Below are 56,148 nucleotides of genomic sequence, written 5' to 3' on the forward strand. Positions count from 1 at the left end.
CTGGCGTCGATCGGCACCGCCGACGGCATCAGCGACAGCAATGCGATCTTCGTGCTGGTCAACGACGCCGGCAACACGCCGATCAATGCCACGGGCGGCTTCTCGCTCAGCGACGGGCAGACGCTGGCGTCGTTCGGCAATGGCCGCTCCTTCTCGCTCGGCGGCGTTCCGGTCAACGTTACCGGCGCCAACATCCAGCACGATGTCGTGGTTTCCGATCCCGGCACCGGGGCGGCGACGCTGACCAATTCCGGCGCCGGCGACGTCGTCACGCTGGGCAACGGCAATTCGCTGCAGGACTTTAACATTTCGGGCGGCAGCGGCGCGGCGATCCATGGAACGGGCATTGCCGGCCTGACGGTCCAGGGCGTGACGGTCAGCAGCGTTGCGACAGGCCTCTTCCTCGATGGCGTGACCGGCACCGTGACGGTGGACGATCTCCACATCCAGAACGCCAGCCAAACCGGCATCGCGCTTGTCGGTTCGAGCGCGACCGTCAATTTCACCGGCAACACGACCATCACCAATGCCGCCAATGTGGCGCTGTTCGCCAACAATTTCGACGGCACCGCCACTTTCGACGATCTCGACATCACCGGCGGCGGCATAGGCGTTGGTGTCGCCGGCGGCTCGAGCGGGACGTTGACCTTCGGGACCGGCAGTTCCATCGCCGGCACAGGCAGCAATGCCTTCTCCATCACCAATTCCACGCCCAACGTCACCTATAACGGCACCATCAGCCAGACCAGCGCGTTCAGTGCGGTCAAGATCAGCAATATGACCGGCGGCAGCGCCACCTTCGCCGGCAAGATCACCGCCAGCACGGGCGCGGCCAACGCGATCGATCTGACCGGCAATGCGGGCGGCAAGATCAATTTCACTGGCGGGCTCGATCTGACCACGGATGGCGGGTTTGGCCTTAGCGCCATCAATGGCGGCACGCTCAACGTCACCGGCACCAACACCATAAGCACAGGTGCTGGTCCAACCGAGAAGGGTATCCAGCTCGGCGGTGCAAGTGGGCTCACCATCGGCGCCAGTGGCGTCACCTTCGCCAGCGTCACGGTCGATGGGTCCGGCGGCGCAGTGCCGACCGGCATCCTCATCGAGAACACCAGCGGCGGCAACGTCACTTTCGGTGGTGTCAACATCAGCCGCAGCGCCGGCAATGCCATCAGCCTGATCAATGTCGCCAGCGGCATCTACAGCTTCAACGGCACGACGACCATAGCGACCGTCGGCCTGTCGGGTGACGGCTTCTCGGTGGAAGGCAGTGCCGCCACGGTCAACGTCAACAATCTTGTTACCACAAATGTCTCCGGCAACGATGTCAGTCTGACCGACAACACCGGCACGATCGCTATCGGCGGCACCCTGACCAAGAACGGCCTCGGCAGCGGCAGTGGCGTCATCGTCTTGGGCGGCAGCGCGGCAATCACGGTTTCGGCCGACATTTCGAACGCCGGCTCTGGCATAGATGCGGCGGTCGACGGCACCACCGGCGGCTCGGTGGCCTTCTCGGGCAGCGTCACGTCCTCCGGCACCGGCAAACTGTTCTCGATCGGCGCGACACTGGCCCCGGCCGGCGGCGCGATCAGCTTCACCGGCCCGACGCTGTCGGCGACTGGCGGCGGTGGAGCTGTTGTCGCCGGCCTTGCCGGCGCCGCGACGTTGGATGTTACCGCCCCGCTGTCGATCACCAATGCCACGGGAACCGGTCTATCCGTTGCCAATGTCGCCAGCACGGCATCGGCGAGCTTCGGGGCAGTCACTGTGACGGGTGCCAGCGGTAACGGCATCGACATTACCAACAATGCCGGTGCCGTCACCTTCGGCGCCACGAGCGTGACGATGAGTTCGACCGTCGGCTCGGCCGGCATCAACTTCGCCGGCACCAATGCTGACGTCAGCTTCGGCACGACCAATGTGACGCTCGGCGCCGGCGCCAACCAGACCGGCATCGACTTCAGCGGTTCATCGACCACGGCCGATTTCGGCGTCACCACCATCACAGGCACCGGCGACCTCACCTCGCGCGGCATCGACCTGTCTTCGACGACAGGCAACAAGACCATCACGTTCCAGCGCGGCTCCAGCATCAGCAATGCCGGCGTCGGCGTCGAACTGTCGTCAGGCGGCACCACCGCGACATCGGCCAACGCCAACTTCACCTTCGGCGACGGCACTTCCGCCGACGGGCGGCAATCCTCGATCAGCGCGGCGGCCGGCGGCTACACCGTCAACACGATCGGGCTCGATCCGACGCTCGGCAATTATGATTTCGACGACGTCGTCTTTACGGGCACCGCTCATCTGGCGAGCGCCGTCGGCGGCGTCATCATAGTCTCGCAGAACGGTGGCGTCATCACCGCCGGCACGGATGGGCTGAGCGCCGATGTGAGCACCATTTCGGTGACCGCGGCCGACGCCATGAGCGGCAGCGGTGTGATCTTCGCCTTTGTCGGCACGGTCGATCTCAGCGGCACGCCGTTCACGCTCGATTCGGGCCAGTCGATCACCGGCTTCGGCAACGGCAACTCGATCCTCACCTCCGGCACGGTCCAGCCAATCAACGTCCAGGGCAATCTCGGGGCAACCGGCGGCAACGTCACCGGCGACGAGGGCGTGGTCAAGAGCACGGGCAGCGATACCCTGCATCTGCTCGGCAGCAATCAGGTGAAGAACACCGCTTTCGACTTCAGCGGCGGCAGCGGCTCGGTCTTCCTCATCGACCAGAGCGCGGTCGGCTTCAGCAATGCCGGCGGCATCGTCGTCGACGGCGTCACGGTCAGCAATGTCGCCGTTGGCCAGACCGCCTTCAAGGTCGACGGCCTCACCACCAATGTGTCGATCACCAACAACAACGTCAACGTCCCCGGCACGCTGCTCGCCGCCGATGGCGGCAACGGCAACATCACGCTCACGCGGGGCAATTTGCCCAACAGCGGCCCGGCCGGCACGCTGACCGGCGGCGGTGTCACGATCTCCAACCGCACCGGCGGCCTGATCAATTTTACCGACAAGGCGACCATCGGCGGCAACGGCGTTTCGCTGACCAACAACACCGGTTCCACCATTACATTCGCGGATGTGGACATCACCACCAATGGCGCGACGGCTTTCACCGCCACCGGCGGCGGCGCGGTCAATGTCACGACGGGCACGATCAGTTCCACGGGCGCGCAAGCGGCGGCGCTCGACGGCATCACCGCTGGTATCAACTTCGCCTCGACCAACGCCACGTTCGGCTCTGGCAACGGCATCGACCTGCAGGCTCTCAGCGGCACAGCCGCTTTCGGCACCGGCACGCTGACCAACACCGGCGCGGGCACGTCGTTCAATGTCGGCTCGGCGACCGATCAGAGCGGCGGCAACGCCGTTATCTCCTATGACGGCACCATCGCCAGCAACGGCACGGGCGCGGCGGTTTCGATCCAGGAACTCACCGGCGGCTCGGTGACGCTGTCGGGCAATTTGACGGACGGCCTCACGGGCGCCGGCGGCAATATCGTCGTTGCCGGCATCGACAACGGCACGGCGGCGACGGTCACCTTCTCCGGCACGACCAAGCAGATCGACTCTGGCGCGACCGATGGCGTCAACCTGAGCGGCAATCCGAACGGCACGGTCGACTTCAGCAATGGCGGCCTCGATATAACGACAACGACGGGAACGGGCTTCCTGGCGGCCTTCGGCGGCACTGTCAGCGTATCCGGCACCGGCCCCATTACCGGAAACAAGATTGTCTCCGGCGGCGACGGGTTGCTTATATCCTCCGCCAACGTCGGCAGCGCCGGCGTTACCTTCGACAGTGTCTCGGCCGTATCCAACATAGCCGGCGTGCTCGTTACGAGCGCCAATCTCGCCGGCGACGTCAACATCGGCGGGCTCAGGGATACCGGATACACAGGCGCCGCGTTGTCCGCCCTTACTGGCACCGGGGAGGTCAATTTTACCGGCACGACCGATCTCGACGTCAGCTATAGAGGATTCGACATCGGCGGGCCTAAGGTCGGCACCATAAACATCGCCAATGTCGCCGGATCCACCCTGACCATCGATGGCGGAGAGGCCGGCATCGTCACGAGCGGCCTGCAGGAAGGGACCATCAATGTCGGCGGCAATGGCGGCGTCGCCAAGATCGGGGAGACGACGAGCACGACCGGTTCGGCCATCGCCATCAGCGGCGGCAACGACCTCGTCCACGCCACGCTGAACTACAACGGCTCGATCAAGGTCAGTGCCGGCAGCGCCGTACAGGCCGTGGCCGACTGGAGCGAGCTCAATCTGAGCGGCTCGGTCGTTTCGACCTCGGACTCAGCCGGGTTCGGGACAGGGGTCTTCACCTTCAGCGGCAACGCCAACGGCGTCTACAATATTTCGAGCACGATCGATCATAGCGGCACCGGCATCGGCGTCCTGTTCGATGGCTCCTCCGAGGGCACGGCCACCTTCTCGGGCACGTCGAAGATATTCAACACCAGCGGCGGCACCAACGACGCCATCGTCAAAGCGCCCAGCATCGGCCCGGCCGATGGCACGGGCTCACTCAACTTCATCGGCGGCAACCTCAAGATCACCACCAGCAGCGGCACCGGCTTCAAGGCCAGCACCTTCGGCGTTGGCACGGTCAGCGTCAGCGGCACCGGCAACACCATCACAACCACGACCGGCACCGCCATCAACCTCGACGGCGCGACCGTCGGCGCCGTCGGCGTCACCTTCGATTCCATCACGGTCACCGGGGCGGAGACCGGCATTGCGCTGAACAATGTCAGCGGCGGCGCCGTCAGCCTCGGCGTGGTCGATCTGCAAGGCATCACGTCGCGTGGCGTCGATATCTCCGGCACGCTCGGCTCGACGCTTGATTTCACCAGCCTCAACATCGGGCTCGGCGCCGCCAACGCGGTCGGCCTCGACCTCAACGGCGCCGCGCTCGGCGCCAGCAACATCACGGCTGGCGATTTCGACGTCGATGGCGGCAGCTTCTCCGGCACGATCGGCATCGACATGGCCGGCACGACCGGCACCGGCACGATCCAGCTCGGCGACCTCGTCAACAACAACCCCGGTCCGAGTGGCCAGACCTCGACCATCGCCAATGTCGGCTATGGCGTGCAGTTCTCCAGCGCCACCAACGCCAAGCTGGTGTTCGGCGACGGCCAGGGCCCGGCCGAATCGTCGATCGCCACCACCGGCGGCGAGGTCATCCACGCCACCGATACTTTGCCGACCAATGGCGACTACAATTTCAACGACGTCAATTTCACCGGCGACATTTCGAACCTGTCGTCGGTCAGCGTCTACTACGTCACCGAGGGCGGCACCGGCGACGGCAGCCTCGCCAATCCGGGCAGCTATGCCGGCGCCCAGGCGTCCACCACCGCCAATGTCATCGTGCTGATCGACCAGACCACCGGCGGCAGCCAGTCGACGATCGACCTCGCGGGAACCACGTTCCAGCTCGATGACGGCCAGGTGCTGCTCGCCTTCAAGAGCGGCGATGCCGCCGTCGATGTTTCGCAGCTTGGCGTCTCCTCCACCGGCGGCGCGTCGGGGTGTTCCATTTCACCACGGTGCAGAACTCGCCGATCGTCTCGGCGCCGGGCGGCATCGATTCGCTGCGGCCCATCCTGCAGAGCAACAGCGCCGGATCGGTCGTCAGCCTGGCGACATCAGGCTCGGGCCTGATCACCGGTGGCGTCCAGAACCTCATCATCAGCAATACCGGCACCGGCGCCGGTATTTCTGGCAACGCGTCGGCCGCCTCCAGTTTCTTCCTGAGGAACAACGACATCGCCGCCGGCGGCAGGGCGCTCGATTTCGTCACCAGCGGCGGCGCAACGGCCGACAAGCTGCTGCTGTCGATCGACGGCAACACGCTGAAATCGACGGGATCGGCGCTGGCAGCGTCGTTCGTCGGCCAGAACATCAACGCGACGGACAATTCGATCGCCATCCGGTCCTTCGCCGGCAACAAGGTCACCGGCGGCACCGGCGGCGGCATCGCCTTCAACAATGTCCGGTTCGACTCCGACGGCGCCGGCGGCACCGTCAGCGCGGGCACGCTCGGCATCGGCAATCCCGGCGCGCGGGTCCAGGGCAACGGCCTCAGCTTCACCAACACCAGCGGCACCTTTGATCTGGGTGCGCTCAGCCTGGCCAACAACAATGGCACCGGTGTGCTTGCGGCCACCAAAACCACCAATTTCACGCTGAACAACAGCATCGGCACGGTCCTCACCACCAACGGTGCGGCCTTCGATCTTGATCCGCTGACCGTCAACATGACGTTCGGCACCGTCGCGGCCAGCAATGCGGCCAATGGCATCATCTTCGACGGCGTCGCCGGCACCTTCACCGTCACCGGCTCGACGAGCATCTCCGGCACGACGGGAGCCGGCATCAGCGCCACCGGCACCAACACCGGCACCTTCAATTTCAACACGGTGCTGGTCAACAACGCCGCCACGGCGGGCGCCGGCATCGGCTGGGCCAGCGGCACGCTCAATGTCGGCGGCCTCGCCAATATCGATACGACGAGCGGCGCCGGCCTGTCGCAGACCGGCGGCACGACCAACTTCAACAATGGCCTGACCATCGATACCACGACCGGCACCGGCATTGCCGGGACCGGCGGCACGCTGAATATCCTCGGCACCATCGCCAGCCAGACGGTGAACGCCACCGGCGGCCAGGCGATCAACCTTGCAGGCGTCGCCGCCAACATTGCGTTGGATTCGACATCGTCGGCCGGCGGCACCAACAATGTCAGCCTGACCAACGTCACCGGTACGGTCGGCCTCGGCTCCGGCGCGCTGAGCGGCGCTTCGGGCGTGGCGTTCAACGTGACTGGTGGCAATGCCGTCATCAGCTATGCCGGCTCGGTCACCAAGGCGACGGCCGGCAACGCCGTCACCATCGCCAATCGCGGCGGCGGCAGCGTCACCTTCGCGGGGTCGATCTCGGCCAATGGCGCGGCGAGCGGCATCGGCATTTCCGGCGCCACAGCGGTCAACACGGTCAGCTTCAATGGCGCTGTCAATCTCGGCACCACCACGACGATGACAGGCACCGCCGTATCGATCGACAACAACGCCACCGCTTCGACCGTCGGCTTTGCCAACCTGAATATCGTGACCAACGGCACGACCGGCTTCAGCGCCAGCAATGGCGGAACGGTCAACGTCACGACCGGAACGGTCGGTTCCACCTCACGGGCAGTCACCCTGGTAGGCATCGCCGCTGGCGTCAATTTCACCTCTACCAACTCGACCGGCGGCGTCAACAATGTCAGCGTGAGCAACGTCACCGGCACGGTCAATCTTGGTTCCGGCGCGCTGAGCGGTGCCGGGACCGAGGCGTTCCTGGTCATCGGCGGCACGGCAGACGTCACCTACGGCGGCTCGGTCACCAAGACGACCGCAGGAAACGTCGTCAGCGTTTCGAGTCACAGCGTCGGCACGGTAACACTGTCGGGAAATCTCAGCGCTACGAATAGTCTGGCCAACGGCATCCTCGTCAGTGGCAACACCGGCGGCACGATCAATTTCTCCGGCGGCACCAAAACGCTTTCCACCGGCGCCAACAATGCCGTCGACCTCACCGCCAACACCAACACGACGATCAACTTCACCGGCGGCGGGCTGGCAATCAACACCACGTCCGGCACCGGCTTCAATGCCACCGGCGGCGGTACGGTCACGGTGCAGGGTTCGAACAACACGATTGGCTTCTCGTCGGCGGGTAGCGGCAAGGCGCTGAACTTCGCCAACACCACGATCGGCGGGAGCGGGCTGACGTTCAGGAGTATATCGACCAATGGCGCCGTCAACGGAATCGTGCTCAACAACACCGGCGCCAGCGGCGGGCTGACCGTCACCGGCACAGGCACGACGGCTGGCTCCGGCGGCACGATTACCAATTCGACCGGCGACGGCGTCAGCCTGACCTCGACGCAGAACGTCAGCCTGACCAACATGAACATCACCAACTCGCAAGGAAACGGCATCCTCGGCAACGGCGTGAACGGTCTGGTGCTGAACCGCGATACCGTGTCCGGCAACGGAAACTCGAGCTCGGGCAATGGCGAGGGCAATATCTACCTGTTCGAGTTGACCGGCGACGCGACGCACCTGACGACGTTCAGCAACCTCACGGTGAGCAATTCCTACGTCCACAACGTGTTTATCCAGAACACCGGCGGCACGCTGACCGACCTGGTTGTGACCAACAGTTCCTTCTCCAACAATGGTGCTTCGACGGTAGCTGGCGACCAGTTCCAGATCGACCTCACCACAGGCGGCCTCGCCGGGTCGCCGACGGCAACGGTCCATGCAACAAACAACACCTTCACCGGCAACCTGTCCACGCCGACGACCTATACGGCCACCGGCTTCGCCGGCTCGGTTGACGACGGCACGCTCAACGTGCATCTCGGCGACGGCACCGCAGGTGGCGTGAACACGTTCAACACCAACAATTCGGGCATCACGCTGACGGCCACGGGCACCAGCACGCTCAACTTCGATGTCAACGACAATACCGTCACCAACAACCGCGCGGTCGGCATAGCCATCAACCATTTTGGCACCACGACCGTGACGGGTTTCCTGCGCAACACGACCATCGGCACACAGGGCGTTGTGGGTTCCGGGGCGCAGATCGGCAATGGGCTCGACATCCATGACGAGGCCGACGGCGGCACCATGACGCTGAGCGTTACCAACAACATCGTGCAAAGCGTGGGCAATGGCAGCGGCAGCGGCTTCGAGGGCATCGATGTTCAGTCTGGCAACGGTACCCAGAATTCGGCAAGCGTGGTCAACATCACGCTGACGGGCAACACGATCCGCGACATCCTCGATGACCGAGGACTGTTCATCAACAACTTCAACAACGCGGGCGGTGGCTTCATCAATGCGCTCGTGAGCGGCAACACTTTCATCAACGCAAACGGCCAGGGCGCCACCACGACCGCGCGTATCGGCGGGGCGCCTGGCGGGACGAACGCTGTCAACGTCACGCAGGCCGATGCAAATGCGCTCGCGGCGGCGAATGGACTCACAGCCAGCGCCTCACCCGGCACCACGATGCGCGTCGACACCAATGTCATCTTCAATCACGCCGCGCCGGCACTGCCGCCGCCGACACCGTGATAGCCGCTTGCAGCCGGGGTCGTTGGTAACGTATTCTTAACCGACGATTGTAATCGTCGCGTATTAATTTTTTGCCGTCCATCAGATACTTGTCGACGCCAGCAATGAAACTGGCTAGATTGATGCTAGGGTAGTTTAGGGGGCCGAGATGGGCACACCTTTTTTGGGTGAACTCAAGCTTATTTCTTGCAATTTTCCGCCAAAGGGATGGGCTTTCTGCAACGGTCAGCTTCTTCCAATAAATCAGAATCAAGCTTTATTTTCTCTTCTTGGAACGAATTATGGCGGAGATGGTAGAACCACTTTTGGTCTGCCGGATCTTCGAGGCAGGGTTCCCATACACACTGGCGGTTCTATTGGGGCGGTGGTCGGCGGCAGAGGCGGAGCCGAATTTCATACGCTGACACTGGCCGAGATGCCGTCCCATAACCATCTGATCAACGCGTCGCAGACGCAAGGCGACAGGAACACCCCCGCCGGCAGCGTACTGGCCCGCGAGGTCGGGGTCCTCTACGCCGGCCTTGCCAATCCGACGACGTTGAATCCCGGATCGATCTCCAGCGTTGGCAACACCAACCCGCACGAGAATCGACAACCCTTCCTGACGCTCAACATCGTCATCGCCCTGCAAGGCATCTTCCCGTCGCAGAACTAGAGGGAGCGGCAATGAGCCAACCTTATGTCGGTGAGATTCGCATGTTCGGCGGCAATTTCGCGCCTGCCGGCTGGATGTTTTGTCAAGGTCAGCTTCTGCCGATCTCGGAAAACGATACGCTGTTCAATTTGATAGGCACGACCTATGGCGGCGATGGCCAGGAGACGTTTGCCCTGCCCAACCTCAGCGGCCGCATCCCCATACATGCGGGCCAGGGCCCGGGGATGAGCCAGAACTATGCGCTCGGGGAAGCCGCCGGCGTCGAATCCGTGACGCTGACGACAAGCCAGATACCAGCTCATGGCCATGCACTGATGGCGTCGTTGAACACGGCGTCCGATCCCAATCCAGGCGGCAATGTTCTGGCGACCTCCCCGACGATCTCGGCCTATGTGGTCGACGTTGCTGGCGCGGGGCTTGCGGGAAATTCGTTGACCACCGCCGGGGGCAGCAACCCGCACGATAATTTCATGCCCTATCTGTGCGTCAATTTCATCATCTCGCTGTTCGGGGTTTTCCCCAGCCAGACCTAGAGGGTGTCATGTCCGACCAATTCGTCGCGGAAATTCGTATTTTTGCCGGAACGTTCGCGCCGGTAGGTTGGGCGACATGCAACGGACAGTTGCTGCCGATTTCGCAAAATACGGCGCTCTTTTCATTGCTCGGCACGACCTATGGCGGCGATGGGAAGTCGACTTTCGCGCTGCCGAATCTGGCCGGCTCGGCGCCGATGCATCCCGGCGCTGCAGCCGGCGGAACGGATCACTTCCTAGGCGAGCCAGGGGGTAGCCAGACCGTGACGTTGCTCGCCTCCGAAATGCCGGTTCACAATCACAGCCTTATGGCTTCGACTGAAAACGGGACGCTCAAAGGCCCGTTGCCGACAGAATTTCTGGGTCGCTCCAAGGCCGGCACGATCTATCAATCAAATACGGCAAGCAATCTGGCGCAGATGAATGCCCAAGCTCTTTCTCTTGCCGGCAGTTCCCTGCCTCACGACAATTTGCAGCCCTACCTGGCGTTGACGTTCATCATCGCGCTGCAAGGCATTTTCCCGCCGAGAGGCTGACACCGAGCCAACAGGGGGCAGGACGGATACAATGGCCAAGAAAGCAGAACCGAAATCGAAAACAGCGGCTCCCGCGGCGAAGGTGCCGGCTGTGCCGCCGAGAGCGGCCTCGAAGGCCAGCGCCAGTTCACGGCGCTCTGGCCCGGCGCCGGTCTACCAGGCCATGCCGACCGGGGCGTCGTTCTTCGAACTGTCGCGGCTGATGGTCGTCGGCATCGATTCGGCCGCCGGGCGGCTGATCCAGAAGGGTCAAGTGGCGCCCAACGGGTCGTGGCCCTCCGCATGGTCTCCCATCTCGCCGGGTGCCTGGCTGATCATGACCGCCGGGCTGACCAAGGACAGCCGCGTCGCGGTGGTCGCGCAGCCATCCGGCACCACCAATCTGTCCTTCATCACGGAGGACGCCAACCAGGTCGGCCCGGTCGACAAATGGAACGCGCCGGTGAGCATCGGCGCGCCGCCCGGCGCCACCAGCTACCAGAAGCTCTCGATGGCCAGGGATGCGGATGGCCGCATCGAAATCTTCCTCACCGACAATCAGGGCCGCATCTGGTGGATCTACCAGAACCCCGACCAGATCGTGCAGGTGCAGAAGACCATCACGCCGCCCGGGACCAAGACGCCGATCGTCGTCACCGTCGACGAGCTCAGGCCGCCCGTACAGCCCTGGAGCGCCTGGATACAGCTCACCGGCCAGCTCGTGACGATCACCGCCATACGACAGGCCGACGGCCGCATCGCGCTGTTCGGCATCAATTCAGGCCTGAACCTCTACCGCTGCCAGCAGGCCAAGGCGCAGGCTTTCAAGGCCGCCGACTGGACGGGCTGGGTGCAGATCAACACCGGGCAAACCGGCGGCTTCACCGAAATGGCGCCGGTGATCGGCCCACTAGGCGGCACCAACCTGTTCGCCCTGACCCAGAACGGACAGGTTCTGCACACGCGCCAGCAGCCCGCGGGGTCGGACACATGGACGGGCTGGGCGACGACCGGCTACTCCAGGGTGCCGAAATACACGCTTGCCGCCGGCATCCAGGGCGACGGCGACATCGTGCTGGCCTCCTCCGATCAGCAGCGCGTCCACGAATTCAACGCGCAGTGGGATGCCACTACGCAGAACTGGTCGGGATGGCGCGATTTCGGCGTGTCCCTCTACTCGACGCGGCTCTCGCTCAACTACAATGCTGACGGGCGGCTCGCTTTGTTCAGCTTGATGATCATGCCGAACGGCACCAACGCGCTCGGAACGATCAACCAGATGGCCATCGACAGTTCCGAATGGGAATATGAATGGACGACGCTCGCCGAGGACAACCTCAAGCAGATCGTGGTGGTGCGCAACCTGACGCCGCCGGTGTGACGCACAGTTCAATCGGCGACAGTTGGCGTGACAGACAGCAAGCCGGAGCATCCTGTCGTGGCCTGGCCCCGCGCCTTTGCGGCCGGGCTGAAATTCCGTTCCGCCGGTGACGTCGACATTGCCTTCCTGTCGCGGCTCTACGCCTCGACCCGCATGGATGAACTCGCCGTGACGGACTGGAGCGAGGCACAAAAGACCGCCTTCCTTGATATGCAGTTCCAGGCGCAGCACACGCATTACCACAAGCACTACCCCGAGGCCGACTGGCTGGTGGTGAGCCATGCCGGACACGACATCGGCCGGCTCTATCTAGAGCGCTGGCCAAGCCAACACCTCATCATCGACATCGCCTTCCTGCCTGCGCATCGCCGCAAGGGCTATGGTGGCGCCCTGTTGCGCGACCTGATAGACGAGGCATGGTTAGCCGGCAAATCAGTGTCGATCCATGTCGAGAAGAATAATCCGGCAAGGCGGCTCTATGTCGATCTCGGCTTTGTCGTCGTCGAGGACAAGGGCGTCTACGATTTGATGGCTTGTACGCCGGCGGATCCATGATCGTTGGTTGGCGTTGCCCCTCACCTGCCTGCCTCGTTGATGATTTCGCCAATCTCCCGCCGCAAGAAGGGCAAGGGCATTGCCGCCAGCTACTCTTGCCCCGCTTACGGGGAGTTGAGGAGCGATCCGCGCAGCGGACGAAAAGCCAATTGCTTGGCTTTTTCGAGTGACGAACGTCCGGCAGGACAGTGAGGGGCGCCGCCTGCAGCTCAAAACCGGCGTTAATTGAACACCGCTTCGTAGGTCCGGCCGGCCGCGTCGGCTGCAACCGGTACGATGAAGATGTCGTGGACCCCGCTGGTGCCGGCAAGGCTGTAGGTCGCCTGCGGCAGCGCGATCTCGCGCGGTCCCCGGAACAGCAGGGAAAAACCGCCGCCCGGGCGCCGGCTGGCCGCGATACGATTGACGGCGCTCAGTTCGAGCGAGATGCGCCCGCCTGTGGTCTCGATGATGAACGCCTGCCCGATCGCCTGTTCGAAATCCGCCGCCGCCGCCATTGCGCTCGCCTCAAAGCCGTTTGCGCGGCACTGTCGCCGCTTCGCCGCGAGCTGTCCAGAGCTCATTTTTTCTGGAGTCCAGGACGGAAGAACGTCGAACACTTTCCTGGGATTGTACGCCATCGCGCGAAGCGCTCGGCGCCCAAGACAATTCACCGCCGCAAACCGCAAAATACGGCAGCCCATGTCCTTTTGCGCGTGCCGGCGACACTGTAGTACTTTGTTCCGGCGCGGGATTGTTTCCGATCAGCGCCTGGCGCGACAAGACAGGGCTTCGGCAGCGACGCCGGACGCTGATTGGCCGGCTTGACCGGCTTGCGGGAGAAAAGGACGGACGATGGCTGAGAGCGGTTCGAAAACAGGGGCGGCGCCTGCAAATGGGGGTGACGCCATGCCGTTGTTCTATACGAGGCCAGAGGCGCTCAACCCGATCCGGCATGGCTCGCTCGGGCTGACCGCGCGCAGCGATTTTTCCTTCGCGCGCTCGGCGCACGCCATTCCGGTGGTGGCGTCGGAGATGCCGGCGGCGATGCGCTCCTACCCGATCGTGTTCATCGGCGCCGCCAAGGCGCCTGTCATCATCACCGGCGTGCGCCAGGACGAAAACCTGTTCGTCGATGCCGACGGCATGTGGAACGCACCGCATTACATCCCGGCCTATGTCCGCCGCTATCCCTTCATCCTGGCCGAGGACCCGACGTCGGCCGGCCGGCTGACGCTGTGCGTCGACCGGGCGAGCGAGCGCGTCGTCGACCAGCTCGTGGCGCCGTTCCGTGACGACAAGGTGCTGCCGTTCTTCAGCGGCAACGAACCGACCGAGGCGACCAAGCAGGCGCTCGCCTTCTGCAACCAGTTCCAGATCGACTTCAGGGCCACCCGCGAGATGGTCGACAAGATAGACGCGCATGGCCTGTTTTCGCCGCGCCAGAGCAAGGTGACGCTGGAAGGCGGCGAAGTGCTCAACCTCACCGATTTCCAGGTGATCGACGAGGCCGCTTTCAACAAATTGAGCGACGAGGCCTTTCTCGACCTGAGAAAATCAGGCGCGCTCGGCCTGCTCTATTGCCACCTCGCCTCGACCAACAGCTGGACCTCGCTGGTGCACCAGGCGTCCGTGCGCAAGGCGGAGGGGGCGAAGGGCTGATTTCTCGCGCTCATGGTTGTGCGCTCTCAAGGAAAGTCGAACAGCCTTCTGGGAGCCGAGGGTCCTCCGTGACAGGAGCGAGCCGGAAGGCTCGGGGGAGGCGGCTGCGGAAGCCGCATGATCAAGCAGACGCTCGGCCCGCAGACATCATAAACCCCGGCAAGATTTTGCCGGCGTGAGGGCAGAGCCGCTGATGCCGATGCGACTTGTGACGTTTCGGCTCGTTACAGCATATGTTTTTGGCAGTGATCAACTTTAGGAGACAGTGATAGTCCCATCGCCAGGATCACTTGCTACCGTTTCATCTGTGGATTCTTTCTTGATTTGAACATAGTATTCTCCTGGTGAAGAACCATGCTTCGCTTTAACCCTAAAGCTTATTTCCGTCGCGCTATCGATGGTTATTTCCTTGTATACTGATACGTAGTCAGTGCCTTCTAAAGTGTCAGCGTAAATAAATCTAATTGCCAAGTCGTCAGCGTCTTCAAACCACCGTGGAGCTACCTTCACAGTGACCATAACCGGATCTCCGCCTCGTACAGCAGCCCCTTCAGGTGTTTCGACGCGTACTATATCTACTCTCGCCATGGCCCATCTCCCTTCGGCCTTCTCAAATTAAAGATCGGAAACGCTAGAGCGGTTCAATGTTTGATAGAATCTGTGACCCGCTCTAACTTCTTGTTTTTACGCAATTCCGGACGGAAAACCGCTACGCACTTTTCCTGGAATTGCTCTAGTCCAAATCGCCGCGCCCGCCGCGGTTCATGGCGCCACCGGACCGTCCCATCGCACCGCCAGACCTGCCCATGGCGCCGCCAGATCGCCCCATCGCACCGCCGGATCTGCCCATTGCTCCACCCGATCGACCAAACGAACCCGGGTCCAGCTCTGCGCTCAACAGGACATCTTCGAGCGTTCCGGTGTCGAGTTCCAGCCGCATTGTCAGGTCACTCTTGTCGTAGACCCAGACCTGCATTCCGCGCGCAAACGAGCCTATCTGCGATGACAGTCCGGTATAGGCAGGGTCGCTTGGACCGCGGCTCATGACCTTGAGATCGGTGTCCTCCGGGGCCGGATAATCAACGGCAGTGCCAGGCCCATGGACAAGAAGTATGGTCGGTCGGGCCAGCTCGTAGAACTGCGCTTCAAAGGTGAACGCATAGATCCTTGCCAGCAGGCTACCGGAAGCGTCGATCTGGTTCTGCAGGAATCTATTGTTGCCAAGCCTTGGAGGCCGTCCCCCATCGACCCTCTTCTTGAGCCTCAAATCTTCAAGAACTCTACCGAACAAATGTATGGTTGAGGTACTTAGAATGGTTTCAGTCGTCATGGATCACCCCATCATCTGCATGTCGATCAAAGATCGGCGCCACTTCTGGACATCCAATATTTCTCGAAATAGCTCATGTCCGGCAGGCGCGCCTGGTCCAGCGGATGAGCGATTCGGCCCTCATGAACATGGCTTTTCCGGTTTGGCTTCGTCAGGCGAGGCCCGGCACGGCAGCGAAAAATCCCTCTTCGGTCGAAATCCCGGAAGATGATCCTCGATAGCTCTCCTCCGGTCATGCTGTCGTCGACCGCGAGCATCGTTCTCGCCACGTCACCGTAGTCCAGGAAATCCGGGCCGAGAGCCCAAAGCGTCTCGGCGAGATAGGTACCCACGATATCGCGCGCGTCGAGCAGCGCCTCGGCGAAACCTTCCGGATTGCTGGCGAAATCGCGATCAAAGACTTCCTGCATCGGCAGCTCGGCAGCTGGATCTATCTCGGCGAGGTCGGCAAGATTTTCGGCCTCCGGCGAGATCAGTTCTCGAGCCACCAAGCTCTCGTGAAAGACATCGACCAGAATGTCGAAGACGGCGCCCGTGAGAGGTTGCGACAGTGCATGCTCGTCGGTCCAGCCGTCCACAAAATCGGCCATCGTCAGTTTGTTGTTGGCCTCGCGGATCTGGCGGTGCGGCGAGAATTCCGAGAAGCGAGAGAGTTGGTTGGCGATGTAGAGATTCCCACGCGTCACCGTCAGGACATTATCGATCACGGAGGGAAAATGCATGGCCGCGATCAACGAAACGCAGTCCGAAAAGGCCTCCTGAAAGCCCAGATATTCCGGGAACTCAGCTCCCGGGTTCGGTATGCCAAGGACGCTGTAGACGAATGCATGGCCAACCTCGTGCGCGATAATATCAAAGTCGAGGCTGAACGGGAGCGTGCGTCCGTCTTTCACGAATTGGCTGCCGAGTTCAAGGAAGCCATAGCCGTATTGGGCGTTGTCCCAACCCGGCAGGATCGAGATTTCCAGACGGTCGTAGTGATCGTGGAAATGCCAGGTGAGCGGCTGGCCGATGTAACGCTCCCAAACGTCGAGCGTGAAGCGCGCGCAACCGAACGCGTGCGCTGCTTCGAAGCCGGGCGTCGAGGGCTGATAATGATCGAAATTGCCTTCGTCGTCGGGAACGGCCGGATCGAGGATCGCTCGCGTCCAGGGCGGCAGGGAGATAACGGGCGTACCCAACGGGCCGTGGTTGACGCCATAGGGCCGCGTCTTGCCGACCGGCTCGACGACATACATGCGATCGTCGGACGGGCCAGGTCCGACGCTGCCTCGCGGGGAAGAAACCGCAATGATCTCAGGGCTTGACGTAGGGTCTTCGAACGGAGGCTGAACAAACAGCCTGAACCGGGTACCCATTCCCCCACCTCTCGGTTATATTAGTAACATACCATAATATCCGTGAGATGGCGAGGACGTTGGTCTGTCAGGTTAATTCTTCCTGAAGGACGGTTCTTGATTATCGGCAACAAAATTGCCCCAAGAACAATGCGTGTCGCTACTGCAGGAGCTGGAGCAACTTCTGGTAGCGGGGATGACTGTGAACAGAGGCGAAATCGGAATCGTTCCTGAACCAGAGTCTCATCTCGGCGCCAGCCTGCGGCAGCCACACTTCCAAAAGGTCGATCGAACGTTCGAATTCCCCCAGCAACGCATAGGTACAAGCGGCGTTGTATTGGACGTTGATATCGCTAGGGTCGATTTCCAGAGACCGGCCAAGCCACTTCGCGGCCCTGTCGCGTTCACCAAGGAAGGCCAGCACGATCGCCCCCAGGCAGGCACAATTGGCGTTCTCCGGATGCAGACGGAGTTCCTCTTCCGCTCTCTCCAATGCGATCCGCGCATAAAGCTCCGCGTCGTTCTGTTGGCCGAGAGTGCGGAAGACGTTCACCAGCATGACCGGTGCGCCGTAGTCGGTCGGTTTGATCTCCATCGCGCGCAGGAAATACGTCGCGGCGAGCTCGAACTGGCCGCCGGTCACGCAGAACTCGGCATAGTAGCGGTTGGCCTCGTGGCAGTTGGGGTCGAGCGTGAGAGCCTGTTCGAACGCCGCCGCGGCCTCGGAACGGCGGTCGGCGAGGGACAGGGCAAAGCCCCTGGCTGAATGCGCCTCAGCCAGATTCGGGTCCAGGGCCAGGGTCTTGTCGGCGGTCGCGAGAATGTCGTCCACGTGGATCGATGAGCCGTAGATCGACTGAAGGCGTACGTCGCAGACCGCCAAGCCTGCATAGGCGCGGGCATATCCCGGATCAAGCTCGATGGCTCGGATATAGCTTTGTCTGGCCATCAGGTGGTTCGCTCTGGTCGCGATGTGGCTGTAATCGCGGCCTCGAAGATAATGCGTATAGGCTTCGACACTGTCCGTCGGCGCCAGCTCAATAGCCTTCTTCTCCTCGGGCAGGAGCCTGACCCTGAGCTGCGCCACGACCGCCTTGGCGATTTCGTCCTGCACGGCGAAGATGTCGGTGAGGTCGCGGTCGAAGCGGGCAGCCCAGACGTGTCCGTCCGTGGCGCCCTCGATCAACTCGGCATTGATCCTGACCCGGTTTCCCGCCTTGCGGACGCTGCCCTCGACAATGTAGCCGACGCCAAGTTCCCTGACGATGCGTTCCATCTTGTCGGTCCTGCCCTTGAAGGCGAACACCGTATTGCGGCTGAGCACGAACAGGCCGGAGACGTTCGAGAGGTCGGTTATGATATCTTCAGTGATGCCGTCGCTGAAATACTGCTGGTCGGGATCATTGCTCAGATTGGCGAAGGGCAGGATCGCCACTGACGGCTTGTCGGACCGCACCAGTGTCTGGACGCTCTCGACTGCAATATGCGTCTCGACTTGCGAGACGCCCTGGTCCCAGTTGGCGAAATAGACGTGCACCGGCTGAGCAATGTTCTTGACGGTCCTGGCGCCCTGATCGGCGAAGTCGACGCCCAGCTTGTTGCCGACCTCATGGCGCACCACTTCCGAGCAGGCGATGCCGCCGGGTATTGCGAGCCCCTGCAGCCGCACCGCAAGATTGACGCCGTCGCCATGGAAATCATCACCGTCGACGATGATGTCGCCAAGGTTGATGCCAATGCGAAACTTGAAATGCCGGGGCTCGGGGATGCCGGCATTCCGCTCGGACATGCCGCGTTGGATCTCGACCGCGCAGCGCGCCGCATTGATTACGCTGCCGAACTCCACCAGGAAGCCGTCGCCCATCACTTTAAAGATGCGTCCACCGTGCTTGGTGACGGTCGGATCGAAGAACTCCCGTCGATGCTGCCGAAGGAGATTGAGCGTCTGCTCCTCGTCGGCCTCCATAAGACGGCTATAGCCGACCACATCAGCCGCCAGGATCGCCGCCAGCCGACGCTCAACATGCTCCTCGGACATGTCGTCTCCCGAAATCGCAGACAATAGTTCCGCCTGATTTAGTTTTAACTGATTTACCTCCTCGGCGCCAACGCCGTTGGAATGGTCGCTCGCGCCGGTCCCGATACGGTTGCCGCAGCGCCAGCCGAAACCTAAGCGATCCGGTCGTACGTCGACGTCGTTCACGGGAACAGCAACGAACGGGAGTGACCCGGAACATCGTTCCTCGACCCGCGCAAATCCGGCGTGCTCGGTCTGCTCTACTGCCACCTCGCCTCGATCAGCAGCCGGACGTCGCTGGTCCGCCTGGCGTCGCCGCGGAGGTCGGACGGGGCAAAGAGCGGCTGAAGGCGAAAGAGCCAACGAGGCCAGGTGCGAGGCGTGCTTCGCTGGGACTCATGTGATTTTCGAGGATGGTGGGCAGTATTTCCGCCTATGCGTCCGTCAGCGTCCACCAGAAAACGAAAAAGCCGCGGCGAACCGCGGCTTTTCGATGCTTGATTTCCCTAGGGAAAACTGGAGCGGGTGAAGCGATTCGAACGCTCGACCCCAACCTTGGCAAGGTTGTGCTCTACCCCTGAGCTACACCCGCTCACACGGCGTCTTGGCCGCAAGCCGGGCCTATATGGCTGAAGAGCGCGGCGATTGCAACAGGGAATAACAGGCTTTTTGCAACCTCCCGAACGATGCCGGCAAACCGTCCGCGACGCGCGGATTTCATCGCCCTTGCGCGATGGCCTTGTGTCGGCCGCCTCATTGGCCGTAAACGGCAAGGCCCAGGAAACGACGAGAAGAAGACCAATGCCGAAGACCGAAGCTGAACTGATGGCCTTTCTTGCCGAACTCGGCATCGCCGTTTCGACGAAACGCCACCCGCCGCTCTATACGGTGGCCGATTCGCAGGAGCTGCGCGGCGAAATCGCCGGCGGACACACAAAAAACCTGTTCCTGAAGGACAAGAAGGACAATTTCTTCCTGGTCGCCGTCGGCGAGGACGCGGTCGTCGATCTCAAGCAGATCCACCAGTCGATCGGCGCCGCCAGCCGGGTTTCCTTCGGCAAGCCGGAGATGCTGATGGAGCTTTTGGGCGTCACGCCGGGTGCCGTCACCGTCTTCGGCGTCATCAACGACAGGGAAAACAGGGTCAAGCTGGTGCTCGACAAGGATTTGATGGCGCATTCCGTCATCAACGCGCATCCGCTGACCAACGAGGCGACGACGTCGATCACGGCGGCCGATCTCATCAGATTCGTCGAGGCAACCGGGCACGATGCTGCTATCTTGAAAGTCTCGGCATGATCGCCACATGGATGGCGAAGCCGATTTCCAATTGAGACATGGCGCCGAGCCGCGGGCAGGCGGCGCGACCGAAAGGGTGACGAGATGAGCGACAACAATCCGTTTGGCGGATCATTCGGAAGCAATGGCGGCCAATATGCCACCAAGGTGCAGTATGGCGGAACGGCGCCGGCGAAGGCCGCGCTTGGCGATGCGCCCGCGGGCGCCGCCGCCGCCGATGTCATCAAGGACACGACGACCGCCGCCTTCGCCGCCGACGTCATCCAGGAATCGCGCCGCCAGCCGGTGCTGGTCGATTTCTGGGCGCCGTGGTGCGGACCTTGCAAGCAGCTCACTCCGCAGCTGGAAAAGGCCGTCAAGGCCGCCGGCGGCAAGGTCAAGCTGGTCAAGATGAACATAGACGACCATCCCTCGATCGCCGGCCAGCTCGGCATCCAGTCGATTCCGGCGGTCATCGCCTTCAAGGACGGCCAGCCCGTCGATGGCTTCATGGGCGCCATTCCCGAGAGCCAGATCAACGAATTCATCACCAAGGTTGGCGGCAAGGGCAATGGCGCGCCGCCGGTGGCCGAGGCCTTGGCGGCGGCGGCGGAGGCACGCGACGCCGGCGACATGCAGGCCGCTGCCGACATCTACGACGCCATCCTGGCGCAGGCGCCGGAGACGGTTGAGGCGATTGGCGGGTTGGGCGAGCTGCTGTTCGAAGCCGGCGACACGGAAGGCGCCGAGGCGCTGCTGGCAACGGCGCCCGAGGCCAAGAAGGACGCGCCGGCGCTCGCCGCCCTGCGCGCCAAGATGGCGCTTGCCGCGCAGGCGGCCGAACTCGGCAATCCGGCCGAATTCGAACGGCGGCTTGCGGAAAATCCCAAGGACCATCAGGCGCGTTTCGATCTGGCCATGATCCAGAACGCCAGGGGCGATCGCACCGCGGCCGCCGACAATCTGCTGGCCATCATCAAGGCCGACCGCGCCTGGAACGAGGATGGCGCCAGGACGCAGTTGCTGCAACTGTTCGAGGCCTGGGGCATGACCGACGAGGCGACGCTTGCCGCGCGCCGCAAATTGTCGGCGTTGCTGTTTTCCTGAGCCGGTTATCGGTTGTTTTGTCGCACAGGCTTGCGGCGTCGGGCCTGAGCGCCAGATAGGACAGGGCAGGGTTGACGCTTCGCCATGGAAGCGATCGGAGGAATGAGGTGCAAGCGGGAAACGCGCATTACCGGCTCGCCAAGGATTTGCCGTCGACGATCCCGATCTTTCCGCTCGAGGGCGCGCTCCTTTTGCCGGGCGGCCGCATGCCGCTCAACATCTTCGAGCCGCGCTACCTGCAGATGGTGGACGAGGCGGTCGCCGGCTCGCGTCTCATCGGCATCATCCAGCCCGGTCTCAATGGCGCATTGCGCGAGGATGGCGAGCCGGAGCTTTGCAATGTCGGCTGCATCGGTCGCATCATCGCCTTTTCGGAGACAGGCGACGGCCGCTACCTGATTTCGCTGCAAGGCGTGTGCCGGTTCCGCGTCGCCCACGAACTGACGGTCAAGACGCCGTTCCGCCAGTGCAAACCGGCGCCCTTCCTCGCCGATCTCGACGAGGAGCAGGCGGCCGATGAAATCGACCGGCCGGCGCTGTTGCGGGCCTTTCGCGCCTATTTGCAGGCCAATGATCTGGAAGCCGACTGGGAAAGCGTCAGCCGGGCCGAAAACGCCATGCTGGTCAACGCGCTGTCGATGATGGCGCCTTACGGACCGGCCGAGAAGCAGGCGTTGCTGGAAGCCGCGGACCTGAAGACGCGGGCCGAGACGCTGATCGCCATCACCGAGATGACGCTGGCGCGCGAGAATGAGGATTTTGGCTCAAGCCTGCAGTAGGATGTGCCGATGTTCAGCCGGCCTGGCCTGAATCTCAATACATCGTCGGCGTGAACCGGAAGAGGATCTGATGGCGGATGGGCGTGACGGAAAGAAAACCAGCGTCGACCCGAAGCTGCTGGAACTGCTGGCCTGCCCGCTGACCAAGGGGCCGCTGGCGTGGGACCCCGAGCGTGGCGAGCTGGTCTCGCGGATCGCCAAGCTCGCTTATCCCGTGCGCGACGGCATCCCCATCATGCTGCCCTCGGAGGCGCGGACCATCTCGGCCGAGGACGTGCTGTCGCCGCCGAAGCTGGGCGGGCCGAGCTGAGCGCGCGGCGCGGAGCATCATCACTTCGTCATCCCAGGGCGGAGCAGCCGCGAAGCGGCGTCGCGGAGACCCTGGGATCCATGCCGCGACGGATGTAACGTGTGAAAGCGGGCCAAGACCAGCAGCCTTTTCTCCAGGATAGGCACCATTCCGGACCGTCGCATTCCTTGGCCGATGTAGCGGCATGGATCCTCGGGTCTTCGCGACGGAGCTTCGCTCCTGCTTCGCCCGTGGATGACGAAGGCGCGTGGATTCGGCCCCGCGCCTACTGAAAATTGCGCCCCTTGGGCATGACCCTTTCCGCCTCTTCCGACAGCATCGCTATATCCTGTCCGTCTTCCCGGATTGCGGGTTGGCTGGAGCGGTCCGGGTCGTTGGCGTTGGCGGAGCGGTGCGGAGGACCGGCGGCCGGCGGTGAGGCCGCACTGACCTTTTCCAGCAGCACGGTCAGCCAGGGCGTCAGATCCTCGATCTTCTCGGCGACGATATGGACGACGCCTGATTCCGACTGCAGTTTCCCGCTGACCTTGACGAAGCGCGCGCCCATGACGATGGGCCGGAAGCGGGTGAAGGTCCTTTCCCAGAAGATGACATTGGCGACGGCCTTGTCGTCTTCCAGCGTGAGAAAGATCGCGTTGCCCTTGCCGGGGCGCTGGCGCACCAGCACCAGACCGGCAACTGAGACCCGCCTGCCGTCGCGCACGGAAGGCAGGCTGGCATTGGGGGTGACGCCGGCGCGGTCGAGCCGTTCGCGCAGGAAGGCGACCGGATGCGCCTTCAGCGACAGGCCGAGCGAGCGGTAATCGTGGATGACATGCTCGCCGAGCGGCATTTTCGGCAGTCTCGTCTCGGGCTCCAGCTCGCGCAGGCTGAGCGCCGGCTGGTCGAACAGCGGCAGTTTCTCGGCGGCGCTCTTGCCGTCGAGCGCGCGGACCTCCCACAGTGCCGCGCGGCGGTCGAGGCCGATGGACCGAAAGGCGTCGGCCTGCGCCAGCTTCTCGATCTCGTCGACATTGAGGCCGGAGCGCAGCCAGACATCCCGGACGGTCGAGTAGCCGGCGCCGCGCCGTTCGACGAAAGCCTCCATGCGTTCCTTGGAAAGTCCCTTGATCTGCCTGAAGCCGAGCCGCAGCGCATGGCTTGTCTCGATGACACCGCGCATCTCGGCATGGCGCGGCAGGATGCGGGCCGGGTCGAAAGGCGCTTTTTCCAGGGTGCAGTCCCAGACGGAGAAATTGACGTCGACCTCGCGGATGTCGACGCCATGGTCGCGGGCGTCGCGCACCAGCTGCGCCGGCTGATAGAAGCCCATCGGCTGCGAGTTCAGGATCGCGGCGCAGAACACGTCGGGATAGAAGGTCTTGAACCAGCAGGAGGCATAGACGAGCAGCGCGAAGGAGGCGGCGTGGCTTTCGGGAAAGCCATATTCGCCAAAACCCTCGATCTGCTTGAAGCAGCGCTCGGCGAAGTCCTTTTCGTAGCCTCGGCCTGTCATGCCGTCGATCATGCGCTGGCGGTAATTGCCGATGGTGCCGGTGCGCTTGAAGGTGGCCATGGCGCGGCGCAGTTCATCGGCCTCGCCCGGCCTGAAGCCGCCGGCGACGATGGCGATCTTCATCGCCTGCTCCTGGAACAGCGGCACGCCCAGCGTCTTGCCGAGTATTCTTTCCAGCTCCGGCTTGGGATATTCGGCTTTTTCCTTGCCTTGGCGGCGGCGCAGATAGGGATGCACCATGTCACCCTGGATCGGGCCCGGCCGCACGATCGCCACCTCGATGACAAGATCGTAGAATTCGCGCGGCTTCAGCCGTGGCAGCATCGACATCTGCGCGCGCGATTCGATCTGGAAGACACCGAGCGTATCGGCGCGGCAGATCATGTCGTAGACGCGGGAATCCTCCTTGGCGATCGTATCCAGGGTCAATGGCCTGCCATAGTCGTCTCTCACGCCGTATTGGGTTTCGAGCAAGGTAAAAGCGCGCTGGAGGCAGGTCAGCATGCCGAGCGCCAGGATATCCACCTTGAGGATTTTCACCGCGTCGAGATCGTCCTTGTCCCATTCGACCATCTTGCGCTCGTCCATCGCCGTCTTGACGATGGGGACGATTTCGTCGAGGCGGTCCCTGGTGATGACGAAGCCGCCGACATGCTGGGAGAGATGGCGGGGGAAGCCCATGATCTCGTTGGCGCGTTCCATCACATGCCGCGATATGGGATCGCTGCGGTCGAGGCCGCCGGCCCTGGCCTCCTTCTCGCCGAGTTCCGAGGTCGACCAGCCCCAGATCGAGCCGGAAAGCGACGCCCGGACATCCTCCGACAGGCCCATCGCCTTCGACACTTCGCGCAGCGCCGAACGGCCGCGATAGCTGATGACGGCGGCGGCGAGCGCCGTGCGCTTGGAGCTGTATTTCGTATAGATGTACTGCATCACCTCTTCGCGCCGCTCATGCTCGAAATCGACATCGATATCCGGTGGCTCGTTGCGTTCCTCCGAGATGAAACGCTCGAAGAGCGTGTCGATCTTGTCCGGTCCCACCTCGGTGATGCCGATGCAGAAGCAGATGATCGAATTGGCGGCGGAGCCGCGGCCCTGGCAGAGAATGCCTTCGCCGCGGGTGAATTTGATGATGTCATGGACGGTCAGGAAATAGCGGGCGTAATTCAGCCGCTCGATCAGGGCGAGTTCTTCCTGAATGCGTTTTATGACGCTGGAGGGGACGCCGCCGGGAAAGCGCCGGGCCGCTCCCTCCCGGGCCAGGCGCTCCAGCTCCGCCTGCGGGCCGAGGCCCGATTCCGTCGGCTCATCGGGATAATTGTACTGAAGGTCGCCGAGCGAGAAGGTCAGCTCTTCGCCGAAACGCAGCGTCTCCGCCAGCGCCCGCGGATGCCTGCGGAACAGGCGCGCCATTTCCAGCGGCGGCTTCAGATGGCGTTCGGCATTGGCGGTCAGCTCCAGCCCTACCTCGGCGACCGGAACATTGAGGCGGATCGCGGTCAGCACATCCTGTAAGGGGCGGCGTTCGGCCGTGTGATAGAGCACGTCGTTGGTCGCCATCAGCGGGATGCCGGTGCTTTCGGCAAACGCCGCCGCCTGCTCGATCCTGAACCGGTCATGGCCGGCATAACAAGGCGAGACGCCGAGCCGCAGGGCCCTGCCGAACCGGCCCTCGAGTTCCCGCAGCAAGGCCAGGCTGTCCTGCGCGTCCTGCGCCAGATCGGGCAAGACCGCCAGCGACATCCGGTCCCCCCATTCGAGCAGGTCGCCGCGCTGGAGCAAGGTGGCGCCCTTTTCGGTCTCGTCGCGCAGATTGGCCTGGGTGAGCATGCGGCACAGATGTCCCCAGCCCGTGCGGTCCCTCGGATAGGCGAGAATGTCCGGCGTGCCGTCGCCAAAAACCAGCCGGCAGCCGGGGTGATAGGCAAGCTTTTCGACCTTGGCCTGCTGCCAGGCGCGCACCACGCCGGCCACGCTGTTGCGGTCGGCGAGCCCGATCGCGGAGAAGCCCATGAGCTTGGCCGCGACCACCAGTTCCTCCGGCTTGGAAGCGCCGCGCAGGAAGGAGAAATTCGACTGGATGCCGAACTCGGCATAGGGGATGACGGTCAGCGCGTTCATGCGAAGACCCCGTGCATGAACCAGCGCGGCGGGATCTGCGAGGCGCCGCCGTAAAGGCCTTGCCGGTAGAGCCAGTAGCGGCGGCCATCGGCGTCCTCGATACGGAAATAGTCACGTGTCGATGCCGCCGGATCGCTTGGCGTCTCGCGCCACCATTCGGCGGCGATACGTTCCGGACCCTCGGCGCGGGTGACGCGGTAGAGCGCGCGGCGCCAACGAAAATGCAGCGGCGGTCCCTCCGGCATTTCGGTGGCCGGCACATCGATGGGCTCGGGCGCGCGGAACAGTCGGATCGGCCGTTCCGGCGGGAAGATGGTCGTCGGCGCCTGCATCCTGTCCGGCTTCTTCGGCGGCGTGGTCCGGCGCGGCGCCTCGCTGAAGGGGACGATGGCGACGGCGCGTTCGGGCAGATGGCTTTCCACAGGGACAGGCTGGAGAACCGCGCCCTCGCCGAGGCGGGCGCGGATACGGTCGGCGAACAGGGCGATGTCGGCACCGTCGTCGGCCGCTTCACCGGTCAGATCGGTCTGCTGCGTGTCGAAAGCGGCGACAGCCAGCACCGAGAGGCGCACCAGGTCGAAGCCATAGCCGGCATCGATATGCTGCTCGAGTGCTGCCAGCCGCTCATGGAACAATTTCCGGATCAGCAAGGGTTCGCGCATCGGCCGCGAGGTGCCGAGCGCGATGCGGCTGACGGCGCCGTCGACGCGAAAGAGCAGCAGCGCCAGTGTCCGGGCGCCTTCGCCGCGGCGTTCGAGGTCGGTCTTCAAGGTCGTCGCCAGCATGCCCACCAGCCGCTCTATCTCCTCCGTCAGCGTGACGGGTTCGGCGAGATGACGTTCGACCGAAAGCGGCGCGACGGGAAGGCGCGGCGAGATCGCTTCGTCGAGACGGCCAAGCGCCTGGTCGAGGCGCTGGAGCAGCAAAGCGCCGAAGCGGCGGGCGAGCGGCGCGCGCGGCGCGGCCATGACCGCGCCTGCCGTGCGCAGCCCGACACTTTCCAGGCTGGTCCGGGTTTCCGGCGCTATGCGAAGGGCGGCCAGCGGCAAGGGAGCAAGCAAGGCTTCCTCCTCGCCCGATAGAACGATGCGGTCGCCGCAAAAGCGTGCCGCCGCCCAGGCTGCCCCGGGCGTGCCGGCAAGCCCGGCGCGGACGTCGAAACCCTGATGGAAGAATCGCGACAGGATTTCGTCGAGCATGGCGCGTTCGCCGCCGAACAGATGGGTGCAGCCGGTGACGTCGAGGAATAGGCCGTCGATGCTGTCCAGCGCCACCAGCGGCGTGTAGCGGTCGCACCAGTCGGCAAGGCCCTCGAGCAGGCGCCGGTCGGCCTCCGGATCGGCTTCGACGATGTCGATCGACGGATGCATGGCGCGCGCATCGGCAATCCCCATGTCGCGCTTCAGGTGCAGCGCCTCAGCCCGCTCGTCGAGGGCCGAAATGCGCTGCGCGTTGCCCTGGCGGTGGCTGATCACGAGTGGTGGGTGAGATGGCGACGGATGATCCGAGGGTCGGGAACGCCAGGATTTCCCCAGCCGCTGCCGCAGGATCCTTTCGGCCGCCAGATAGGGAAACCACAGGGACAGGATTCTCTGCCCGCTCCCGTCTTTCCTCGCCCCTTCTTTCGTCGAATACGCGTTCATCGGGGTTCCACTCCAGTATGAATTGTCCAGGCAAGGCCGTGCGGCTCTTGCCGATGCTGATGGTGAAGGCGGGGTGGCCGATCGAACCGGCGAGCGGCCCGGCGACCGTGGCGCGCGGCACGGCCGGCGCCGACGCGGCGATGAGGCGGACAGGCGCCGCCGTCGGTTCCGGCTCAGCCGCCTGCCGCAGCAGGAACACCGGCCGGCCGGCACCTTGCGCCCGCGCATGCAGGCGGCGCGTCGCGGTCAGGTCCAGCCGCTGCGGATTGCCGCGGATTTCCAGAATGACGGCGGCAAGCGCCGTCATGCGGGCCGCCTCCTCGGCGACCCACAGCGCATCGACAAGCCTGGGCGCCTCGGAAAACAGCAATTGCCCGGGCTCGATGCCGAAGGCGGCATGCAGCCCCCTGGCGTAGGGAAAGCCGGCCTCGTGGAAAATTTCCGATGTCCCGATCCATAAGATGGGCAGCCCTTGCGCCTGGTTGAGGATCAGGCTGACGAGCGACAGGGCGAAGCCGGCCACGGCTCCCGCATCGCGGGTCTCCAGGCCATGGATTTCGGTCAGGGCGGCTTTCGGCAGGCCGCCGCCGAGCGCGGCATCGAGCCGCTCGACGCCGATGGGCAGGAAGGCATCCGGCAAGGCGGCGGCAAGGCCGCGCCGGACGATCGTCAGATCGCTGCCCGGCGTGGGGTCAGCGCTGGCGCCGGCATCAAGGGGCGGCGCCGCCGGCGCCTGCAGGCGCTCGGGCAACGTTCCCTCGATTTTCGCGATCTGGCGGCGCAGGGCAAAAACAGTCTCCCGCGCCACGGCGGTCATCGCCATGACGGTCAGCTTCCACTCACAATTGTTCCTGTTATGTTCCTATTGATTCCAGAGGGCGCTGGAAGAGTCAAGCAGAGTCATAAGGAATTTATTCCTCTCCCTGCGCGACGCCGACGTATAGGCGTCATTTGCCTCGACCGGTGCGAGCGCCTATATGCCGGGATTAAAGGACAAAGCATGGCCCGCATCTACAAGACCCGCACCTGGCATGGCGAACTTGCGCCCTCGATGGAAGAATTGGAGTTCCTGGCCCTGGAGGCCTACGCCCATCTGCCGGAGGATTTTCGCAAGCTGACCGGCGAGATCGTCATCCAGATTGCCGAATTCCCGACCGACGAGATCATGGACGATTTGTCGTTGGAGACACCGTTCGACCTGCTCGGCCTGTTCGAGGGGCGCGGCATCGCCGAACGCTGGAACCCGCAAACCGGCGAAGGCCCCAACCGCATCACGCTCTATCGTCGCGCCATGCTCGACTACTGGGCCGAAAACGAGGAATCGCTGGGCGACATCGTCACCCACGTGCTGATCCACGAGATCGGCCACCATTTCGGCCTGTCGGACGATGATATGGAGAAAATCGAAGAGGCTGCAGAGTAGCCCGCATTTTCGTCATCTAGGGTTTGCCCTTTTGCTCTTGCGAGGCGAAGGGAAGGGTGGCCTTCCCCCACGGTCGCTGAGCGGATGTCCGGCCCGCATTCTTGAACGTCGAGATCCCCTCCATGGCGGCCGCTGGCGGGTCACCGTCTTGCGTATTTATACAAGTTTTGATATAAGTCTGCCAATGCCAGTGATGAAGCGCTCAGAGTTTCTCGGAGATTCTCTTGCCCAGCTCCGGGATTTTCCAGAGGCGGCGCGCAAGGAAACCGGCGTTCAGTTGCATAAGGTGCAGCTCGGACTTGAGCCAAGCGACTGGAAGCCGATGACGACGGTCGGCCCGGGTGCGCGGGAAATCCGGATCCGCGACGACGCCGGCGCGTTCCGGGTAATCTATGTCGTGAGCATAGGCGACGCGGTCTATGTGCTGCACGCCTTCCAGAAGAAGATGCAACAGACAGCGAAACGAGACTTGGATCTTGCCGCATCGCGGTTCAAGCAAATTTAGTGGAGGTCGGACAATGGAGCGTCAAAGTTTTGAAAATGTGTGGGACGCATTGGAGAATACTCCAGCCGAGTCCGCCAACATGACTATGCGCTCCAACCTCCTGATCGCGATCGAACAGCGGGTGCGGAGCTGGGACGTTACCCAAGCCGAAGCAGCCAACCGTCTCGGGATTACCCAACCCCGCCTTAGCGACCTCCTACGTGGCAGGATCGCGAATTTCAGTCTAGACACGTTGATCAATCTTGCCGCACTGGCCGGACTTGTCGTGCGTCTGGATATTGCCGAGGCCGCCTGATGCCCTCTTTGCCGGCGCCTACCAGTCGCTGAGCTTGGTATCCGGCCCGTATTCCTGGCCGTCAACATCCTTCACCACGGCCTGGCCGCAGCGCATGGTCTTGGCTTTCTTGTCATAGGCGTAGGTCGGCGAGCCGAACAAGTGCCAGCCCTTGTTCAGCGCCGCCGTCACCTTATGGCAGAAGCTGGCGTCGTCCGGGGCGGTGAGAAAGCGGTAGAGTTTCATCGTCCAATTCCTGTCGTGTATCCCAGTCGGCGAATATCATGCCCCGATGGCGGCCGCCTTCGCCAGCAGTTTTTCGGCCTGCGCCAGGTGCAGCCGCTCGACCATCCTGCCGTTCAGCGCGATGACGCCCTTGCCGCTGTTTTGCGCCTCCGCGAAGGCATCCTTCACCGCGCGCGCCTCGGCCAGCGCCTGCGCCGATGGGGCGAAGGCGCGGTTGGCGGCCTCGATCTGCGATGGATGGATCAGCGTCTTGCCGTCAAAGCCCATGGCGGCGGCCTGCATGCATTCGCGGGCGAACGCGTCCGGGTCGCGAAAATCGTTGAACACCCCATCGAGCATGTCGAGGCCGCCGGCGCGCGCCGCCAGCAGCATCTGCATCAGCCATGGCAGGAGATAGGCGCGGTCGGGCGTCGCCAGGACGCCGGTATCCTTGATCAGGTCATTCGTTCCGGCAATGAAACAATCCAGCCTCGAGGCGGGGTCGCGGCCGAGCTCGGCGATGGCGCCGATGTTGAGCACGGCCTTGGGCGTCTCGATCATCGCCCATAGCTTGACGCTGTCGGGCGCAAAATTGTCGTCCAGCACATCGCCGACCTCGAGCACGTCGCGCGGTGTGTCGACCTTGGGCAGCAGGATGCCGTCCGGTTCCGCCTTGGCCACGGCCGCAAGATCATCGGTGCCCCATTCGCTGGACAGCGCATTGACACGCACCACCATCTCGCAGCGCCGGCCATTGTGGTCGGCACCAGGGCGATTGGCGAAAATGCCGGCCAGTTTCTCGCGCGCGGCGATCTTGTCGGCGGGGGCGACGGCGTCCTCAAGGTCGATGATGACGGCGTCGCAGGGCAATTGCGCGATCTTGGCCAGCGCCTTGTCGTTGGAGGCCGGGACATAGAGCACTGAGCGGCGCGGACGGTAGGGTTCCATGTCCGATCTATGCCGTGTGTGATTGGTCGAGGCAAGCGTCCGACCGGTACCTGATACGAGCCACCGCGAAAGCTTGCGCCGCCCTTGCCTATCCGTCCTCCGCAACAATTGCGGAAAGGGCCCTTCCTCTCCACCGTCGACCGGGGGAGAGGTGTCGAGCGAAGCTCGACGGAGTGGGCGCCGACCCTTGGGCGCAGGGCGAGGCCATGCTTGCGGCTGGTGCCCTTGCTATGTCCGGTTGCGGCGGTTGCCAGGTGGTTCCCCCACTCCGTCTCGGCTTCGCCGAGCCACCTCTCCCCCCTCCGGAGGGAGAGGAAAGGGGCCTGGCTGGGCAGCGCCAACGTCCGCAAAGGATGGCCGGCAGCGCACCAGTCCTGCACGAAAACTGCACGCGGCTGCGGAAAACCTCCTCCGATCCGCCGCAGCGCCACCCGGCCGGCCTGCGAGACAGGCGGCATGCAAAAGCGAGCAAAACCCCGTTGGTCCCTGCCCCACAGGCTGCGCAGCGAAGGCTGGTGGCTGGCCGATCCACCACGTGCGATGGCGACCCTCATCCCTTTCGTCCGCAGACGCGCTCCGACGGCCCGACTGGAAGCCATGGGAACGATCAGGTCATGACAGTGTTGCTCACTTCGGCGCCAAGCTATTGCAGCCGCGCCGGCGTTGCCCTGCTGCTGGTCGCGATCGCCGATTTCCTGTTCTACGGCCAGCCCCCGGCATCACGGTTCTCCTGTTCGCCATCCTGATTGCAGCAGCGGTGGTTGCCGTGCATCCCGCCGCCTTCAGCGATGGCAGGGTGTGGCTCAAGGCAGCCGCCTTGCTTGTCGCGCTGCTGCCGCTGGCCGAGACTGCCAGCCCTTTGTCCGTCTCGATCGCGCTCGCGGCCCTGGTGGCCTTCGCGCTTTCGCTCAGCGGCCGGCTGCGGCACCGCATGGCGCGTGTTGCCGGCCAGATCGTGCTGTTCGGGCTGGCGGCGCCGGTGCGTTTCCTCGGCGATTTTATCCAGTGGCGAAGGGCGGCGCGGCGGTTCGGCGGGCATCGCATAAGGCTGGCGGCGATCGCGGTCTGGGTGATGCCGCTGACGCTGGGCGCCGTCTTCGTCGCCCTGTTCGGCGCCGCCAATCCGGTCATCGAATACTGGCTGTCGCTGATCGACCTCATCAGGCTGCTCGATCTGATCCAGCTTGCGCGGATTGCCTTCTGGCTGTTCGTGCTTGCCGGCGTCTGGGCCTTTCTGCGACCGCGCCTGCCGCGATTCCGGCGGCGCATCTCCAGGCCAAACCATCTCCTTGCCGATGCCCAGCCGGCGACCAAACCTGACAGGCACGTCGTCGAGGACATCGTTTTCGGTAAGGCGGCTATCCTTCGAGCGCTCGTTGTCTTCAACATCCTGTTCGCGATGCAGAGCGGGCTCGACGCCACCTATCTGTGGGGCGGGTTGGCGCTTCCCGATGGCTTGAGCTACGCCGCCTACGCGCATCGCGGCGCCTACCCCTTGATCGTCACCGCGCTGCTAGCCGCCGGTTTTGTCCTTGCGGCGCTGAGGCCCGGCAGTGAGGCATCGGCCGATCCGCTCATCCGCCGGCTGGTCTATGCCTGGGTGGCGCAGAACATCATGTTGGTCGTCTCGTCGATCCTGCGGCTCGACCTCTATGTCGGCATCTATGCGCTGACCTACTGGCGCGTCGCCGCTTTCGTCTGGATGGGGCTGGTGGCGGCAGGGCTTGCGCTGATCATCGCCCGCATCGCGCTCGGAAAATCCAACGAATGGCTGCTCTCCGCCAATCTTCTGACGTTATCCCTGGCGCTTTATGCCTGCTGTTTCATCAACTTCGCCGCGCTGATCGCCAATTACAATGTCGACCATTCCCTTGAAATGACCGGCCAGGGCATTCCCCTCGACGCCTGGTATCTGCGCTCGCTCGGCCCGGGCGCGTTTCCGGCGCTCGACCGCTTCTACGATCGTCAGGGCAAGACGGCCGATGCCGGGGCCGTCGGCGAGCTGGCAAGGTTACGCGGTATCGATGAAGGCTGGTATCGCAGCCTGCAGGAAAACTGGCGGAGCTGGAGCTTTCGCGACTGGCGCCTGCTACGCTATCTCGACAGCAGGCGGCCGATCGTTGTTCCTGGTGTCGCAGAACCCGTGCCGGATCGCTGAGCCATGCCGCATCACATCCTCGTCGCCGACGACGATCCGCATATCCGCGAAGTGATCTGCTTCGCGCTGGAAAAGGCCGGCATGAAGACAGCCGCCGTGTCCGATGGCGCCGCCGCCCTGCAGGCAATCGAACGGCGCACGCCCGACCTTGTCGTGCTCGACATCGGCATGCCTGAGATGGACGGGCTCGAGGTCTGCCGGCGGCTGCGCCACAGTTCAGACGTGCCGGTGCTGTTCCTGTCCGCGCGCGATGAGGAGATCGACCGCATCCTTGGGCTCGAAATGGGTGGCGACGATTATGTCACCAAACCGTTCAGCCCGCGCGAGCTGGTCGCTCGCGTCAACGTCATCCTGCGGCGCGCCCGCCCCGTCGCGCCCGAACCCGCCGACGACAGGCAGTTCGCGCATGGAAAACTCACCTTGGCGCCGGCCAGCCACGCGGCCGCCTTCGACGGCAAGCCGCTGGCCCTGACGGGGATCGAGTTCTCGATCCTGAAAGGGTTTCTGGCGCGGCCCACCCATGTTCTCGACCGCGACGCGGTGATGGCCAGTGCCTATGCGGGAAAAATCCATGTCGCCGACCGCACCGTCGACAGCCATATTCGCAACATCCGCGCCAAGCTGGCGGCGGTCGGTTGCCCGGAGGTCATCGAGACGGTGCATGGCGTCGGCTTCCGGCTTGGCCGATGCCGCTGACGACGTCAAGCAAGTGGATTGGCAGCAAGTGGATCGGCCGCAAATGGCGGCCGCGCCTCGCCACGGTCGTCGTCGCCATCCTGATCCTGGTGATGGCACTGCCGCTGGTCGGCCTGTTCTTCTTCCGCCTCTACGAGAACCAGCTGATCCGCCAGACCGAGGCAGAGCTGATCGCGCAGGGGGCCGCCATTGCCGCCATCTATGCGCAAGAGGTGCGCGACGCCGGCATTCCCGGGGACAAGCTCGGCGCGCCGATGCCTGGGGCCAATGGCGGGACGAGCCGAGGCCCCAATCCCGATTCGCCTTATCGGCCGATCGAGCCACGGCTCGATCTCGCCTCGGATTACGTGCTTGCGACCCGACCGGCGGGGACGCCCGCCACGGCCGATCCCGCTTTTGCCGCGATCGGCGCGCGCCTGACCGGCATTCTCGATGCGACGCAGAAGACCACGCTGGCCGGTTTCCGGCTGCTTGATCCCGCAGGTGTCGTCATTGCCGGGCGCGACGAGGTCGGGCAGTCGCTTGCCGGGGTCGAGGAGGTGCGTGCCGCACTTGCCGGGCGCTATGCCAGCGCGCTCCGGCTGCGCATCCCCAACCAGCCGGCGCCGCCGCTCTATTCGGTCAGCCGCGGCACCAAGGTGCGCGTCTTCGTCGCCCTGCCGGTTGCCGTCGACGGCAAGGTCGCCGGCGTGGTCTATGTCTCGCGGACGCCCAACAACATCATAAAACATCTCTATGGCGAACGCGGCAAGGTGACGGCGGCGGCGATCGCGATCCTCGGCGGCACGTTGCTCATCGGCCTCGTCTTCCTGCGCACCGTCAGCCGGCCGATCTATGCGCTGATCGACCGCACCCAGCGCATCGCCGCCGGCGAGCGCGACGCGATCCGGCCGCTCGACCATCACGGCACGCGCGAAATGGCCGAACTGTCCGCCGCTTTCCTCGACATGGCGGAGAAACTGCAGGCGCGATCGGATTCGATCCAGACCTTCGCCACCCACGTCTCGCATGAGCTCAAATCGCCGCTGACGGCGATCCAGGGCGCGGCCGAACTGCTGCGCGATTCCGGCTCGGCGATGGACGATGACGAGCGGCGGCGCTTCTCCAACAATATCGTCACCGATGCCGGAAGGCTCAATTTGCTGGTCCGGCGGCTGCTCGACCTGGCGCGGGCCGAAAACCTCGCGCCCAGCGGCGAAAGCACCTCGGTCAGGTCGGCGCTGGCGCTGCTTCCCGTCGACACCAGGCTGGCGATTGGGGTCGAGGCCGGCGGCGATCTTGCCTTGCGCATCTCGGCCGAGAACGGAGCAATCGTGCTTGGCAATCTCATCGACAACTCGGCCAGGCACGGGGCGACGCTGGTTTCGATCACTGCCGCAAGCGCCGACGGCAAGGCGACGGTGCTGGTCAGCGACGATGGCGCCGGCATTTCGCCAAGCAACCGGGTGCGCATCTTCGAGCCGTTCTTCACCACGCGGCGAGAGTCCGGCGGCACCGGCATGGGCCTTGGCATCGTGCTGGCCCTCCTGAAAGCGCATGATGGTACGATCAGGTTGGTTGACTCCGAGCGCGGCACGCGCTTCGAGATCACTTTGCCGGTCGCGTAGAGTGTGGACGGCGGATCGGAGAAAAAAGTGCGCTACGACATTGTCATCATCGGCGGAGCCATCGTCGGCTCCTCGGTCGCCTACTATCTGCGCGAGGAAGGGTTTTCCGGCTCGATCGCGCTGATCGAGCGCGACCCGCAATTCGCCCATGCGGCGACGACGCTATCCATGGCCTCGATCCGCCAGCAATTCTCCATTCCGGAAAACATCCGCCTGTCGCAATTCACGCTGAAACTGTTCCGGCGGCTGAAGGAAGAATTCGGCACCGAGGCCGATATCGGTTTTCGCGAGGGCGGTTATCTCATCCTTGCCGGCGAGGTCGGGCTGCCGATCCTCAGGGCCAACCACGCGGCGCAGGTCGCCGAGGGCGCCGACATCCTGCTCGAGGACGCCGACCAGCTGACGCGCCGTTTCCCATGGCTGTCGGCCGAAGGCATCACCGCCGGCGCCTATGGCCGCAGCGGCGAGGGCTGGTTCGACGCGCATGCCATGCTGACGCTGTTCCGCAAGGCGCTGCGGCAGAAGAAGATCGACTTCATCAGCGCTTCGGTCTCCGGCATCGAGCGGCAGGGCGACCGCGTCGCCGGCGTCAGCCTCGACAATGGCGATCGGATCGAGGCCGGCACCGTCATCAATGCCGCCGGGCCAAACGCCGGCAAGGTCGCCGCCCTTGCCGGGCTGGCGCTGCCGGTCGAGCCGCGCAAGCGCAACGTCTTCGTCTTCGAGGCGCGCGAGAAATATGCCGACATGCCGCTGCTGGTCGATCCCTCCGGCATCTATGTCAGGCCGGAAGGCTCGATCTATCTGACCGGCGGCGCCGAGCCGGAAGAGGGCGACGGCCCGGCCGATCCCGGCGATTTCGACGTCGACTGGCCGCTGTTCGAAGAGGTGATCTGGCCGGTGCTGGCAACCCGCATCCCGGCCTTCGAGGCGATCAAGCCGACGCGTGCCTGGGCCGGGCATTATGACTACAACACGCTTGACCAGAACGCGGTGATCGGCCCGCACCCCGAGGTGACGAATTTCCTCTTCGCCAACGGATTTTCCGGCCACGGCCTGCAGCAGGCGCCGGCGGTCGGCAAGGCGCTGGCGGAACTGATCGTGCATGGCGGCTACCGGACGATAGATTGCTCGGCGTTTGGCTACGAACGGGTGGCCGAGGGGCGGGCGTTCCGGGAATTGAATGTGATTTGAGGGCTGGGCTGGGCCTGCCTCTCCCTCTCCCTTCTCCCCTCGTGGGAGAAGGTGGATCGGCGCGCAGCGCCGAGACGGTTGAGGGGTCCGTGACAGGTCTCCGTCCTTGCCAAGCTGGAACACCCCTCATCCGTCGCCTTCGGCGACACATTCTCCCACAAGGGGAGAAGGAAGAAGCGTCTGGGCGATCGTCGCTTCGACGGCAAGCGCGTTGCCCAGCGCATGGCTGGCGGCGGTGTTGTCGAAGATTCCCCAGACCTCGGCACCGGAGCCCGCCGCTGCCTCCATTTGCCGGCTAAATCGGTCGAGGCTTTCGGCGTCGTAGTCGGAGTAATAGACGCGCGGCGCGCCGTGCCAGCGGAAATAGGCAAGGCCGGGCCAGCCGCCCGGCGCCGCGGCCGTAGCCACCGGAGCGGGGTCGGCGGCGACACGCGCGATCCGGCGGCCGGCCAGAAGCGCTTCAGCCTCCGGTTCGAACCAGCTGGGATGGCGCGGCTCGCAGGCCAGCCTTGCTTGGGTTCGCTTGCTGGCCATGTCGAAGAAGCCGCTCGCGACATCCGGCTCGAAGGATAGGCTCGGCGGCAACTGCACCAGAAGCACGCTCAGCTTTGTGCCGAGACCTTCGGCCTGCAGGAGAAAGCTTTCCAGCAGGTCGTCGCAGCCGGCGAGGCGGTGTTCATGGGTGATGGCCTTCGGCAGCTTGACGGCGAAGCGGAAGTGCTCCGGCACCGCGCCTGCCCAGCGCTCATAGGTCTCGCGGCGGTGCGGCTTGTAGAAGGATGTGTTGATCTCGACGATCGGAAAGTGCCGGGAATAGCGTTCGAGATGCGATCCCGGTTGGGGAAAATCTTGGCGGTATCGTGTCGGAATGCCCCAGCCGGCCGTGCCTATGAAACATGCCTGTTTTGCCATGCATGGGATGTGGGCCGGATGAGGTGTGGGTCAAGGCGGACAGAGGCTGCGCAAAGCAACCACCCGCTGCTCAGGCCGCGACCAGTCTTCCAGCCTCGACATGCGCCTGCAGCCAGGCCAGCACCCGCGCCCATCCCTCGGCATGCTCCGCCGCCGCTTCGTGCTGCCCGGCAAAACCGCCATGGCAGATGGTGAGGCGCGTGCCCCTGGCAATCGGCTGCAATAGCCAGGCTACCGTGGTTTGCCGCCGGCCAAGCGTGGGATGGTTCCATGCATAGGCCCGCGTCTGCACGATCCGGCGCGGCGCCTCGATCTCGAGGAATTCGCCGCTGGCCGGCAGGTCCGTGCCGTCGGCCGTTCGGACAATAGCGGTCCAATGGCCGCCGACGCGCAGGTCGGCCGACCAGTCGACCATGCGGCCGGTGTCGGCCGACCCCCACCATTGCTTGATTTCCTGGCCGACCAGTGCCTCGAAGATACGTTCCGGAGGCGCTTCGATCTCGGCCGATGCCATGACGGTATCGCCATTGGTCATGCTCCGTACCCATGAGAGCGTGGATCATGGATGCCACCACATCAATTTGTTTCGTTGACGAAACGAGCCTTCAACCCTTTGATGGCGGACGCTCGAACCCCTTGCCGGTCTCGAGCAGGCTCTTGAGGCTGGCCAGCACCAGTGGCCAGCCCTTGGCGACGTTGCCGATCAGCCTGTGCGGCCCGTCCGCCTCATGAGTGACGGCAAGCTTCATCAGCTCGCCGTCCGGCTCGATGGTGAAGGTGCAGCGCGTATAGCCGTCTTCCCTGATCTCGGGCATCCATTCATTGCGCCATTTGATGACCAGGCGCCGCGGCGGGTCGATCTCGAGGATCTCGCCGCTGTCGGCGACACGCCCGTCGGGGAAGATCAGCTTCCAGCTGGAGCCCACCTTCCATTCGCTCTCCTGATAGGAGCAGAGGAAGAACTGCCGGTTGAACTCCGGGTCGATCAACGCTTCCCAGAGCTTTTCGGCCGTGGTGCGAATATAGGTCACATAAACGAAGCTGTTGCTCATCAGTCTTCCCTTTCGAGGCGTTTCTTCAGGTCGCTGAGGGCGGTCAGCCGCCCCCGCTCGAATTTGCCAATCCAGCGTTCGGCGATCTCGTTGATCGGAACCGGGTTGAGGTAGTGCTCCTTCTCTCGGCCCCGGCGAATGGTGGTAACGAGGTTTGCTTCCTCCAGGATCGCCAGGTGCTTGGTCACTGCCTGCCGGGTCATGGCCATCTCGGCGCACAGCGCGTTCAGCGTCTGCCCGTTCCTGGCATGGAGGCTGTCCAGCAATTGCCGGCGTGTCGGGTCCGCCAGGGCGCGAAAGACTGCATCCATGCTCATTGCTCTAATATGCAACCATTTGGTTGCATGTCAAGCGGCAAGATCGCACGCCGTTGACGATCGGATAGATCGCAGGAGAAAAAAATCAGCGCTTGCGGGAGATCCAGAAGGCGTCGGGCATGCGTTTCATGCCGATGCGTTCGTAGAAGCCGACGGCGTCGGGCATCGAAATCAGACTGATGGCGACCGACGGTCCGAGCTGCCGGGCCACCTCGTCCATCAGCCCCTTGCCGATGCCCTGTCCCTGCGCCTTGGCCGATACGGCGAGGTCGGAGATGTAGCAGACCCAGGAAAAGTCGGTCAGGCAGCGGGCAACGCCAATCAACGGCTTGCCTTCCATGTCGAGACGGGCGGTCACGATCAGATCGGCGCCCGCCAGCATCGCCTTCAGCCTTGCCTCGTCATCGACGGGCCTGACTTCGCCAAGGCCGGATTCTACCAGCACGCGACGGAACTGCGCGGCATCGAGCGATGTTTCGCGGGCGTAGAGGACGTGGGAGTTTTCTGCCATCACGGCCAGAGTGCACCATCGGGCGGTGAAGTCGAAGCCGTTTCGTCGGCACCCTCGCGCCGACGCGCACGAACAGTTGCCTTTTATTTGCCCGCGGCTTTGTGTAAACCGGGCTCCAGAAAATCCCCCCGCAACGAAAACACGGGCCAAAGCCATGGAAAAATTCACCAAGCTCACCGGCGTCGCCGCCCCCATGCCGATCGTCAATGTCGACACCGACATGATCATCCCCAAGGATTATCTCAAGACGATCAAGCGCACCGGGCTTGGCAGCGGCCTGTTCGCCGAGATGCGCTACAAGGACGACGGTTCGGAAAATCCGGACTTCGTGCTCAACAAGCCGGCCTACCGCAAGGCGCAGATCCTGGTCGCCGGCGACAATTTCGGCTGCGGCTCGAGCCGTGAACACGCGCCATGGGCGCTGCTCGATTTCGGCATACGCTGCGTCATCTCGACCTCGTTCGCCGACATCTTCTACAACAACTGCTTCAAGAACGGCGTGCTGCCGATCACCGTCAGCCCCGAGGACCTGGAGAAGCTGATGGACGACGCCTCGCGCGGCTCCAACGCCACTCTGTCGGTCGATCTCGAAGCCAAGGAAATCCGTGGTCCGGATGGCGGCGTGGTCACCTTCGACCTCGACGACTTCAAGCGGCATTGCATGCTCAACGGGCTCGACGACATCGGCTTGACCATGGAAAAGGCCGGCGCCATCGCCTCGTTCGAGAAGAAGAACGCCGAATTGCGCCCCTGGGCCTGAGCGGCCGATAGGCCCGGCCTTTCGGGCCGGGCGGCGACTGAGGGAGGGACAGTCATGAGACACCAGCTTCTGGCCGGCGCCTGCGGGGTGGCCTTGTTGTTGGCACCCACCGCGTTTGCGCAAACCCAGACCCGGACGCCCGCCGCGGAGCCGGCACCGGCGGCTGAAAAGCCGGCCACCAGCCAGGACGCGGGAACGAACGCCGCCGATGCTTCCGATGACGACAAGCAGGCGCCGATCCCGTTCGAAGGCGGCCAACTCACCATCACGCAGCCGGAGCAGGACGGCGAGAAGGTGCTGTCCTATGATGGCAAACAGCTGGCCAGCAACTACGACGTCTTTTTCGACAAGATCGTCAAGATCGGCGACGTCAATGTGGCGCTGGTCGATGTCGGCGATGGCGGCAACCAATGCGGTCCGGCCAAGGTGATCGTCTGGAAGCCTGAAGGCGGCACCATCCAGAGCACCACGGTCGAGCAGGATGAGTGCGGCGCGCCGCCCTCGGCGGTGTCCGACAACGCCATCTATTTCGTGCCGTATCTTTTGCCCGGCGATGAAAAGCCGGCGCTGCAATGGTCGCCAGCGAGCGGGCTGACCATTTCGGGCAATCTGACCTACATGCCGGAGCCCGGCACGGACTGGAAGGATATCGACCCGTCGAAATACGACAACATCATCGATGCCTTCCACAATGAGGCCGTCTACAAGGAAGCCGAGAAACTGCTCGGCAAGGACATGCCCGACATGGCGACCAGCCTGCTGGTCGGCGGCGGCACGGAAAAGACCGCGTCGGGGGCTTTCTACGCCAGCGGCTGCGTACCGCATGATTGCGGCGGCAATGACGGCTTCATGGCGGTCGACCCGGCCAAGCACCAGCTCTACTTCGCCCGCCGCGGCGACAATGGCCAACCGAACGCCTGGCCGGCGGTGGCGACATGGCCGGCCGATGTGAAGGAAGCGCTGGACAAGGCGCTGGGGTCGGCGAACTAACCGAGCATTTCCGGCGAAAACAGGGCGCACTCCAGTCTCTGTCCCTTTGTTTCTACGCAGCAGGCGAATCAGACGCCAAGCCGATCAAGCAGATCAAATTCGCACGACATGCGGCCACCGCGGATGCCGACGCGCGGGACCGCGGTTTATACGCGTCTTTCCTTTGAGCGCCGCCGGTCGCCGGCACGGAGATCAAGGATGGCCTTCTGCCCAACCAGACTCAACGGCGATATTCGCTGGGACAAATGGAACCAGATCGGCCGCGCGGCGTCATAGAAGCAGCTGCGCGCGGCAGTGCCTGGAGTAACATTGATGGTCAGACTCGTTCTTCTGGCGCTTGTTTTGTTCGCCTTCGCGGCTGGCGCCACAGAGGCGGCAAAGCTGGACGCAGCCACCGTCAACAATGCTCAATTCGGCGACGCCGCAACGAAGGGCGTCGATGCGACCGTGCTGAAGGCACAGATCCTTTTGGATCGCGCGCGGTTCTCGCCGGGCCTCATTGACGGCCACCAGGCGGAGAACTTCACCAAGGCGGTGCGGGCATTTCAGGCGGCCAACGCGCTGCCCGCCGATGGCAAGCTCAACCGGGAGACCTGGGACAAGCTCGTCGCAACCTCACAAGGCGCGGTTCTTGTGAACTACGAGCTGACGCGCAAGGACGTGCGTGGACCGTTTACCAAGCGCATTCCGGCCAGCATGGAAAGAATGGCTCACCTGCGCAGACTCGGCTATCGCAGTTCGTTGGAACGGATCGCAGAGCGCTTCCACATCAGCGAACAATTGCTGCGAAGGCTCAACCCGGGCATCAGCTTCAGGACGGCCGGCGCAAAGTTGCTGGTGCCGGCTATCGCCCGAGGCGATCCCTCCTCAGCCGTTGCCAGCCTCGAAGTCGACAAGGCCGCGCGCCAAGTTCGCGTTCTTGACAATTCCGGCAAAGTGATTTCGGTCTACCCCGCTTCGATTGGAAGCGAAGAGAAGCCGGCGCCGAGCGGCGAGGCACAAGTCACGCGCGTGGTCCACAATCCCACCTATCATTATGATCCCCACTTTGCCTTCAAGGGGGTAAGGACCAAAAGGCCCTTCACCATCGCTGCCGGACCCAACAATCCTGTCGGATCGGTCTGGATCGATCTGTCCATTGAAAGTTACGGGATTCACGGTACGCCCGAACCCGGCAAGATCGGGAAGACCTTCTCGCATGGTTGCATCAGACTGACCAATTGGGATGCCGAAGACCTCGCCCTTGAGGTGCACAAAGGCACAAGGGTTGTCTTCACCGGAGAAACAGCTGAATCGGCCAAGGACCAACCCGGCTGACGCATGGCGGGCAATGCAGACCCCTGACCGGGACCGCAGAGCACCTCACGGTAGCCGGCGCACGAGGTCTTCAACGTCAAAATCCATAGCGCGTCTACCGCTCGGAGCCGGCCATGGGCCAGCCGGAACTGCTCGCAATCCCAATCGGACAAGCTTTAATTTGCTCCCAGGCTCAGCGCCCTCTTGCGGTCTGCCTCGGCACGCTTGTGATTGCCTTTTGCCTCCCAGGAGCGGCCCCGGAAAGTGTAGGCATCGGCATAGTTGGGGTAAAGCTTGATGGCGTGATTGAAGTTGGCGATAGCGCCGTCGTGATCGCCCGCGCGTGCCTGCACGAGACCTCTGCCGAAGTAGCCGCCCGGACTGTTCCGATCGATCTGGATCGCCATGTCGAAATCCGCCGGGGCGCGCTTCGCATCGCCCTTGGCCATCCAGACGATACCGCGATCGACACGCATTTTGGCGACGCCCGGACTAAGGCCGATGGCTTTGTCATAGTCTGCTATGGCGCCGTCGTAATCGCCTATGGTCATCCGCCTGATCCCCCGAGCGTGGAAATGCAGGTGGGATCGAACTCAATCGCCTTGCTGAAATCGTCGATGGCCCGTTTGTGGTCGTTCTTGGCCGTCCAGGCAAAGCCGCGGGCCATGGGCAAGTATGACCAGTGTCGAGAAAGGCGTCGCCACCAAGGACGGCCTCCAGGGAGCGCGGATCCTTTGCGGCCAGGGCCCTCTCTGTCAGCGCTTGCCTTGCGCGGCCGTCATCTCCGGAATGGCCGATGGCGGCTTCGGGATGCCCGTCTCGGGCTCCGCCCGTGGCGCGTCCGGTGGTGGCGCCAATTCGACGCTGTCGCCCGTGACCTGCTTGTCGCAGATTCCAGCCTGCCGCGGATCGAGTTCGACGGCGCGCCGGCAATCCGCCGCGGCGCCGGCCTTGTCGCCACTCAGCGCCCTCGCGCGGCCGCGTACAAGATAGGCCTCGGCATTGTTCGGGTCGAGGCTGATCGCCTTGGAAAGATCGAGAAGCGCGCCACCGACGCTATAATCCGCCAGCCTCGCCTCAGCGCGTTCGACCAGGACTTTTGCGGCGGCCGGGTCCCTCACGTTCCCGGCTGCCGACTGGCCCGGTTCGCCGGGCGCATGCTCGTTGCACGAGCCCGCGCGCCCGGGGTCCAGTTCAACGGCGCGTCGGCAATCATTGGCGGCAGCGGCGTAGTTGCCCTGCGATGCCTCGGCGAGCGACCGGTCGTAAAAGGCCTCGGCGTTGTAGGGATCGAGCTGAATGGCAGAGCTGAAACTGTCGATTGCGCTGGCGACGTAGCCCTGCACCTGCTGCTCCAATCCCCGCTTCAGTTCCCAGGCAACCCGCTCGGAATGGTCCTCTTTCCTGGGGTAGAGTTGAAGCGGCTCGTATACGCGCGGCGCGGCAGGCTCCTCGGCTGCTTCATAAGCCGGACTGGGCGCGGGGTCGGGGGGCCGTCGGGTGGCTTGGAGGCTCAGCCTTTCCTCGGCGTATTTAGGGTTGGCGGGATCGAGCGCGATGGCCTTGTCCAGATCGGCGATGGCCTTGTCGGGATCGATCGTCTTCCAGACCAATGCCCGGATAAAGTAAGACCCTGGATCGGTCGGCTTCAAGGAGATGGCTTTGTCGAGATCGGCAAATGCTTCTTTTGCCTTGCCGATCCGGGCCATCGTCATGCCGCGTACCCGGTAAGCCTGGGCGTCGGCCGGGTCGAGGCGGATCGCTTCATCCAGATCGGCGAGAGTCCGGGCATAGTCGCCCTTCAAGCCCCGGCTCTTGGCGCGGTTGAAGCGGAAAGCCGAATTTGCCGGGTCCAGCCGAATCGCCTCGTCGAAAGAAGCAATGGCGCGGGTGTGGTCGCCCTTGTCCTGCCAGGCAATTCCGCGCACGCCGTAAGCCCTTGCGTTGGCGGGGTCGATCTCGATCGCTTCGTCGCAGTCGACGATGGCGCGGTCGTGCTCGCCTTTCCTGCTGAAAGCCTTGGCGCGATTGACATAGAGGCCGGCGTCGCCCGGCGTTAGCGCGATCGCGCGGGTACAGGCAGCGATCCGCTGGTCGGGGTCGACCTTGCCATGGCTGAAACAGGTTGCATGGTCGACGCCGGCCGCGAACGCCGGCGTGGCGAGACCGATGACGGCTCCCATCCCAGCCAACGATAGCCAGACGCGCAAAGAACCAACGAATGGGCGCGCAAGCGCGTCGGTGCTGCGTGACATGGCTCTGATCCTCCCCCGGAGCTGCCGCGATGGGTCTCGCGGCTGTTTCATATTAGTTCTGTTTTTGTTCCAGAATGCAAGCAGAAATTGCAACGGCGGCATACTTCACGGATTCCCGTCCACATCCAGGCCAGCAAGGGTGCGGAGGCGGACAGGGCGGGCCCGTCGGTGGCGCCGATTCTGCACTGCCGATCCATCCGTATTGGCCCATGGCAGGATCGGCGTTTTCCCCACAGAGTGGCTACAACAATGCGAGGCTCCTCATGCGCAAACTCATCTCCACCGGTTCGCCTTTCGAAAAGACAGCCGGCTATTCGCGTGCCGTGGTGCAGGGCGACTGGTGTTTCGTGTCCGGGACGACCGGCTACGACTACGCCACCATGACGATGCCGGAGCCGGTCGAGGCGCAGACGCGTAACTGCCTGGCGACGATCGGCAAGGCACTCGGGGACGGCGGCTTCCAGATGGCGGACGTGGTGCGGGCGCATTACTACATCACTGACCAGGCCTTCGTGGATGTCGTCTTCCCGATCCTCGGCGAGACGTTCGGCGACATCAGGCCGGCGGCGACGATGATTGTCTGCCAGTTGAACAAGCCTGAAATGAAGATCGAGATCGAGGTGACGGCGCTGCGGCGTACGGCCTGAGGGGATCAAGGCGATGAAGGTCCGGCGCATCGTGGCCAATATCGAGACACGGGACGCTGCGGCGGCCAGCCGTTTCTATCACGACGTGCTCGGCCTCGATCTGCTCATGGATCAGGGCTGGATCGCAACCTACGGCTCCGGCGAGACGATGCAGGTGCAGGTCAGCTTCATGGCGCAAGGCGGGTCCGGCACGCCGGTGCCGGACCTGTCGATCGAGGTCGACGACGTGGACGGCATGCTGCAAGCCATGAAGGCCGCCGGCTTCGCCATTGAATACGGCCCGGCCGACGAACCCTGGGGCGTGCGCCGCTTCTATGTGCGCGATCCGCTGGGCAGGCTGGTCAACATTCTGGCGCACCGGTAGGCGCCGTTCCGTCGTCCCCTTGCGCCGCAAGCGCTTGGCGTTTAGCAAGGCGCCGGTTCAATTCTCTCCCAGGACGGTTTCTCATGGCAACGAAGCATCTTTTCCTGCTCCCCGGCGACGGCATCGGCCCCGAGGCCATGGCCGAGGTCAAGAAGCTGATCGCGGCCATGAACGAAAAGCTCGGCAGCGGCTTCGTCACCGATGAAGGCCTTGTCGGCGGCTGTGCCTACGATGCGCATGGCGCCGCGATCTCCGATGCCGACATGGAAAAGGCCATGGTGGCGGACGCGGTGCTGTTCGGCGCCGTCGGCGGGCCGAAGTGGGACGCCGTGCCCTACGAGGTGCGCCCCGAGGCCGGGCTCTTGCGCCTGCGCAAGGACATGGAGCTGTTCGCCAATCTGCGCCCGGCAATCTGCTATCCGGCGCTGGCGGCATCCTCCTCGTTGAAGCAGGAAGTGGTCGAAGGCCTCGACATCCTCATCGTGCGCGAGCTGACCGGCGGCGTCTATTTCGGCGAGCCCAAGCAGATCATCGATCTCGGCAACGGCCAGAAGCGCGGCATCGACACGCAGGTCTATGACACGTTCGAGATCGAGCGCATTTCGGGCGTCGCCTTCGAGCTGGCGCGGACCCGCAAGAACCACGTCACCTCGATGGAAAAGCGCAACGTCATGAAGTCGGGCGTGCTGTGGAACGAGGTCGTCTCACAGACGCACAAGGCGCGCTATGCCGACGTCAAGCTCGACCACATGCTGGCCGATGCCGGCGGCATGCAGCTGGTGCGCTGGCCAAAGCAGTTCGATGTCATCGTCACCGACAATCTGTTCGGCGACATGCTGTCCGACATCGCCGCCATGCTGACCGGCTCGATCGGCATGCTGCCGTCGGCCTCGCTCGGTGCGCCTGATGCCAAGACCAAGAAGCGCAAGGCGCTCTACGAGCCGGTGCACGGCTCGGCGCCCGATATCGCCGGCAAGGGCATCGCCAACCCGATCGCCATGATCGCCTCCTTCGCCATGTGCCTGCGCTATTCCTTCGGCATGGTCGATGAAGCCGACAAACTCGAAGCTTCAGTCGCCGCCGTGCTCGACCAGGGCCTGCGCACCAAGGATATTTTCTCGCCGGGCATGACCGAGGTCGGTACGGTCGAGATGGGCGACGCGATCATCGCCAAGTTCCTGGCGTAACGCTCGTTCGGCGTCAGCGGATCTCGCCGGCAAGCTGACGCAGCAGGCCGACGAGCTGTGCCTCGTCCACCGGCTCGAAAAAAGCCGCGTCGGCGGCTTCGACGGCCACGATCGCTTGCTGCGCCGCCGCCGCCCCGGCTGATGTGACGCGGATCACCTTGGCGCGGGAATCCCGGGCATCGGCCTCGCGTGCGATCAATCCCTTGGCTTCCAGTCGGGCGACGACATCCGAGGTCATCTTCACCTCGGTGCCGGCCTGGGCGGCGAGTTGCACCTGGTTGGGGGGCTCGCCATCGCGGCCGAGCCACATGGCCGATGCCAGCAGCACGAACTGGACATGGGTCAGGTCGAGGGGGGCGAGTGCCGCCGTCATGACGCGCTGCCAGCGCATGGTGGTTCGCCAGAGCAACAAGCCGGGGCTCTCCGAAGGTCCGCTGAAGCGGGTGTTCAAATCCTGACCGTCAGCCATTTTTCGCCAACGCCTCCGCTTGCTCGAACAGCCTGGCCATCGAGACGTCGAAATCGCCACTGATCTGCGGCCCGAGTTCCGGGCCGACCTCGGCGGCCGAAGGGCCGGAGATATCAAGCCGGTGCGTCACCTGCGTGCCGCCTTCGACCGGCACCAGCGTGTGCCGGAACAGCAGCGTCGTGTCGCCGAACGAGGTTTCGTCGGCATAGGTCACGTTGTCGACGAGATCGACGATGACCGATTCGAACGTGTCCTGACCGACCGGTGTCACCGAGACGCGGGTGCCCTTGGCGAACGGCCCGTGCATCACGAAGGTGTCGGAGCCTTCATAGGTCAGGCGGCCTTCATGCAATGCCTTGAGCGCGTTCCAGATGGCTTGCGCCGGAAGCGGGGAAGCCGCGGTGTATTCATTGGTCCACATCGTCTTGCTCTATCCAACTCATTTAATCTGCGCACAGACTATCTGCGCACGGATTAAATTGCAAGAGTAATCTCCATCTGTGACGTATTCCGGCCGACCGAAGGTTTCTGGGTCATACAACCCATTGTTTTCGCGAGTTTAAAGGGAGGAGGCCTTGGCCTGTGCCCTAGACCTTGACCCCAGCCGGCACCGGTCCCCGACAATTTCCGCACACGCCAGCTAAATCCTGACCCCAGCCGGCACCGGTCCCCACTGGTTTTCCCGCGCCTGGGTCGGGATCAGCGCGAAGACCAGGATGATCAGGCTGCCGATGCTCGGAATGAGGATCAGTAGATAGAGCCAGCCCGACAGGCCGATGTCGTGCAGCCGGCGTACGGTCATGCCGAGGCCGGGCAGGAACGTCGCCAGCAGGAAGGTGCCGCACAGGCCAACGGTGACTGCCGCCGAAACGTCGGTGTCGAAATTGCCGATTTCGATATCGGTGACGATGCCGATGCCGAAGATGATCAGCAGGCAAGCCACCCAGAACAGGCAGTAGCCCCAATATTCCTTGCGCCGGGCACGGCCAGCAAAGTTGAAGTAGTTCTGCGTCAGTCCACGCCAGAAATAGCCCCAGAGATCGGTGGGTTCGGTTGGCTCGGACATCCGGCCGAAATGCTGCGCGTGCGATGCGGCGGCCGCAGGTGCGGGGCCAGCTTGAGCCGGTGCGGTGCCCGTGGCGGCGTCGGTGGCAGGGCTTGCGGCCTGCGCGGCGATCGAGAAAACGTCGCGCGCCTGACCGCCGCCCTCCTGGAACTCGACCGCCGTCCCCTTGGGCATGGCGGTTGGCCGGCGCAGGTTCTCACGGGTGAAGGTGTAGCGGTTGCCGTCGGCTCCGGTGATGAAGCCGAAGCCCTGGTCCTCGTCATAGTGGAGAACTTCGCCGCGCATCGCCCACCCCTTGTCGCCACGTCCCTGCCAAGATGTGGCACAGGGCCGAGCCGATGGGCAAGCCGCCCATGGCTACCGCCTTCGCGGCAAATGAAGCATAAGACATCGAGTGCAACCGTTTTGGCCAAGGCAGACAATGACAGTCGAACGTTCCGATGCCGGCGCGGTGACCGCGGATGGCGCGGTGATGATGCCATCAGGACCGGCTTCTCCCGTCCTGGCCATCGACGCCACCGGACTGATGTTGTGGCCGGCCGGCAAGGGCCTGGCGGGCATTCCGCGCGTGGAGAGCTTTCTCGTCAACGCGGCGCTGGCGGATCCCGATCCTTGCGTGGAGGTGGTGGCGTTCAGGCCGAACGAGGGCAAGTTTCGGCCGCTTGCCCCCTATGAACTGGATCACGTCGCGACGGGCCGGATTTCACCGCACCGTGTCAAACGGTGGCCGGGAAGACGCACGGCCCTGTCGCAGGCTTTGGCTGCGGTGAGGCAGCAGCCATGGAACAAGCGCGAGACGGACCGTCATCTTGCCAGGACGGTGACAAACGGCCGCAAAGGGGTCGCCTACCAGGCGACGCGGCTGCTGATCCGCGCCTATCGTCTGTACCAGCGAGCACGGACCCGGTTGGGCGCGGAGCCCAATGCACCGGGCCAGAGCACCGAGGCGGAGCCGGGCCTCGTGCTGATCAGCCATCATGTCCTGACCCAGCAAGACCGGTCCGCGGTTTCAAGCGCCGCAGGCAAGCTTGCCTTGCTTTGCCACGATCTCATCCCGGCGCTGCGCCCGGACCTGGTCGGTTCGGGTATCGGCGAAACCCGTTTCGGCTCTTACCTCGAACAGCTGGTGCGCAGTGGCGCGCCGGCGTTCTGTGCTTCGGACGAGGTTGGCGCGACGCTGACCGATCACATGCGCAAGGCCGGCATCGCCGCGCCTGTGGTGTACCGGTTTCCGATGCCTTCGATCCTGCACGAAACCGCTTCGCGCATGGGCGCGACCTCGCGCATCGAGACCGGCGAACCGTTCGTCATCTATTGTTCGACCATCGAAGTGCGCAAGAACCACATCCTGCTGGCCCGGATCTGGCAGCAGGCACTGGAAGAAGGCGTAAAACTGCCGCGGCTTGTCTGCGCCGGGCGCTGGGGCTGGATGATCGAGCCGCTGCGCGCCTATCTCGAGGCGCATCCCGAGCTGCTCCAGTCGGTCACCTTCACCGGGCTGGTCAGCGACGAGGAGCTCATCGGCTATTATCGCAGCGCCGCTTTCGGCGTCTTTCCCTCGCATATAGAGGGCTGGGGCTACGGCGCTTCGGAATGTCTCGATTTCGGCGTTCCGGTCATCGTCTCTACCGCGCCGTCACTGATCGAGGCGACCGGCGGAATGATGCCGGCCATCGACCCCGACGACCAGGCCGGCTGGTACGCTGCGATCCGCAAAATGGCGGAAGACCATGCCTGGCGATCCGCGCTGGCGGGGCGCATCGCCCAAAACCACCGGCCGACGCCGGCATCGGCAAGCTGGGCCGCCATCAAGGCCGGCCTGAAGGAGAGCGCGGCCCGCCAGCGCGCCGAACACCAGCCACGCTGATCGCAACCGCCTGGCTCAGCGCGATCCTATGAAGGCCGCTTCTTCGTCTTCTTGTGCTTCGGCGCGCCGGTATTTTCGAATTTCGGCTTGCCCGGCTTCTTCGCCCACGGTTTTGCCTCATGCGCGGCGGCCGGGCGCTGGTCGGCTGAAGCCGGAGCACGCTTGTCGAATTTGCGCTTCGGCGCGTTCGGGTCGAACGGCGCCTTGCCGCGATGCTTGTCCGGGCTCGGCGGCTGATAGCCGGCCCGTGACAGGTCCGGCGTGCCGTCCAGCCGCTTCACCAGGATGGTGCCCTGCAATTTGCGGTCGGGGCCGATTGCCGCCACGAACCGGTCCGCCCAGTCGGCGGCGATCTGCACGAACGTCTCTTCCGGCTGCATCTTGATGGCGCCGATCTCGCGCTTCGAGATGCTGCCGGCACGGCACAGCATCGGGATCAGCCAGCGCGGCTCGGCATTCTGCCGGCGCCCCACCGAGAGCGAAAACCAGACGCTGGCGCCGAAATCGTCGCGGCGGCTGGGCGCCTCGTCGCGAGGGGCGAATTTCTCGCCCGGCTGCCTTTCACGCGCCAGTCCTTCACGCGAAGGCGTGAACGGCGCGACCTCCATCAGGTCCTCGGGCGCTGAGCGGCTGGAGCGGCACTGGCGCACGAAGGCGGCCGCCACCTGTTCGGCGCCGTGCCTGGCGAGAAGCGCGTCGATGAACGCACGCTCGTCATCCTTCACCGGTTCGTCGAAAGCTGGATCGGCAAGGATGCGCTCGTCGTCGCGGCGCATTACGTCGTCGGCCGAGGGCGGGCTCGCCCATGTCGCCGTCAGCTTGGCGCTTTGCAGCAGCCGCTCGGTGCGCCTGCGGGCGCTGCCGGGCACAATCAGTGCGCTGACGCCCTTGCGCCCGGCACGCCCGGTGCGGCCGCTGCGGTGCAGCAGCGTTTCCGGATTGGTCGGCAGGTCGGCGTGAATCACCAACTCGAGATTGGGCAGGTCGATGCCGCGCGCCGCGACATCGGTGGCGATGCAGACTTTCGCGCGGCCGTCGCGCATCGCCTGCAGCGCGTGGCTGCGTTCGTTCTGGCTGAGCTCGCCCGAGAGCGCCACGACGGAAAAATTGCGGTTGTTGAAGCGGGCCGTGAGATGGTTGACGGCGGCACGGGTGTTGCAGAACACCAGCGCATTCTTGGCCTCGTAGAAACGCAGCACGTTGATGATGGCGTTCTCGCGGTCTGCCTGGGCGACATTCAGCGCCCGATACTCGATGTCGAGATGCTGCTTCTCCTCGCCGGCGGCCGAGATGCGCACGGCATCGCGCTGATAACCCTGGGCGAGCGTGGCGATGGAGCGCGGCACGGTGGCCGAGAACATCAGCGTGCGGCGGTCGGCCGGTGCGGCGTCGAGGATGAATTCGAGGTCTTCGCGAAAGCCGAGATCGAGCATCTCGTCGGCCTCGTCGAGAACCACGGCCTTGAGCGTCGACATGTCGAGCGAATTGCGGGTGATGTGGTCGCGCAGCCTGCCGGGCGTACCGACGACGATATGGGCGCCGCGCTCCAAGGCGCGCCGTTCGGTGCGCATGTCCATGCCGCCGACGCAGGACGCCACCGTGGCGCCGGTCGGCTCGTAGAGCCATTCGAGCTCGCGCGTCACCTGCAGCGCCAGCTCCCGCGTGGGCGCCACCGCCAATGCCAGCGGCGCCGCGGCCGGGCCGAACCGTTCGGCGCCGTCGAGCAGCGTCGGCGCCATGGCAAGGCCGAAGGCAACGGTCTTGCCCGAGCCGGTCTGGGCCGACACCAGCGCGTCGGCCTGGCCGAGCTCCAGCACCGCCTTCTGCACCGGCGTCAGGTCGGAATAGCCGCGTTTTTCCAGCGCTTGGGCCAGCGCGGGAACAATACCATCGAAGTTGGACATCTCGTTCTTTCGGAATTCAGGGTTCTGCGCTCATCATGGAGCACATGCCGGGGCTGGCGCCGCGCCAGCCAAACAATCTTGGCCGTTCGTACTTCCTGCCGCCCTTCTTGTACAGGGTGCCATGAAGGCTATGCGGCGCGCCGCCAATTGACTCCTGCCGCAAACCGCGTAAAAGCCCGCTTCGAACGGGATCGTTTTTCGATGCGCGGCCTTATGATGGCTCTTCTTGCATTCGATGCCCCCAGCCTCAATGCGAACCATTGGGCCGGGCGTGTCGGCGCGTCCGCTCGTTCCAGCAAAACCGTGGCCAAAAAACCACCACCAAAACGGTGTGATTCCCTTGGCCTAACCACCCTCTCCCGGGTCCGGCCCGGGGGACGGAACCCGCACTTGGCCGGCGGGTTCTCTCCAAAAACCAAGCGGAGAGGGACAGGAGATTTCTATGAGTTTCAAGGTTGCAGTCGTCGGTGCCACGGGCAATGTGGGCCGGGAAATGCTCAACATACTGGAAGAGCGCGGCTTTCCGGTGAGCGAAGTCGTGGCGCTGGCCTCGCGGCGCAGCATGGGCACGGAAGTGTCGTTCGGCGACCGCACGCTGAAGGTCAGGCCGCTCGACCAGTATGATTTTTCCGACACCGACATCTGCATCATGTCGGCTGGCGGCAATGTCTCCAAGGAATGGTCGCCAAAGATCGGCAAGCAGGGCTGCGTCGTCATCGATAATTCGTCGGCCTTCCGCTACGACCAGGACGTGCCGCTGATCGTGCCGGAAGTGAATCCGGACGCGATCTCGCTGTTCACGCGCAAGAACATCATCGCCAACCCGAACTGCTCGACGGCGCAGCTCGTCGTGGCGCTGAAGCCGCTGCATGACGCCGCCACCATCAAGCGCGTCGTCGTCGCCACCTACCAGTCGGTGTCGGGCGCCGGCAAGGAAGGCATGGACGAGCTGTTCACGCAGACGCGCGCGGTGTTCGTCGCCGACCAGGTCGACGTCAAGAAGTTCACCAAGCGCATCGCCTTCAATGTCATTCCGCATATCGACGTCTTCCTCGATGACGGTTCCACCAAGGAAGAATGGAAGATGGTCGCCGAGACCAAGAAGATGCTCGATCCCAAGATCAAGCTGACGGCGACCTGCGTGCGCGTGCCGGTGTTCATCGGCCATTCGGAAGCGGTCAACATCGAGTTCGAAAAGCCGATCACCGCCGACGAGGCGCGCGACATCCTGCGCGAGGCGCCGGGCTGCCAGGTCTTGGACAAGCGCGAGGACGGCGGCTACATCACGCCGCTGGAATCGGCCGGCGAGGACGCCACCTTCATCTCGCGCATCCGCGAGGATTCGACCATCGACAACGGCCTGTCGATGTGGATCGTCTCCGACAATCTGCGCAAGGGCGCGGCCCTGAACGCGGTGCAGATCGCCGAGCTGCTGGTCGAGCGCGGCCTCATCCAGCCGAAGAAGAAGGCGGCCTGACTTTTCGCGCGCGGGCCGCACCGCCGCTGCCGCGGCTGGCCCTCCGCGAGGGCGCCGGATGACCGGCGGCCCGCGGTCGCGGGCTCGGCCTTCGGCCGTTAGCTCCCTTCTCCCCGTTCACGGGGAGAAGGTGCCCGAAGGGCGGATGAGGGGCGGCGCCGGGATGTCCAATTTTCCTGAAGTCTTGCTGCGAGCGGCTACCGCTTCCGATGCCGCCGCCATCGCCAAGACTATGCGCGCGGCGCTCAACGCGTTCGACTGGATGCCAGTGTTGCACACACCGGAGGAAGATTTTTTCTTCATCCGCGATATCGTGTTGCCCAACCAGCAGGTCACGGTCGCCGAGGATGGCGCCGACATTGTCGGCTTCATCGCCGTCATCGGCGATTGGGTGGAACAGCTCTATCTCGACCCGGCATCGACCGGGCAAGGCATCGGCAGCCGGCTGCTGATGGACGCGACCGCCGCGCTGCCTCAAGTCAAACTCCATTGCTTCCAGGCTAATACCGGCGCCCGGCGGTTCTATGAGCGTCATGGGTTCCAGGCGGAGGCATTCGGCGACGGCACGACCAACGAGGAAGGGCTGCCGGACATTCTTTATGTCCACAGGCGCTGATTTCAGATGGCGCTGTCCTCCGCCAGCTTTAGCAACAATGCCATCGCCTCCTGCGCCCGCTCTGCCGGCACGAACAGATGGTCGTGATAGAAAGCCGAGACCGGATTGACGCCCATGCCGGCGGCGGCGAGGCGCGCGGTGATGGCGGCGAGGAAGCCGACGGCTTCCAGAGAGGAGTGGATGTTCAGCGTGATCATCCGGCAGCGGAATGAAGCCGCCAGCCCTGTGGTCTGCGCGGCTTCCTCGGTCACGATCAGCGTCGTGCCTTCGCGCTCGCGAAACACCATCACCGGCTCCAGGCCTTCGGGCTGTGGAACGCCGGGCTCCAGCGTGGCAAAGACATAGGTGCCATCAAGCAATTCCGGCGCCATCGACGCCAACAGAGTCCTCAGATCGGTCTCGCCTGTCATTTTCTCGCCTGTATCGGGAGGGCCGCAGGTTTCTCAATATCCGCAACCTGCACACACCGGTAGTCCGCACAGCGAATGGACGACATGACGACGGCGCTGGCGGCTGAGCTTGCGCATCTGGCGCATCGCACAATACAGGAGCTGAGGGCCGACGCCGGTCCGTGAAAGGCCCCCAATGATCGTCCGTCCGCGCCCCACCTTCCTGCAGCTGTTCTTCATCATGCGCGGCTCGGTGGTGCCACGCATCCTGCCGCAGATTTTCGGCTTCGCGATCTATTCGGCGGTCATCCTCGTCGTGGCGCGCTGGTTCCAGCTCGATCTCGGCGTCTTCAACATCACGCCCTTCGGCCTGGTCGGCGTAACCTTGTCGATCTATCTGTCGTTTCGCAACAACGCCGCCTATGACCGCTGGTGGGAGGCGCGCAAGCTGTGGGGCGCGCTGGTCTTCGAAATCCGCAATCTGGCCCGCGCCACGACCAGCCTCATCCCCGATCGGACCGAGCAACGCGCCTTGCTGATGGAGGCGCTGGCCTTCTGTCATTTCCTGCGCGGCCAGTTGCGCAGGATCGACAGCGTCAAGGACGTCCGTGCCTTCATCGAAGCAGAAGCCGAGACGGCGGCGCGTTTCGCCAATCCGGCGGACGAGATGGTCAGGCGCATGGGCCGCCGCGCCAACGCGCAGCGCCAGGGTGGCGAACTCGACACGATCGGTTTCCGCATCCTGGATGAGAGGCTGGCATCAATCACCGCCATCCAGGCCGGTTGCGAGCGGATCGCCGGCACGCCCTTGCCCTTCGCCTACACGCTGCTGGTGCACCGCACGGCCTACATCGTGTGCCTGCTGTTGCCGATCGGCCTGATCTCGACCACCGGCTGGGCGACGCCATTGTTCACCGCACTGATCGCCTACACCTTCTTCAGCCTCGACGCGCTTTCGGAAGAGCTCGAGGATCCGTTCGGCACCGAAGCCAATGACCTCGCGCTCGACGGCCTGTGCCGGGTCTGTGAAATCTCTGTGTTCGAGGCCCTGGGCGAAACGCCGCCAAAGATGCTGCCGGCCGAAAGGTTCTATTTTTCGTAAGGCCGCACCGTCAAAGTATCCGGATACTTGTCGGATCGACGCCTCACGGCACGTCCTTGGGTCGACCCCGCTGAAAAGCGGG

At 63.9% G+C, this 56,148-nt stretch carries 51 protein-coding genes and 1 tRNA gene (1 of these 52 running past the window's edge); 29 read left to right on the forward strand and 23 right to left on the reverse strand.

Annotated features, from left to right (window positions below; genetic code table 11):
* The 6 genes from EJ077_RS30800 to EJ077_RS30825 all read left to right on the forward strand — a co-directional run.
* Window positions 1–5,691: the 3' portion of an S-layer family protein gene (locus tag EJ077_RS30800; RefSeq protein WP_208698744.1), read on the forward strand. 2,406 nt of this gene lie to the left of the window's left edge; the window shows 5,691 of its 8,097 coding nt (coding positions 2,407–8,097); its start codon lies off the left edge, out of view; the stop codon is at window positions 5,689–5,691.
* A 3,615-nt stretch (window positions 5,692–9,306) separates the two neighbouring features.
* Window positions 9,307–9,813, forward strand: a complete 507-nt coding sequence (locus EJ077_RS30805; RefSeq protein WP_208698746.1) for a phage tail protein — start codon at window positions 9,307–9,309, stop codon at window positions 9,811–9,813.
* 11 nt (window positions 9,814–9,824) lie between these two features.
* Window positions 9,825–10,346, forward strand: coding sequence for a phage tail protein (locus EJ077_RS30810; protein WP_208698748.1), 522 nt, complete (start codon window positions 9,825–9,827; stop codon window positions 10,344–10,346).
* An 8-nt stretch (window positions 10,347–10,354) separates the two neighbouring features.
* Complete coding sequence (locus EJ077_RS30815) at window positions 10,355–10,882, forward strand: phage tail protein (RefSeq protein ID WP_208698750.1); 528 nt, start codon at window positions 10,355–10,357, stop codon at window positions 10,880–10,882.
* A 31-nt stretch (window positions 10,883–10,913) separates the two neighbouring features.
* Window positions 10,914–12,242 carry a hypothetical protein gene (locus EJ077_RS30820; RefSeq protein WP_208698752.1) on the forward strand — a complete coding sequence of 443 codons (1,329 nt, stop codon included), beginning with the start codon at window positions 10,914–10,916 and terminating at the stop codon, window positions 12,240–12,242.
* A 27-nt stretch (window positions 12,243–12,269) separates the two neighbouring features.
* Window positions 12,270–12,797 (forward strand): GNAT family N-acetyltransferase, encoded by a 528-nt coding sequence (locus EJ077_RS30825; RefSeq protein WP_245458582.1) that lies wholly within the window; start codon window positions 12,270–12,272, stop codon window positions 12,795–12,797.
* A 221-nt stretch (window positions 12,798–13,018) separates the two neighbouring features.
* Here the strand turns inward: EJ077_RS30825 and EJ077_RS30830 are convergent, their stop codons facing one another.
* On the reverse strand, window positions 13,019–13,294 hold the full coding sequence (locus tag EJ077_RS30830) for a DUF6916 family protein (protein WP_208698754.1): 276 nt from the start codon (window positions 13,292–13,294) through the stop codon (window positions 13,019–13,021).
* Between the two features lie 391 nt (window positions 13,295–13,685).
* Here EJ077_RS30830 and EJ077_RS30835 point away from each other — a divergent pair, with 391 nt between their 5' ends.
* The gene (locus EJ077_RS30835) at window positions 13,686–14,438 is read left to right on the forward strand and encodes a SapC family protein (protein ID WP_245458583.1); all 753 of its coding nucleotides are present in this window, start codon (window positions 13,686–13,688) and stop codon (window positions 14,436–14,438) included.
* A 255-nt stretch (window positions 14,439–14,693) separates the two neighbouring features.
* On the opposite strand, the gene EJ077_RS30840 is transcribed toward EJ077_RS30835, so the two are convergent.
* The 5 genes from EJ077_RS30840 to EJ077_RS30860 all read right to left on the reverse strand — a co-directional run bounded on the left by EJ077_RS30840 (window position 14,694) and on the right by EJ077_RS30860 (window position 19,714).
* Window positions 14,694–15,026: a hypothetical protein gene (locus EJ077_RS30840; protein WP_208698758.1), complete on the reverse strand. Its 333-nt coding sequence runs from the start codon at window positions 15,024–15,026 to the stop codon at window positions 14,694–14,696.
* A 145-nt stretch (window positions 15,027–15,171) separates the two neighbouring features.
* A complete protein-coding gene (locus EJ077_RS30845) occupies window positions 15,172–15,768 on the reverse strand; it encodes a hypothetical protein (protein ID WP_208698760.1) in 597 nt (198 codons plus the stop codon).
* Window positions 15,769–15,794: 26 nt separating this feature from the next.
* Window positions 15,795–17,126: a hypothetical protein gene (locus EJ077_RS30850; RefSeq protein WP_208698762.1), complete on the reverse strand. Its 1,332-nt coding sequence runs from the start codon at window positions 17,124–17,126 to the stop codon at window positions 15,795–15,797.
* 139 nt (window positions 17,127–17,265) lie between these two features.
* Entirely contained in the window at window positions 17,266–19,143 is a 1,878-nt protein-coding gene (locus EJ077_RS30855; protein WP_208703181.1) for an adenylate/guanylate cyclase domain-containing protein, read from the reverse strand.
* A gap of 496 nt (window positions 19,144–19,639) precedes the next feature.
* Window positions 19,640–19,714: transfer RNA gene (locus tag EJ077_RS30860), tRNA-Gly, on the reverse strand.
* 209 nt (window positions 19,715–19,923) lie between these two features.
* Between EJ077_RS30860 and EJ077_RS30865 the strand changes: the two genes are divergently transcribed.
* From EJ077_RS30865 to EJ077_RS30880, 4 genes are all read left to right on the forward strand, one after another.
* Window positions 19,924–20,421, forward strand: a complete 498-nt coding sequence (locus EJ077_RS30865) for a prolyl-tRNA synthetase associated domain-containing protein (RefSeq protein ID WP_208698764.1) — start codon at window positions 19,924–19,926, stop codon at window positions 20,419–20,421.
* 84 nt (window positions 20,422–20,505) lie between these two features.
* Window positions 20,506–21,507, forward strand: coding sequence for a thioredoxin (gene trxA, locus EJ077_RS30870; RefSeq protein WP_208698766.1), 1,002 nt, complete (start codon window positions 20,506–20,508; stop codon window positions 21,505–21,507).
* Window positions 21,508–21,614: 107 nt separating this feature from the next.
* Window positions 21,615–22,286, forward strand: coding sequence for an LON peptidase substrate-binding domain-containing protein (locus EJ077_RS30875; RefSeq protein WP_208698768.1), 672 nt, complete (start codon window positions 21,615–21,617; stop codon window positions 22,284–22,286).
* A 70-nt stretch (window positions 22,287–22,356) separates the two neighbouring features.
* Window positions 22,357–22,596 carry a Trm112 family protein gene (locus EJ077_RS30880; RefSeq protein ID WP_208698771.1) on the forward strand — a complete coding sequence of 80 codons (240 nt, stop codon included), beginning with the start codon at window positions 22,357–22,359 and terminating at the stop codon, window positions 22,594–22,596.
* Window positions 22,597–22,861: 265 nt separating this feature from the next.
* Here EJ077_RS30880 and EJ077_RS30885 read toward each other — a convergent pair whose 3' ends face one another.
* From EJ077_RS30885 to EJ077_RS32455, 3 genes are read right to left on the reverse strand one after another with little or no spacing between them, the layout of a single operon-like run.
* Window positions 22,862–26,212, reverse strand: a complete 3,351-nt coding sequence (locus EJ077_RS30885; protein ID WP_208698773.1) for an error-prone DNA polymerase — start codon at window positions 26,210–26,212, stop codon at window positions 22,862–22,864.
* Window positions 26,209–27,687 carry a DUF6504 family protein gene (locus EJ077_RS30890; RefSeq protein ID WP_245458584.1) on the reverse strand — a complete coding sequence of 493 codons (1,479 nt, stop codon included), beginning with the start codon at window positions 27,685–27,687 and terminating at the stop codon, window positions 26,209–26,211. Before EJ077_RS30890 ends, EJ077_RS30885 begins: the two co-directional genes overlap by 4 nt.
* Window positions 27,629–28,678, reverse strand: coding sequence for an ImuA family protein (locus EJ077_RS32455; RefSeq protein WP_245458585.1), 1,050 nt, complete (start codon window positions 28,676–28,678; stop codon window positions 27,629–27,631). Before EJ077_RS32455 ends, EJ077_RS30890 begins: the two co-directional genes overlap by 59 nt.
* A gap of 177 nt (window positions 28,679–28,855) precedes the next feature.
* Here EJ077_RS32455 and EJ077_RS30895 point away from each other — a divergent pair, with 177 nt between their 5' ends.
* The 3 genes from EJ077_RS30895 (at window position 28,856) to EJ077_RS30905 (ending at window position 30,078) form a co-directional block, all read left to right on the forward strand.
* A complete protein-coding gene (locus EJ077_RS30895; RefSeq protein WP_127280999.1) occupies window positions 28,856–29,278 on the forward strand; it encodes a metallopeptidase family protein in 423 nt (140 codons plus the stop codon).
* Between the two features lie 193 nt (window positions 29,279–29,471).
* The gene (locus tag EJ077_RS30900; RefSeq protein ID WP_208703182.1) at window positions 29,472–29,783 is read left to right on the forward strand and encodes a type II toxin-antitoxin system RelE/ParE family toxin; all 312 of its coding nucleotides are present in this window, start codon (window positions 29,472–29,474) and stop codon (window positions 29,781–29,783) included.
* A 13-nt stretch (window positions 29,784–29,796) separates the two neighbouring features.
* Window positions 29,797–30,078, forward strand: coding sequence for a helix-turn-helix domain-containing protein (locus EJ077_RS30905; RefSeq protein ID WP_208698778.1), 282 nt, complete (start codon window positions 29,797–29,799; stop codon window positions 30,076–30,078).
* Between the two features lie 18 nt (window positions 30,079–30,096).
* On the opposite strand, the gene EJ077_RS30910 is transcribed toward EJ077_RS30905, so the two are convergent.
* On the reverse strand, window positions 30,097–30,303 hold the full coding sequence (locus tag EJ077_RS30910; protein ID WP_027145959.1) for a DUF1737 domain-containing protein: 207 nt from the start codon (window positions 30,301–30,303) through the stop codon (window positions 30,097–30,099).
* 36 nt (window positions 30,304–30,339) lie between these two features.
* Window positions 30,340–31,230: an HpcH/HpaI aldolase/citrate lyase family protein gene (locus tag EJ077_RS30915; RefSeq protein ID WP_208698780.1), complete on the reverse strand. Its 891-nt coding sequence runs from the start codon at window positions 31,228–31,230 to the stop codon at window positions 30,340–30,342.
* A gap of 614 nt (window positions 31,231–31,844) precedes the next feature.
* Between EJ077_RS30915 and EJ077_RS32920 the strand changes: the two genes are divergently transcribed.
* From EJ077_RS32920 to EJ077_RS30935, 5 genes are read left to right on the forward strand one after another with little or no spacing between them, the layout of a single operon-like run.
* Window positions 31,845–31,976, forward strand: coding sequence for a hypothetical protein (locus EJ077_RS32920; RefSeq protein ID WP_416859536.1), 132 nt, complete (start codon window positions 31,845–31,847; stop codon window positions 31,974–31,976).
* 20 nt (window positions 31,977–31,996) lie between these two features.
* Complete coding sequence (locus EJ077_RS30920) at window positions 31,997–33,388, forward strand: DUF4173 domain-containing protein (RefSeq protein WP_416859537.1); 1,392 nt, start codon at window positions 31,997–31,999, stop codon at window positions 33,386–33,388.
* A gap of 3 nt (window positions 33,389–33,391) precedes the next feature.
* On the forward strand, window positions 33,392–34,084 hold the full coding sequence (locus EJ077_RS30925; protein WP_208698782.1) for a response regulator transcription factor: 693 nt from the start codon (window positions 33,392–33,394) through the stop codon (window positions 34,082–34,084).
* Window positions 34,075–35,691, forward strand: coding sequence for an ATP-binding protein (locus tag EJ077_RS30930; RefSeq protein ID WP_208698784.1), 1,617 nt, complete (start codon window positions 34,075–34,077; stop codon window positions 35,689–35,691). The genes EJ077_RS30925 and EJ077_RS30930 overlap by 10 nt, the downstream gene beginning before the upstream one ends.
* A gap of 27 nt (window positions 35,692–35,718) precedes the next feature.
* Window positions 35,719–36,885, forward strand: a complete 1,167-nt coding sequence (locus tag EJ077_RS30935) for an NAD(P)/FAD-dependent oxidoreductase (protein ID WP_208698786.1) — start codon at window positions 35,719–35,721, stop codon at window positions 36,883–36,885.
* A gap of 126 nt (window positions 36,886–37,011) precedes the next feature.
* Here the strand turns inward: EJ077_RS30935 and EJ077_RS30940 are convergent, their stop codons facing one another.
* The 5 genes from EJ077_RS30940 to EJ077_RS30960 form a co-directional block, all read right to left on the reverse strand.
* Entirely contained in the window at window positions 37,012–37,797 is a 786-nt protein-coding gene (locus EJ077_RS30940) for a DUF72 domain-containing protein (protein WP_208698787.1), read from the reverse strand.
* 70 nt (window positions 37,798–37,867) lie between these two features.
* The gene (locus tag EJ077_RS30945) at window positions 37,868–38,332 is read right to left on the reverse strand and encodes an SRPBCC family protein (protein WP_208698789.1); all 465 of its coding nucleotides are present in this window, start codon (window positions 38,330–38,332) and stop codon (window positions 37,868–37,870) included.
* A gap of 70 nt (window positions 38,333–38,402) precedes the next feature.
* Window positions 38,403–38,849: an SRPBCC family protein gene (locus EJ077_RS30950; RefSeq protein WP_208698791.1), complete on the reverse strand. Its 447-nt coding sequence runs from the start codon at window positions 38,847–38,849 to the stop codon at window positions 38,403–38,405.
* On the reverse strand, window positions 38,849–39,166 hold the full coding sequence (locus EJ077_RS30955) for an ArsR/SmtB family transcription factor (RefSeq protein WP_208698793.1): 318 nt from the start codon (window positions 39,164–39,166) through the stop codon (window positions 38,849–38,851). The genes EJ077_RS30950 and EJ077_RS30955 overlap by 1 nt, the downstream gene beginning before the upstream one ends.
* Before the next feature lie 85 nt (window positions 39,167–39,251).
* Window positions 39,252–39,677, reverse strand: coding sequence for a GNAT family N-acetyltransferase (locus EJ077_RS30960; protein WP_208698795.1), 426 nt, complete (start codon window positions 39,675–39,677; stop codon window positions 39,252–39,254).
* A 154-nt stretch (window positions 39,678–39,831) separates the two neighbouring features.
* Between EJ077_RS30960 and leuD the strand changes: the two genes are divergently transcribed.
* The 3 genes from leuD to EJ077_RS30975 all read left to right on the forward strand — a co-directional run bounded on the left by leuD (window position 39,832) and on the right by EJ077_RS30975 (window position 42,744).
* Window positions 39,832–40,437: a 3-isopropylmalate dehydratase small subunit gene (gene leuD, locus EJ077_RS30965; protein ID WP_208698797.1), complete on the forward strand. Its 606-nt coding sequence runs from the start codon at window positions 39,832–39,834 to the stop codon at window positions 40,435–40,437.
* 54 nt (window positions 40,438–40,491) lie between these two features.
* Window positions 40,492–41,427: a hypothetical protein gene (locus tag EJ077_RS30970; RefSeq protein WP_208698799.1), complete on the forward strand. Its 936-nt coding sequence runs from the start codon at window positions 40,492–40,494 to the stop codon at window positions 41,425–41,427.
* 342 nt (window positions 41,428–41,769) lie between these two features.
* Window positions 41,770–42,744 carry a L,D-transpeptidase family protein gene (locus tag EJ077_RS30975; protein WP_245458586.1) on the forward strand — a complete coding sequence of 325 codons (975 nt, stop codon included), beginning with the start codon at window positions 41,770–41,772 and terminating at the stop codon, window positions 42,742–42,744.
* Window positions 42,745–42,899: 155 nt separating this feature from the next.
* Here the strand turns inward: EJ077_RS30975 and EJ077_RS30980 are convergent, their stop codons facing one another.
* Window positions 42,900–43,274 (reverse strand): tetratricopeptide repeat protein, encoded by a 375-nt coding sequence (locus tag EJ077_RS30980; RefSeq protein WP_208698803.1) that lies wholly within the window; start codon window positions 43,272–43,274, stop codon window positions 42,900–42,902.
* A 204-nt stretch (window positions 43,275–43,478) separates the two neighbouring features.
* Window positions 43,479–45,080 carry a tetratricopeptide repeat protein gene (locus EJ077_RS30985; protein WP_208698805.1) on the reverse strand — a complete coding sequence of 534 codons (1,602 nt, stop codon included), beginning with the start codon at window positions 45,078–45,080 and terminating at the stop codon, window positions 43,479–43,481.
* Window positions 45,081–45,241: 161 nt separating this feature from the next.
* On the opposite strand from EJ077_RS30985, the gene EJ077_RS30990 reads away from it, so the two are divergent.
* The 3 genes from EJ077_RS30990 (at window position 45,242) to leuB (ending at window position 47,176) form a co-directional block, all read left to right on the forward strand.
* Window positions 45,242–45,625, forward strand: a complete 384-nt coding sequence (locus EJ077_RS30990) for a RidA family protein (RefSeq protein WP_208698807.1) — start codon at window positions 45,242–45,244, stop codon at window positions 45,623–45,625.
* A 13-nt stretch (window positions 45,626–45,638) separates the two neighbouring features.
* On the forward strand, window positions 45,639–45,989 hold the full coding sequence (locus EJ077_RS30995; RefSeq protein WP_208698809.1) for a VOC family protein: 351 nt from the start codon (window positions 45,639–45,641) through the stop codon (window positions 45,987–45,989).
* Between the two features lie 83 nt (window positions 45,990–46,072).
* Window positions 46,073–47,176, forward strand: coding sequence for a 3-isopropylmalate dehydrogenase (gene leuB, locus EJ077_RS31000; RefSeq protein WP_208698810.1), 1,104 nt, complete (start codon window positions 46,073–46,075; stop codon window positions 47,174–47,176).
* A 13-nt stretch (window positions 47,177–47,189) separates the two neighbouring features.
* Here the strand turns inward: leuB and EJ077_RS31005 are convergent, their stop codons facing one another.
* From EJ077_RS31005 to EJ077_RS31015, 3 genes are all read right to left on the reverse strand, one after another.
* Window positions 47,190–47,645 carry a MarR family winged helix-turn-helix transcriptional regulator gene (locus EJ077_RS31005; RefSeq protein WP_208698812.1) on the reverse strand — a complete coding sequence of 152 codons (456 nt, stop codon included), beginning with the start codon at window positions 47,643–47,645 and terminating at the stop codon, window positions 47,190–47,192.
* Window positions 47,638–48,066, reverse strand: a complete 429-nt coding sequence (locus tag EJ077_RS31010; protein ID WP_208698814.1) for a polyketide cyclase — start codon at window positions 48,064–48,066, stop codon at window positions 47,638–47,640. The genes EJ077_RS31005 and EJ077_RS31010 overlap by 8 nt, the downstream gene beginning before the upstream one ends.
* Before the next feature lie 219 nt (window positions 48,067–48,285).
* Window positions 48,286–48,996: a DUF805 domain-containing protein gene (locus EJ077_RS31015; RefSeq protein ID WP_208698816.1), complete on the reverse strand. Its 711-nt coding sequence runs from the start codon at window positions 48,994–48,996 to the stop codon at window positions 48,286–48,288.
* A 136-nt stretch (window positions 48,997–49,132) separates the two neighbouring features.
* Between EJ077_RS31015 and EJ077_RS31020 the strand changes: the two genes are divergently transcribed.
* On the forward strand, window positions 49,133–50,578 hold the full coding sequence (locus tag EJ077_RS31020) for a glycosyltransferase (RefSeq protein WP_208698818.1): 1,446 nt from the start codon (window positions 49,133–49,135) through the stop codon (window positions 50,576–50,578).
* Between the two features lie 26 nt (window positions 50,579–50,604).
* Here the strand turns inward: EJ077_RS31020 and EJ077_RS31025 are convergent, their stop codons facing one another.
* Complete coding sequence (locus tag EJ077_RS31025) at window positions 50,605–52,482, reverse strand: DEAD/DEAH box helicase (RefSeq protein ID WP_208698820.1); 1,878 nt, start codon at window positions 52,480–52,482, stop codon at window positions 50,605–50,607.
* A 442-nt stretch (window positions 52,483–52,924) separates the two neighbouring features.
* Between EJ077_RS31025 and EJ077_RS31030 the strand changes: the two genes are divergently transcribed.
* Window positions 52,925–53,959: an aspartate-semialdehyde dehydrogenase gene (locus EJ077_RS31030; protein ID WP_127279020.1), complete on the forward strand. Its 1,035-nt coding sequence runs from the start codon at window positions 52,925–52,927 to the stop codon at window positions 53,957–53,959.
* Window positions 53,960–54,017: 58 nt separating this feature from the next.
* A complete protein-coding gene (locus tag EJ077_RS31035) occupies window positions 54,018–54,575 on the forward strand; it encodes a GNAT family N-acetyltransferase (protein ID WP_245458587.1) in 558 nt (185 codons plus the stop codon).
* Window positions 54,576–54,577: 2 nt separating this feature from the next.
* Here EJ077_RS31035 and EJ077_RS31040 read toward each other — a convergent pair whose 3' ends face one another.
* Window positions 54,578–54,985, reverse strand: coding sequence for an ACT domain-containing protein (locus tag EJ077_RS31040; protein ID WP_208698822.1), 408 nt, complete (start codon window positions 54,983–54,985; stop codon window positions 54,578–54,580).
* 175 nt (window positions 54,986–55,160) lie between these two features.
* Between EJ077_RS31040 and EJ077_RS31045 the strand changes: the two genes are divergently transcribed.
* Window positions 55,161–56,066, forward strand: a complete 906-nt coding sequence (locus EJ077_RS31045; RefSeq protein ID WP_208698824.1) for a bestrophin family protein — start codon at window positions 55,161–55,163, stop codon at window positions 56,064–56,066.
* The last annotated feature ends 82 nt before the right edge of the window (window positions 56,067–56,148 follow it).

Source organism: Mesorhizobium sp. M8A.F.Ca.ET.057.01.1.1 (assembly GCF_003952565.1).
Classification (GTDB): domain Bacteria; phylum Pseudomonadota; class Alphaproteobacteria; order Rhizobiales; family Rhizobiaceae; genus Mesorhizobium.

Coding starts and splice junctions, on each gene's coding strand:
- EJ077_RS31015 (WP_208698816.1), bottom strand. CDS start 48,996: ATGCGCGGCGAAGTTCTCCACTATGACGAGGACCAGGGCTTCGGCTTC.
- EJ077_RS30820 (WP_208698752.1), top strand. CDS start 10,914: ATGGCCAAGAAAGCAGAACCGAAATCGAAAACAGCGGCTCCCGCGGCG.
- EJ077_RS30980 (WP_208698803.1), bottom strand. CDS start 43,274: ATGACCATAGGCGATTACGACGGCGCCATAGCAGACTATGACAAAGCC.
- EJ077_RS30930 (WP_208698784.1), top strand. CDS start 34,075: ATGCCGCTGACGACGTCAAGCAAGTGGATTGGCAGCAAGTGGATCGGC.
- EJ077_RS30895 (WP_127280999.1), top strand. CDS start 28,856: ATGGCCCGCATCTACAAGACCCGCACCTGGCATGGCGAACTTGCGCCC.
- EJ077_RS30960 (WP_208698795.1), bottom strand. CDS start 39,677: ATGGCAGAAAACTCCCACGTCCTCTACGCCCGCGAAACATCGCTCGAT.
- EJ077_RS30855 (WP_208703181.1), bottom strand. CDS start 19,143: ATGTCCGAGGAGCATGTTGAGCGTCGGCTGGCGGCGATCCTGGCGGCT.
- EJ077_RS30925 (WP_208698782.1), top strand. CDS start 33,392: ATGCCGCATCACATCCTCGTCGCCGACGACGATCCGCATATCCGCGAA.
- EJ077_RS30865 (WP_208698764.1), top strand. CDS start 19,924: ATGCCGAAGACCGAAGCTGAACTGATGGCCTTTCTTGCCGAACTCGGC.
- EJ077_RS32455 (WP_245458585.1), bottom strand. CDS start 28,678: ATGGCGATGACCGCCGTGGCGCGGGAGACTGTTTTTGCCCTGCGCCGC.
- EJ077_RS31020 (WP_208698818.1), top strand. CDS start 49,133: ATGACAGTCGAACGTTCCGATGCCGGCGCGGTGACCGCGGATGGCGCG.
- EJ077_RS30985 (WP_208698805.1), bottom strand. CDS start 45,080: ATGCCGCCGTTGCAATTTCTGCTTGCATTCTGGAACAAAAACAGAACT.
- EJ077_RS30885 (WP_208698773.1), bottom strand. CDS start 26,212: ATGAACGCGCTGACCGTCATCCCCTATGCCGAGTTCGGCATCCAGTCG.
- EJ077_RS30905 (WP_208698778.1), top strand. CDS start 29,797: ATGGAGCGTCAAAGTTTTGAAAATGTGTGGGACGCATTGGAGAATACT.
- EJ077_RS30950 (WP_208698791.1), bottom strand. CDS start 38,849: ATGAGCAACAGCTTCGTTTATGTGACCTATATTCGCACCACGGCCGAA.
- EJ077_RS30850 (WP_208698762.1), bottom strand. CDS start 17,126: ATGGGTACCCGGTTCAGGCTGTTTGTTCAGCCTCCGTTCGAAGACCCT.
- EJ077_RS31030 (WP_127279020.1), top strand. CDS start 52,925: ATGAGTTTCAAGGTTGCAGTCGTCGGTGCCACGGGCAATGTGGGCCGG.
- EJ077_RS30995 (WP_208698809.1), top strand. CDS start 45,639: ATGAAGGTCCGGCGCATCGTGGCCAATATCGAGACACGGGACGCTGCG.
- trxA (WP_208698766.1), top strand. CDS start 20,506: ATGAGCGACAACAATCCGTTTGGCGGATCATTCGGAAGCAATGGCGGC.
- EJ077_RS30955 (WP_208698793.1), bottom strand. CDS start 39,166: ATGAGCATGGATGCAGTCTTTCGCGCCCTGGCGGACCCGACACGCCGG.
- EJ077_RS30940 (WP_208698787.1), bottom strand. CDS start 37,797: ATGGCAAAACAGGCATGTTTCATAGGCACGGCCGGCTGGGGCATTCCG.
- EJ077_RS30830 (WP_208698754.1), bottom strand. CDS start 13,294: ATGGCGGCGGCGGCGGATTTCGAACAGGCGATCGGGCAGGCGTTCATC.
- EJ077_RS30915 (WP_208698780.1), bottom strand. CDS start 31,230: ATGGAACCCTACCGTCCGCGCCGCTCAGTGCTCTATGTCCCGGCCTCC.
- leuB (WP_208698810.1), top strand. CDS start 46,073: ATGGCAACGAAGCATCTTTTCCTGCTCCCCGGCGACGGCATCGGCCCC.
- EJ077_RS30805 (WP_208698746.1), top strand. CDS start 9,307: ATGGGCACACCTTTTTTGGGTGAACTCAAGCTTATTTCTTGCAATTTT.
- leuD (WP_208698797.1), top strand. CDS start 39,832: ATGGAAAAATTCACCAAGCTCACCGGCGTCGCCGCCCCCATGCCGATC.
- EJ077_RS30880 (WP_208698771.1), top strand. CDS start 22,357: ATGGCGGATGGGCGTGACGGAAAGAAAACCAGCGTCGACCCGAAGCTG.
- EJ077_RS30815 (WP_208698750.1), top strand. CDS start 10,355: ATGTCCGACCAATTCGTCGCGGAAATTCGTATTTTTGCCGGAACGTTC.
- EJ077_RS30900 (WP_208703182.1), top strand. CDS start 29,472: ATGAAGCGCTCAGAGTTTCTCGGAGATTCTCTTGCCCAGCTCCGGGAT.
- EJ077_RS31045 (WP_208698824.1), top strand. CDS start 55,161: ATGATCGTCCGTCCGCGCCCCACCTTCCTGCAGCTGTTCTTCATCATG.
- EJ077_RS30845 (WP_208698760.1), bottom strand. CDS start 15,768: ATGACGACTGAAACCATTCTAAGTACCTCAACCATACATTTGTTCGGT.
- EJ077_RS30835 (WP_245458583.1), top strand. CDS start 13,686: ATGCCGTTGTTCTATACGAGGCCAGAGGCGCTCAACCCGATCCGGCAT.
- EJ077_RS31005 (WP_208698812.1), bottom strand. CDS start 47,645: ATGGCTGACGGTCAGGATTTGAACACCCGCTTCAGCGGACCTTCGGAG.
- EJ077_RS31040 (WP_208698822.1), bottom strand. CDS start 54,985: ATGACAGGCGAGACCGATCTGAGGACTCTGTTGGCGTCGATGGCGCCG.
- EJ077_RS31025 (WP_208698820.1), bottom strand. CDS start 52,482: ATGTCCAACTTCGATGGTATTGTTCCCGCGCTGGCCCAAGCGCTGGAA.
- EJ077_RS31035 (WP_245458587.1), top strand. CDS start 54,018: ATGACCGGCGGCCCGCGGTCGCGGGCTCGGCCTTCGGCCGTTAGCTCC.
- EJ077_RS30840 (WP_208698758.1), bottom strand. CDS start 15,026: ATGGCGAGAGTAGATATAGTACGCGTCGAAACACCTGAAGGGGCTGCT.
- EJ077_RS30990 (WP_208698807.1), top strand. CDS start 45,242: ATGCGCAAACTCATCTCCACCGGTTCGCCTTTCGAAAAGACAGCCGGC.
- EJ077_RS30910 (WP_027145959.1), bottom strand. CDS start 30,303: ATGAAACTCTACCGCTTTCTCACCGCCCCGGACGACGCCAGCTTCTGC.
- EJ077_RS31010 (WP_208698814.1), bottom strand. CDS start 48,066: ATGTGGACCAATGAATACACCGCGGCTTCCCCGCTTCCGGCGCAAGCC.
- EJ077_RS30810 (WP_208698748.1), top strand. CDS start 9,825: ATGAGCCAACCTTATGTCGGTGAGATTCGCATGTTCGGCGGCAATTTC.
- EJ077_RS30970 (WP_208698799.1), top strand. CDS start 40,492: ATGAGACACCAGCTTCTGGCCGGCGCCTGCGGGGTGGCCTTGTTGTTG.
- EJ077_RS32920 (WP_416859536.1), top strand. CDS start 31,845: ATGACAGTGTTGCTCACTTCGGCGCCAAGCTATTGCAGCCGCGCCGGC.
- EJ077_RS30945 (WP_208698789.1), bottom strand. CDS start 38,332: ATGACCAATGGCGATACCGTCATGGCATCGGCCGAGATCGAAGCGCCT.